The 57,671-nt window shown below is 38.0% G+C and carries 46 protein-coding genes, 1 tRNA gene and 1 pseudogene (1 of these 48 running past the window's edge); 17 read left to right on the forward strand and 31 right to left on the reverse strand.

Going from position 1 to position 57,671, the window contains the following annotated elements; all coding sequences use genetic code 11:
* The 11 genes from B9T28_RS05405 to B9T28_RS05455 all read right to left on the reverse strand — a co-directional run.
* Nucleotides 1-420, reverse strand: the 5' portion of a protein-coding gene (locus B9T28_RS05405; protein WP_171263458.1) for a CshA/CshB family fibrillar adhesin-related protein. 5,961 nt of this gene lie to the left of the window's left edge; 420 of the gene's 6,381 nt are visible here — the first part of the coding sequence; it begins with the start codon at nt 418-420; the stop codon falls past the left edge of the window.
* A 679-nt stretch (nt 421-1,099) separates the two neighbouring features.
* Nucleotides 1,100-2,332 (reverse strand): hypothetical protein, encoded by a 1,233-nt coding sequence (locus B9T28_RS05410; protein ID WP_086202922.1) that lies wholly within the window; start codon nt 2,330-2,332, stop codon nt 1,100-1,102.
* A 235-nt stretch (nt 2,333-2,567) separates the two neighbouring features.
* Nucleotides 2,568-4,160: a BCCT family transporter gene (locus tag B9T28_RS05415; protein ID WP_252053495.1), complete on the reverse strand. Its 1,593-nt coding sequence runs from the start codon at nt 4,158-4,160 to the stop codon at nt 2,568-2,570.
* A gap of 498 nt (nt 4,161-4,658) precedes the next feature.
* Complete coding sequence (locus B9T28_RS05420) at nt 4,659-6,179, reverse strand: HAL/PAL/TAL family ammonia-lyase (protein ID WP_086202923.1); 1,521 nt, start codon at nt 6,177-6,179, stop codon at nt 4,659-4,661.
* A 283-nt stretch (nt 6,180-6,462) separates the two neighbouring features.
* Nucleotides 6,463-7,734, reverse strand: coding sequence for a Glu/Leu/Phe/Val family dehydrogenase (locus B9T28_RS05425; RefSeq protein ID WP_086202924.1), 1,272 nt, complete (start codon nt 7,732-7,734; stop codon nt 6,463-6,465).
* Nucleotides 7,735-7,816: 82 nt separating this feature from the next.
* A complete protein-coding gene (hutG, locus tag B9T28_RS05430; protein ID WP_086202925.1) occupies nt 7,817-8,740 on the reverse strand; it encodes a formimidoylglutamase in 924 nt (307 codons plus the stop codon).
* A gap of 49 nt (nt 8,741-8,789) precedes the next feature.
* Nucleotides 8,790-9,995, reverse strand: a complete 1,206-nt coding sequence (gene hutI / locus B9T28_RS05435) for an imidazolonepropionase (RefSeq protein WP_086202926.1) — start codon at nt 9,993-9,995, stop codon at nt 8,790-8,792.
* 163 nt (nt 9,996-10,158) lie between these two features.
* A complete protein-coding gene (gene hutU / locus B9T28_RS05440) occupies nt 10,159-11,826 on the reverse strand; it encodes a urocanate hydratase (protein WP_171263465.1) in 1,668 nt (555 codons plus the stop codon).
* Nucleotides 11,827-12,067: 241 nt separating this feature from the next.
* A complete protein-coding gene (locus B9T28_RS05445; protein WP_086202928.1) occupies nt 12,068-12,652 on the reverse strand; it encodes a HutD/Ves family protein in 585 nt (194 codons plus the stop codon).
* Nucleotides 12,649-13,404, reverse strand: a complete 756-nt coding sequence (hutC, locus tag B9T28_RS05450) for a histidine utilization transcriptional repressor HutC (RefSeq protein ID WP_086202929.1) — start codon at nt 13,402-13,404, stop codon at nt 12,649-12,651. Before hutC ends, B9T28_RS05445 begins: the two co-directional genes overlap by 4 nt.
* 504 nt (nt 13,405-13,908) lie before the next feature.
* Entirely contained in the window at nt 13,909-15,171 is a 1,263-nt protein-coding gene (locus B9T28_RS05455) for a putative solute-binding protein (RefSeq protein ID WP_434057117.1), read from the reverse strand.
* A 435-nt stretch (nt 15,172-15,606) separates the two neighbouring features.
* On the opposite strand from B9T28_RS05455, the gene B9T28_RS05460 reads away from it, so the two are divergent.
* The 6 genes from B9T28_RS05460 to B9T28_RS05485 all read left to right on the forward strand — a co-directional run bounded on the left by B9T28_RS05460 (nt 15,607) and on the right by B9T28_RS05485 (nt 22,126).
* Nucleotides 15,607-16,206: a 5-formyltetrahydrofolate cyclo-ligase gene (locus tag B9T28_RS05460; RefSeq protein WP_086202930.1), complete on the forward strand. Its 600-nt coding sequence runs from the start codon at nt 15,607-15,609 to the stop codon at nt 16,204-16,206.
* Nucleotides 16,207-16,340: 134 nt separating this feature from the next.
* Nucleotides 16,341-18,767: an endopeptidase La gene (gene lon, locus B9T28_RS05465; RefSeq protein WP_086202931.1), complete on the forward strand. Its 2,427-nt coding sequence runs from the start codon at nt 16,341-16,343 to the stop codon at nt 18,765-18,767.
* Between the two features lie 126 nt (nt 18,768-18,893).
* Complete coding sequence (locus tag B9T28_RS05470; RefSeq protein WP_086202932.1) at nt 18,894-19,271, forward strand: VOC family protein; 378 nt, start codon at nt 18,894-18,896, stop codon at nt 19,269-19,271.
* A 566-nt stretch (nt 19,272-19,837) separates the two neighbouring features.
* On the forward strand, nt 19,838-20,320 hold the full coding sequence (rlmH, locus tag B9T28_RS05475; protein WP_086202933.1) for a 23S rRNA (pseudouridine(1915)-N(3))-methyltransferase RlmH: 483 nt from the start codon (nt 19,838-19,840) through the stop codon (nt 20,318-20,320).
* Nucleotides 20,321-20,434: 114 nt separating this feature from the next.
* Nucleotides 20,435-21,211, forward strand: a complete 777-nt coding sequence (locus B9T28_RS05480; protein ID WP_086202934.1) for a dioxygenase family protein — start codon at nt 20,435-20,437, stop codon at nt 21,209-21,211.
* A 138-nt stretch (nt 21,212-21,349) separates the two neighbouring features.
* Nucleotides 21,350-22,126: an META and DUF4377 domain-containing protein gene (locus B9T28_RS05485; protein ID WP_086202935.1), complete on the forward strand. Its 777-nt coding sequence runs from the start codon at nt 21,350-21,352 to the stop codon at nt 22,124-22,126.
* Nucleotides 22,127-22,184: 58 nt separating this feature from the next.
* On the opposite strand, the gene gdhA is transcribed toward B9T28_RS05485, so the two are convergent.
* On the reverse strand, nt 22,185-23,528 hold the full coding sequence (gene gdhA, locus B9T28_RS05490; RefSeq protein WP_086202936.1) for an NADP-specific glutamate dehydrogenase: 1,344 nt from the start codon (nt 23,526-23,528) through the stop codon (nt 22,185-22,187).
* A gap of 350 nt (nt 23,529-23,878) precedes the next feature.
* On the opposite strand from gdhA, the gene B9T28_RS05495 reads away from it, so the two are divergent.
* Both B9T28_RS05495 and nth read left to right on the forward strand, forming a co-directional pair.
* On the forward strand, nt 23,879-24,679 hold the full coding sequence (locus B9T28_RS05495; protein WP_086202937.1) for an RnfABCDGE type electron transport complex subunit B: 801 nt from the start codon (nt 23,879-23,881) through the stop codon (nt 24,677-24,679).
* Entirely contained in the window at nt 24,676-25,371 is a 696-nt protein-coding gene (gene nth, locus B9T28_RS05500; RefSeq protein ID WP_086202938.1) for an endonuclease III, read from the forward strand. The genes B9T28_RS05495 and nth overlap by 4 nt, the downstream gene beginning before the upstream one ends.
* 23 nt (nt 25,372-25,394) lie before the next feature.
* Here the strand turns inward: nth and B9T28_RS05505 are convergent, their stop codons facing one another.
* From B9T28_RS05505 to B9T28_RS05520, 4 genes are all read right to left on the reverse strand, one after another.
* Nucleotides 25,395-25,610, reverse strand: a complete 216-nt coding sequence (locus B9T28_RS05505; protein ID WP_086202939.1) for a hypothetical protein — start codon at nt 25,608-25,610, stop codon at nt 25,395-25,397.
* Nucleotides 25,611-25,716: 106 nt separating this feature from the next.
* Nucleotides 25,717-26,370: an adenylate kinase gene (gene adk / locus B9T28_RS05510; protein WP_086202940.1), complete on the reverse strand. Its 654-nt coding sequence runs from the start codon at nt 26,368-26,370 to the stop codon at nt 25,717-25,719.
* A gap of 93 nt (nt 26,371-26,463) precedes the next feature.
* Nucleotides 26,464-27,780: a DUF445 domain-containing protein gene (locus tag B9T28_RS05515; RefSeq protein ID WP_086202941.1), complete on the reverse strand. Its 1,317-nt coding sequence runs from the start codon at nt 27,778-27,780 to the stop codon at nt 26,464-26,466.
* Between the two features lie 62 nt (nt 27,781-27,842).
* Entirely contained in the window at nt 27,843-28,358 is a 516-nt protein-coding gene (locus B9T28_RS05520; protein ID WP_086202942.1) for a hypothetical protein, read from the reverse strand.
* Nucleotides 28,359-28,597: 239 nt separating this feature from the next.
* Between B9T28_RS05520 and mrdA the strand changes: the two genes are divergently transcribed.
* Both mrdA and rsmD read left to right on the forward strand, forming a co-directional pair.
* Nucleotides 28,598-30,637, forward strand: a complete 2,040-nt coding sequence (gene mrdA / locus B9T28_RS05525; RefSeq protein WP_086202943.1) for a penicillin-binding protein 2 — start codon at nt 28,598-28,600, stop codon at nt 30,635-30,637.
* The gene (rsmD, locus tag B9T28_RS05530) at nt 30,630-31,190 is read left to right on the forward strand and encodes a 16S rRNA (guanine(966)-N(2))-methyltransferase RsmD (protein WP_086202944.1); all 561 of its coding nucleotides are present in this window, start codon (nt 30,630-30,632) and stop codon (nt 31,188-31,190) included. The genes mrdA and rsmD overlap by 8 nt, the downstream gene beginning before the upstream one ends.
* Here the strand turns inward: rsmD and B9T28_RS05535 are convergent.
* The 10 genes from B9T28_RS05535 to sdhC form a co-directional block, all read right to left on the reverse strand.
* A complete protein-coding gene (locus B9T28_RS05535) occupies nt 31,187-31,540 on the reverse strand; it encodes a hypothetical protein (RefSeq protein ID WP_143222595.1) in 354 nt (117 codons plus the stop codon). The two genes, rsmD and B9T28_RS05535, sit on opposite strands and share 4 nt — an antisense overlap.
* Nucleotides 31,541-31,914: 374 nt before the next feature.
* Nucleotides 31,915-32,805, reverse strand: coding sequence for a succinate--CoA ligase subunit alpha (sucD, locus tag B9T28_RS05540; RefSeq protein WP_086202946.1), 891 nt, complete (start codon nt 32,803-32,805; stop codon nt 31,915-31,917).
* Nucleotides 32,806-32,817: 12 nt separating this feature from the next.
* Entirely contained in the window at nt 32,818-33,984 is a 1,167-nt protein-coding gene (gene sucC / locus B9T28_RS05545) for an ADP-forming succinate--CoA ligase subunit beta (protein ID WP_086202947.1), read from the reverse strand.
* A 174-nt stretch (nt 33,985-34,158) separates the two neighbouring features.
* On the reverse strand, nt 34,159-35,592 hold the full coding sequence (lpdA, locus tag B9T28_RS05550) for a dihydrolipoyl dehydrogenase (protein WP_086202948.1): 1,434 nt from the start codon (nt 35,590-35,592) through the stop codon (nt 34,159-34,161).
* 64 nt (nt 35,593-35,656) lie between these two features.
* The gene (odhB, locus tag B9T28_RS05555; RefSeq protein WP_086202949.1) at nt 35,657-36,862 is read right to left on the reverse strand and encodes a 2-oxoglutarate dehydrogenase complex dihydrolipoyllysine-residue succinyltransferase; all 1,206 of its coding nucleotides are present in this window, start codon (nt 36,860-36,862) and stop codon (nt 35,657-35,659) included.
* Nucleotides 36,862-39,699, reverse strand: coding sequence for a 2-oxoglutarate dehydrogenase E1 component (locus tag B9T28_RS05560; RefSeq protein WP_086203051.1), 2,838 nt, complete (start codon nt 39,697-39,699; stop codon nt 36,862-36,864). The genes odhB and B9T28_RS05560 overlap by 1 nt, the downstream gene beginning before the upstream one ends.
* Nucleotides 39,700-40,273: 574 nt before the next feature.
* A complete protein-coding gene (locus tag B9T28_RS05565) occupies nt 40,274-40,984 on the reverse strand; it encodes a succinate dehydrogenase iron-sulfur subunit (RefSeq protein ID WP_086202950.1) in 711 nt (236 codons plus the stop codon).
* Nucleotides 40,985-40,998: 14 nt separating this feature from the next.
* Nucleotides 40,999-42,834 carry a succinate dehydrogenase flavoprotein subunit gene (gene sdhA / locus B9T28_RS05570; RefSeq protein ID WP_086202951.1) on the reverse strand — a complete coding sequence of 612 codons (1,836 nt, stop codon included), beginning with the start codon at nt 42,832-42,834 and terminating at the stop codon, nt 40,999-41,001.
* Nucleotides 42,835-42,846: 12 nt separating this feature from the next.
* Nucleotides 42,847-43,212, reverse strand: coding sequence for a succinate dehydrogenase, hydrophobic membrane anchor protein (gene sdhD / locus B9T28_RS05575; RefSeq protein WP_086202952.1), 366 nt, complete (start codon nt 43,210-43,212; stop codon nt 42,847-42,849).
* Complete coding sequence (gene sdhC / locus B9T28_RS05580) at nt 43,212-43,610, reverse strand: succinate dehydrogenase, cytochrome b556 subunit (protein WP_143222579.1); 399 nt, start codon at nt 43,608-43,610, stop codon at nt 43,212-43,214. Before sdhC ends, sdhD begins: the two co-directional genes overlap by 1 nt.
* Before the next feature lie 1,045 nt (nt 43,611-44,655).
* Here sdhC and gltA point away from each other — a divergent pair.
* Nucleotides 44,656-45,933: a citrate synthase gene (gene gltA / locus B9T28_RS05585; protein ID WP_086202953.1), complete on the forward strand. Its 1,278-nt coding sequence runs from the start codon at nt 44,656-44,658 to the stop codon at nt 45,931-45,933.
* Between the two features lie 141 nt (nt 45,934-46,074).
* Complete coding sequence (locus B9T28_RS05590; protein ID WP_086202954.1) at nt 46,075-47,877, forward strand: aminopeptidase P family protein; 1,803 nt, start codon at nt 46,075-46,077, stop codon at nt 47,875-47,877.
* A gap of 55 nt (nt 47,878-47,932) precedes the next feature.
* Here the strand turns inward: B9T28_RS05590 and B9T28_RS05595 are convergent, their stop codons facing one another.
* Nucleotides 47,933-48,613, reverse strand: coding sequence for a YARHG domain-containing protein (locus B9T28_RS05595; RefSeq protein ID WP_086202955.1), 681 nt, complete (start codon nt 48,611-48,613; stop codon nt 47,933-47,935).
* 118 nt (nt 48,614-48,731) lie between these two features.
* On the opposite strand from B9T28_RS05595, the gene B9T28_RS05600 reads away from it, so the two are divergent.
* The gene (locus tag B9T28_RS05600) at nt 48,732-49,316 is read left to right on the forward strand and encodes a DUF2306 domain-containing protein (protein ID WP_086202956.1); all 585 of its coding nucleotides are present in this window, start codon (nt 48,732-48,734) and stop codon (nt 49,314-49,316) included.
* A 34-nt stretch (nt 49,317-49,350) separates the two neighbouring features.
* Here B9T28_RS05600 and B9T28_RS05605 read toward each other — a convergent pair.
* The 3 genes and pseudogenes from B9T28_RS05605 to B9T28_RS05615 form a co-directional block, all read right to left on the reverse strand.
* Nucleotides 49,351-51,123, reverse strand: a pseudogene (locus B9T28_RS05605) (flavin-containing monooxygenase).
* A gap of 17 nt (nt 51,124-51,140) precedes the next feature.
* Complete coding sequence (locus tag B9T28_RS05610) at nt 51,141-51,986, reverse strand: SDR family NAD(P)-dependent oxidoreductase (RefSeq protein WP_086202957.1); 846 nt, start codon at nt 51,984-51,986, stop codon at nt 51,141-51,143.
* 36 nt (nt 51,987-52,022) lie between these two features.
* Nucleotides 52,023-52,979, reverse strand: coding sequence for a metal-dependent hydrolase (locus tag B9T28_RS05615; protein WP_086202958.1), 957 nt, complete (start codon nt 52,977-52,979; stop codon nt 52,023-52,025).
* Between the two features lie 293 nt (nt 52,980-53,272).
* Between B9T28_RS05615 and B9T28_RS05620 the strand changes: the two genes are divergently transcribed.
* The 3 genes from B9T28_RS05620 (at nt 53,273) to B9T28_RS05630 (ending at nt 56,799) form a co-directional block, all read left to right on the forward strand.
* Nucleotides 53,273-53,770 (forward strand): hypothetical protein, encoded by a 498-nt coding sequence (locus tag B9T28_RS05620; RefSeq protein ID WP_086203053.1) that lies wholly within the window; start codon nt 53,273-53,275, stop codon nt 53,768-53,770.
* A gap of 356 nt (nt 53,771-54,126) precedes the next feature.
* The gene (locus B9T28_RS05625; RefSeq protein ID WP_086202959.1) at nt 54,127-55,752 is read left to right on the forward strand and encodes an NAD+ synthase; all 1,626 of its coding nucleotides are present in this window, start codon (nt 54,127-54,129) and stop codon (nt 55,750-55,752) included.
* A 6-nt stretch (nt 55,753-55,758) separates the two neighbouring features.
* On the forward strand, nt 55,759-56,799 hold the full coding sequence (locus tag B9T28_RS05630) for a hypothetical protein (RefSeq protein ID WP_086202960.1): 1,041 nt from the start codon (nt 55,759-55,761) through the stop codon (nt 56,797-56,799).
* A gap of 173 nt (nt 56,800-56,972) precedes the next feature.
* Here B9T28_RS05630 and B9T28_RS05635 read toward each other — a convergent pair.
* Nucleotides 56,973-57,049, reverse strand: a tRNA-Met gene (locus B9T28_RS05635).
* A gap of 167 nt (nt 57,050-57,216) precedes the next feature.
* On the opposite strand from B9T28_RS05635, the gene B9T28_RS05640 reads away from it, so the two are divergent.
* Nucleotides 57,217-57,621, forward strand: coding sequence for a hypothetical protein (locus B9T28_RS05640; protein WP_086203054.1), 405 nt, complete (start codon nt 57,217-57,219; stop codon nt 57,619-57,621).
* Nucleotides 57,622-57,671 lie beyond the last annotated feature (50 nt).

Consider the following 57,671-nt stretch of genomic DNA (forward strand, 5'->3'; position numbering starts at 1 on the left):
TCCGTTAACTTCTGTTGTACAACTGACATCAAATTTTACCTCTTGACCGTCATTACTATTAACAATACCTGAGATTAACTGATTACTCCCATCAGTACCGCCGATGTTATACATATCATCCAAACGGTCTTTACCATAATCTCCCGATTTATAAGACCTTATTGGATTATTAATATTATTAATCGTACATACTGCTGTTAATGTTTCGGTCTTAGAAATAGGAATAGAAGCTGAGCTCTGATCATCATTTTTGATTCCCTGACCATGAGTGCCATTAACACCTCCACCCCAAGTCAGCCATAATATTTCATTTTTATATGAACCAGAGCCATCCGTCGCATAAGCAGCAGCCAGTGTAGTTTGTGATAAACCATAAAGTGCTAAAATGCACAAAAATAAAATAAATCTCATAATTTTCATAATTTTCATAAGTCGTTTTTCGAGCCCATAATTGTGGACATTATATGGAAAAAATGTTTATTTCCTAAGCTTTATTTATAATTACGATATATTTTACATTTTTTTTTGTAACAGAGATCTAGTTGTTTAAAATAGCTTAAAATAGTAAAAAATTATTTTTTCAAATAAAAACTGTATCAATTTTGCTTACAAAGCAAGTGATATCGAACATCTTAAATCTATAAAAACTTAAAATAGACTTAAATTGCTAATAGTTTGCATAAGTTTAGATTGCTAATAATTTAAAAATTCTACATATTGGAATAAATCACTATTTTAAGTAAAAATTGTTTTTCTCTAAGACTTTTTAATTTAAAGAATCTTTGTTGCATAAGCCCATTATATTAAAGCATATTCGGTCATATCATTTACAAATGGCCAAAACCACATCTAAAACTTACCAAATGATCTATTGGCTATCCTAGAACCTTACTTTGACCAATCAAGAAATATCACCATTTGGTTTACAAGGCTATTTATCAAATTATCCAACTAAGATAAGAATGGGAGTAATTATTTGCTGATGTTGTTGGCTTTTAAGCCTCTTCTTAGGATCTAAATATGAGCTTGTTCATTAACAGATGATATTTAAGAACAAGCCCAGAATGATTAATTCATATGATAAACCTGTTAAAAAATATTAAAAATAATAACCTATATTAATATTCAACTGATTTTCCCATTGGTTACTTCCACCAGAAGCTAAGCTTTGTCCATAATCGCTCCCCCCCACATATGGATTATTTTTTCCAAACAGCCATTCTGATGCAATATAAAAATTCTTCTTATAGGTAAACGCTGCACCAACAACCCACTCACTGGAGTTCATAAATTCTTTTTGATCTTTATCATAATAACTATAGTGTGTGTACACATTAAAATCAGCAATATTTTCAGTATTTAATTCTGGCAGTTTATAATTTAAATCTGCGCTATAAATCATCCCTTTATTCGCAATATTAAATTCACCATCATAAGAACCCAATGTGGTTTGATGAGATGAATTTTTGATATTATTAAATAAAGTCACTAGCTTAAGATCTACACGGTCATTATTAATACCATAATGCAAACCCAAAATTTCACGGTGCCCATCTTCATCTTTATTATTCTCAGCATCTAACTTTGAATAATAGCCTGATATTCCATATTTTGAAGTCCAGTTTTCAAATTTTTTCGAATAGTTATATTGTAAAGCAAGCGCATCTTTCTCTTTATATTGTGTGCCATTTTCTAAACTATCATTTGCAGAAACAATTACATTGGAATAATATGCCCCATTGCTTGTCCCTTTTCCTTTCCAAGCATTTGCAAAATAATAACCGAGTAATACTTCCGAGTTTTCATTTTTATAATTATATTTTAGACCGACTCGATATAAATCCTCAATACCTGCAATATAGGCAATAGACTCTAGCATCGTACTGGTATAATAAGGTTGAAAACCAATTGGTACTTGATTCAAACCAAATTGCACTGCTTGTTTGTCATCAACGGCATATTCGACATAGGCTTTTTTAGGAAAACTGATATCACCAATATGATCTGTATAATCGTAAGGATATGCGCCGCCTAAAATACGATACTCAAAACTCCCAGATAACTTTTCATAACTGAAATCCGTATTCAAAATTAAAGTATCGAAACTAAATTTACGAATATCACGATCAGGATCGAAATCAAAACGAGTCCGTATAGCCCCTCCAAAATCAATATAATTTTTCTTTACTCCAGGTTCATTCATATTTTCATCTGCATGGCTATAGCCCGCAGACATGAACAATAAAGTACATAGTAATAAAGGTGCAGATTTAGGCTTACGCTGGGCTAAATCAGGTGACTTCACTTTAGCTGTATCATGTTGAATGTCCATATTCTTTCCTTAAATATCTCGGTATACATGTATATTTTGATAACACTTATCCCTTCGAGTTAATCGAATGAGTTTTAAATGCAATTTTGCTTAATAAATAAATTGTGTCTGAATAGCAAAGCTAAAAGTTTACTGACATATATGGTTTATTCCTTGAAATAGCCCCCCCCTAAAAAGGAGGGCTAGGAATTATGCAGGAAGCCTTAAATTTAGATTAGATAAAATCTGTTGATCATTACTCAATCGGTTTGTCGTAGAAAAAGGTTTTGATAATTGAAACCAGTTGCAACATAAAAATAATGAGTACGCAGAATCCACCACAAGCAGCTAAATATTTAATGCCGTTAATGCCCTGTTCGCCCCCACCAAAAGCACTCATAATAATCGCAATTGAACCAATTAAAATACCCCAAATAATACGTTGGTATCCCGGTGCTTCTTCTCCAATTGGCACATTTTTAGTACACATTCCAGCGATGGTAGTCGTCATACTATTTGCAGCAACGGCATAAGCAAACAAACTCAAAACAAGAATCAGCGGAACGATCACCACACCCAATTTAAATGGCAGATGTTGTAAAAATGCCCATAAACCAGATACAGCACCATTATCTTTAATCACTTGTACCAAATTCACCGCACCGCTTTCTTGTAAAAACAATGCGGTACCACCCCAAATGGCAAACCAGACTAATGCAAAACATGAAGGTAAAATCCAGTTGATAATGATAAATTCTTTTATGGTACGACCATAAGAAATCATCGCCAAGAAAAGACCCATTAATGGTGCATAAGCAATCCACATTGCCCAGTCAAATAATGTCCACCACTGCGTTAATGCTTCACCACCAATATCACCAGTGTCCAAGCCCCATAGGAAGAAGTTATCCAACCAAATTGCCATGCCAGCAGTGGATGATTTCAGAATATAAATTGTAGGGCCAGTAATAAATAATAAAATAAGTAAGAAGTATAAAACCTTAGATTTAATACTTGCTAAAACCTTAAAGCCCTTATCCAAGCCTAAATATGATGAGAAAGTAAATAAGAAGGTGGTGAGTACCCCTAATGCGACACATAAAGTTGTGGTGATCTGAACACCGTACGCAATTTTTAAACCTGTTGCAACAACGGTTAATCCGGTACCTAAGCCCGAAGCTAAACCCAGTACAATTGCCAGTGTTGCAAGCACATCAATCACATCAGCCACAATTTTATTTTGAGCATATTTACCCAATAATGGCTCGAGTGTTGCTGAAACAGATAAGCCTCTTTTTTTATTGAAGTACATATAGGCGGCAATTAAACCCGATAAGGTATACATTGCATATGGTATGAAACTCCAATTATAAAATGAGCGACCCAGTGCCCAAATCGCAGTCGCATGGGTATGTGGTTCGACACCAATTTTATTGAGTTCACCATAAATATTGCCAAAGTAAATCAACGGTTCATTTGCACCATAGGTAATTAAACCGGTTGCAACACCACTACTGAGTGTCATCGCAAACCATTTACCAAAACTCATACTTGGCTTCGCATCTTTACCGCCAATACGAATCTGACCGAACTTAGATACTAATAATATTCCCACTAAAATCAGTGAAACCATGGCAACAATTTGATATAACCAGCCAAAATTTTGTAAAGACCAATTAAAAAATAACTTTGTCAGTGAGATCAGATCTTCACTATGAAAGATACCTAAAATTACGGTGGAAGAAACCAGTAAAAACATGGGAATAAACACACCCCAACGTACTGTTTTCATCTCGCTTGAAACATCGTCCAAACATTCTGTTTCCATCTCTTTTGAAACATCTTCCATATACTCATCCTTTTGTATCTTTTGGGAGTCAAGTCCATTAAGCATGTGAACTTTGTGCAAATAAAATTCCGTTATCTGCATTCTTAGCATGGATTATTGTTTTTAAATCAATCAAATATGACAATGGTTCAACTTCTCACTGCACAAAGCAGATATTAAAAACCAGCCAATAATTTTTATGATTGCTATTTAAATCCATTCACTCATCCATGTAAAAATGATCATCTTGTAGCACATGAATTACAGTATATGATTAATCATGTATATACAAGCAAAGTGCATTCAAATTTCCCAAAAAAACTGCCATTTTTAAACGTTTTTATAGTTTTATTTTTTTCTTTTAAATGGAAAAATAAATAAATATACATTCTTGATTCAATCCATTTCGAGTCAAAATAAAAATCGAATCTTAAATCTATATTCGTAGATGGTTGAAGCAGAATTGACTATTTCGACTGAAATAATCAATTCGGAAATTATAAAAAATTAAAACGTTATTTAATTCAATTGACCTATTTTACTTTCTACAATCTCAATAAGTGTTCCATCATGAATGATATTTTTTATTGTATTAATAAAACTATAAATATAGGTATCCTGACTTGGAATATTAATACTTTCACTCAATGCATTAATAATTTCCTGACATGCTAAGCTTCTCTTCTTATCTTTGGATAAAAATTGATGGCTATAATATCCAGATAACAACTCAATCGCTAAAATAAACTCTAATTTATCAACAATAGATAATGCTTTCTTAGAAGCATTATATCCCATCGCGACATAATCCTCTTGATTACCACAAGTAGGCGTATTATCGGTTGTTGCTGGATGAGATAATATTCTCATATCATTGAGTAATCCCACCTGAGTATATTGTGGAATCATTAATCCAGAATTCAAACCTGGTTCTTTAATTAAAAAATAGGGAAAACCAGACAAACTACCATCAACTAATCGGTTATTTCTACGTTCTGACATTTTCGCTAAATTCGTTGCAGCAATCGCTGCCGTATCCATGGCTAAACCAACATAAGATGAATCTGGATTACAGGCTGAAATAATCTCTTGTTCATCTAAGTCATGCCATACGATTGGATTATCACAGCAAGAATTCATCTCAATTTCTATTGTGACGACTGCATCATTAAAGATTTTTTTAACCGCGCCATGCAATTGTGGAATACAACGTAACGACAACGCATCTTGCAATTTCGTTGGATGCTTTTGCAAAGAAAATTCTGAATCTTTTAATAAACGACGAATGTTAGATGCGGTTTGGCTTTGTTCTGGATGTGGTCGTACCTGCATCACTCGCTCATCAAACGCGACTAAGATTCCTTCAAGCGACTCTAAGGTCAGCGCAGCAATAATATCGGCAGATTTAGCCGCTTTTTGCATATCATAAATTGCTAAAGATGCAAGTGCTGTAGTTGAAGTTGTACCAGAAATTAACGCTAGACCTTCTTTCGCCAATAGTTGAATCGGTTGAATAGCGACAGCCTGTAAAACTTCACTTGCCGCCTTTAATTGACCTTGATAAAAAATTTGGCCGTGCCCCATTAAAGTCAATGCAAAATGTGCTTCTGGTGCTAAATAGCCAACCGAGCCTTCTCTTGGCATCCATGGGATAAGATTTAAATTTAGAAACTGACGGATTGTGTCCAATACTTCAATGCGGACACCACTGTAGCCTTGCCCTAAGTTTTGTAGGATCATTAGCATGCAAGCACGAACCTGTTCTTCAGCGAATGGTTCACCGACAGATACAGCGTGGGACAAAATTAAATTCTTTTGGAGTTCAGCCGTTTGTTCTTGTGAAATTTTTTCTGAACATAACACACCAAAACCGGTGTTGATGCCATACATTAATTGATCACTTGCGATCATCTCTTCTAAAACTTCTCGCGATTTTTTAACCCGAGAAATATAGTGTTCCGAGAATACAACTGGTTTTTTAAAACGGGCAATTTGAATAAATGTATTTATATCAATTTTATCGCCTAGCATAATGTCCATATTGTGCCCTTACTTTCCAAGTTGTACGTTTTAATTAAAGTCACTCATCAATAATCGCTATTGATCTAAAATATCGAATAAAAAATAAATGCTGAAACCGAAATAGAATAATCAGTCTGTATAAAAACTGATGAAATGATGAATTATATAGAAGTGCTGATTTCCATTTTAAAATTGGATAAAAAGATCGCTCTTTTTATCCAACTTTAATGAAATGTCTGTTTGTTTGCACTCACCCTATGCAACGTGAAAACGGATAGAGTGAGTCATTCAAATCAGATATTTAGCCTGGGAAAATCCCGCGATCTTGACGTGCTTTCAAAATACGGTCACATGCTAAAATATATGCAGCCGTTCTTAAGCTACACACTTTGTCTTCAGCAGTTTGCCATACATCATGAATTGCTTTAATCATGAGTGCATCTAAGCGTTGATTCACTTCTTCTTCTGACCAGAAGAAGTTTGCCATCCCTTGAACCCATTCAAAGTAACTCACTGTTACACCACCAGCATTACAAATCACATCGGGTACAATCGTCACGCCACGTTCAAGCAGAATATCTTCAGCTGCTGGGTAAGTCGGGCCATTTGCGCCTTCTAAAACCAACTTAGCAGTTAAATTCTGTGCTCTTTCTGGAGTAATTTGTCCTTCTAATGCAGCAGGAACCAAAATATCCATGTCTACAAGCCAAAACTCATCATTGCTAATCGCTTGAGCGCCAGCAAATCCAGCTACACCTTGATGTTGTTCTAAATGTAATTTTAGAGCCTCAACATCCATACCTTCTGGGTTATGAACCGTTCCAGTATGGTCTTGAATAGCAACAATTTTAGATTGAGCATCAGCAAATAAGTAAGCAGCTTCGCTACCCACATTACCAAAACCTTGAACTGCAACTTTGGCATCTTTTAAAGGCAGTTGAATTTTTTCTGCAACTTGTTGGCCTGTAATAAACACACCACGACCAGTAGCTTTCACACGTCCTAAAGAACCACCTAAATGAATCGGCTTGCCTGTTACAACGCCCATTACCGTATGGCCTTGACCAGAAGAGTAAGTATCCATAATCCAACCCATAACGCGTGGATTCGTACCAACGTCTGGAGCAGGAATATCTTTTTGTGGCCCAATAATGTGGCTAATTTCACTGGTATAACGACGTGTTAAACGTTCTAACTCGCGTGCTGACAATGTTCTTGGATCAACACGTACACCACCTTTCGCGCCACCAAACGGTAAATTCATCACTGCAGTTTTAATGGTCATCCACGCAGACAATCCCATGACTTCATTTAAGTCTACATCTGGATGATAACGAATGCCGCCTTTACCTGGACCACGTGAAAGATTATGTTGAACACGATAACCTTCAAAATGACGGATTGAACCATCATCCATCACGATAGGAACATCGACAATCAAAGCGCGTTTAGGGCGCTTTAAAGTATCAATATATTCTTCAAGATGATCTAAATAGGGTGCTACACGATCAACTTGTGCTAAATAAGTTTGCCATGCACCATTACTGTCATCGATATACGATAAATTAGACATTATTCAACCTTAATGAATTTACAATCTGTTCAACTTTATAAATCAAACATCTGTTTAAATATGATTTACTACCTATTTAACTTTATAAATCAAATATGTAGTTAAATATAATATACGCAGCCAATTTCGCTGTTTTGTGATCCAAATCAAATATTGGATTACACTCCGCAATATCCAGTACTTTAATTTTTTCGGAGCACTTAATCAATTGTAAAATTGGATCAAAAACCGCTAAATCGATGCCTTTTACAGCAGGCGCACTTACACCAGGTGCAATGCTTGAACTAAATACATCTAAATCAATCGTAATATATAAATAATCCACTTTTTTAATAAAACGATTTACTTTTTCAAGCACACTTTCAATTTGTACAATATGCACATCACGATCGTAAATATATTCACAATTTAAACGATCTGCTGTTTCAAATAAAACTTTGGTATTGGCATGTTTTGCTACACCAATGCATAAATAATGAAACGGTTTTGAATTTTGTTTAGATAATTGCGCTGCTTGTAAAAATGGCGTACCTGATGATGCCTGCTCAGCTTCTCTTAAATCAAAATGCGCATCAAAATTAATGATGCCAATATTTTTTTCAGGTTCATGTTTTTGCAAATATTGAAATAAACCACTGAAGCTACCAAAAGCCACTTCATGACCACCACCCAAAACAATTGGATGTTGACCTTGGGCCAATGATTGTGCAACTTGATCTGCTAAACGTACTTGCGCTTGCTCCAACAAACCATCTTCACAAATCACATCACCATAATCGGCAATACTGATAGGTTGATGTACAGGTAGATTCGCCAGTTGTTTGCGAATCGCATTCGGTGCATCGGCCGCGCCAACTCTCCCCTTATTTCTCTGTACACCTTCATCTGAACTAAAACCAATCAGGGCAAAGTTCGCCGAATCTGATTGATTCATCACTTGAAAAATACGTCGATGGTTGACTGCTGTACCATCATTGCGTCCATTCCAATCAAATGTACTGGTCATTTTAATTCTCTACTCAAATCTTTCGTGCACTTTACTTAAACTTTAATATCTAAACGCTAATCTCTTGACCTTGATAAACAATGCGTTTCGATAAGTCGCCACCGAGCCAATAGGTTAATTCAGATGGATGCTCGATCTCCCACGCAACAAAGTCAGCAACCTTTCCTTGCACTAAACTGCCATGTGAGTCTTGCAGACCCAAAGCATGTGCTGCGTGAATCGTCACCCCTGCCAACGTTTCTTCAGGTGTTAGACGGAATAAAGTACTACCCATATTTAACATCAGACGTAAAGACAACACTGGCGACGTGCCTGGATTCAAATCTGTTGATAAAGCAATACGCACCTGATGTTGTTTCAAAAGATCCATCAGCGGTAATTTGGTTTCTCTTAGGAAATAAAATGCACCCGGTAATAACACCGCGACTGTGCCCGATGCAGCCATTGCTTTAACATCATCTTCAGTGATGTATTCAAGATGATCTGCTGACAAGGCTTGATAACGCGCTGCTAAGCTTGAGCCCGCTAAAGAAGACAATTGCTCTGCATGTATCTTCACAGGCAGATTTAAACGTTGGGCAGTTTTAAATACTCGTTCAACTTGTGCTGGGGAAAATGCTAAATACTCACAAAATGCATCCACTGCATCAACTAAACCTTCTGAATGCAACTTTGGTAACATTTCAGTGCAAATATGCTCAATATAAGCATCACTTTGCTCGTGATATTCTGGTGGTAAAGCATGTGCCGCGAGGCAGGTACTTTTAACGGTAATTGGTAGCCGTTGACCAATTTCACGAATAACCCGTAGCATTTTTCTTTCATTTATATAATCGAGTCCATAACCCGATTTAATCTCAATGGTGGTGACACCATCTTTAAGTAAACTTTTGACTCGTCTTAATGCACTATCAAGTAATTGTTGTTCTGTTGCTTCACGGGTCGCACGTACTGTACTCGCGATCCCACCACCTTGGGCTGCTATTTCTGCATAGCTCACACCTTGTAATCTTTGTTCAAATTCAATACTGCGGTTGCCACCGAAAACGCTATGCGTATGACAATCAATAAAACCCGGTGTTACCCAAGCTTGCTGTAAATCAATGGTTTCATCATATTGATCTTTAGCTAAATCCGGTTGAGATCCAATCCAATGAATAATATTCCCTAAAGTCACAATAGCCGCATTTTCAATTATGGAATATCGACCATTTTGCATGGTTGCGACATGACAATTGTGCCAAAGTTTTTTCATAACATCCGCCTTAGGCTTAATTTAGCTATATACCGTGATTTACTTTTTCTTTGTTCATGTTTTAGGAAACAGACCAATCCTTTGTTGAAATTGCTTCATCACAATTTCATAAGGTTGTTACCGAACTCATCGATAACAACCCACTTGATTTTTGAGGACTAAATTAACCATTAACCATTGGTAAGTTCAAACCTTGTTCGTTCGCACAATCAATTGCAATTTGATAACCTGCATCAGCGTGACGCATCACACCTGTTGCTGGGTCATTGGTCAGTACACGTGCAATACGTGCAGCTGCTTCATCTGTACCATCACAGACAATTACAACGCCTGAATGTTGAGAGAAGCCCATACCTACACCACCACCATGATGTAATGATACCCAAGTCGCACCACCTGCAGTGTTCAACAAGGCATTCAATAATGGCCAATCTGAAACAGCATCTGAACCATCTTGCATAGACTCTGTTTCACGGTTAGGGCTAGACACTGAACCTGAATCTAAATGGTCACGACCAATCACGATTGGTGCAGATAATTCACCACTGCGTACCATTTCATTGAATGCCAAACCGAGTTTCGCACGTAAACCTAGACCTACCCAACAAATACGTGCTGGTAAACCTTGGAAGCTAATGCGTTCACGTGCCATATCTAACCAGTGATGTAAATGTGCATCATCAGCAATGAGTTCTTTAACTTTCGCATCTGTTTTATAGATGTCTTCTGGATCACCTGAAAGTGCAACCCAACGGAATGGACCAATACCACGACAGAACAATGGGCGAATATATGCAGGAACAAAACCTGGGAAATCGAATGCGTTTTCTACGCCTTCTTCTTGTGCCATTTGACGAATGTTATTGCCATAGTCAAATGTTGCAATGCCTTGTGCTTGGAAATCGAGCATCGCTTGAACGTGTTTCGCCATCGACTGTTTTGCCACTTTGGTCACGACTTGTGGTTCTGTTTTCGCACGCTCTTTGTATTCGTCCCACGTCCAACCAATTGGTAAATAACCATTTAATGGATCATGTGCGCTAGTTTGATCCGTCACCATATCAGGGCGAACACCACGACGAACCAATTCAGGTAAAATTTCTGCAGCATTACCGCATAATGCGATTGAAATTGCTTTACCTTCAGCCGTATATTTTGCAATACGTGCTAATGCATCATCTAAATCAACAGCTTGTTCATCGACATAACGAGTACGTAAACGGAAATCGATACTGGCTTGTTGACACTCAATATTCAGTGAACATGCGCCCGCTAAAGTTGCAGCAAGGGGTTGAGCGCCACCCATACCACCAAGACCCGCAGTCAGTACCCAACGCCCTGTTAAGTCACCATTAAAGTGCTGACGGCCAGCTTCAACAAAGGTTTCATATGTCCCTTGTACAATCCCTTGGCTACCAATATAGATCCAAGAACCTGCGGTCATTTGACCGTACATTGCCAAGCCTTTGGCATCTAACTCATTAAAATGTTCCCAATTTGCCCAATGCGGAACCAAGTTAGAGTTTGCAATTAAAACACGTGGTGCATTGCTATGCGTTTTAAACACACCAACGGGTTTACCCGATTGAACCAATAATGTTTCATCATCTTCAAGTTTTTTTAGTGTTTCAACAATCTTGTCATAACATTCCCAGTTACGCGCTGCACGACCAATACCACCGTATACCACCAATTCTTTTGGATTTTCAGCAACATCTGGATCCAAATTATTCATTAACATACGCAAAGGCGCTTCAGTGAGCCAACTTTTTGCGTTGAGTTTATTACCACGTGGAGCGCGGATTTCTACATCACGAAATGGTGAACGAATTTCCGTTTCACTTAATTTAACCGAATTTGTCATTGAGCAGACTCCTTTCTTGTTGACTGCTTCATAGTGGGATCTACTATGAAAATTAAAATGCATTAACTTGTATATACATATATATACTACATAAAAATCCACTTTAAAAACCCTTTTTTTAATTATTTTTTATATCTATGATTTTTATGAATAAAAAAAAGATGCGTAATGAAAACCACGCATCTAAAAAGGTATAAATATAAGAGGTTTATGCTGAAAATAATTCAATCAAGCAAAAATTAAACTGATCTTCTGACCTAAAACTCAAAGATTTGGCTTGAGTAGGTACTGATGTAATCTCTAAAGTTTCATACTCATGCAAGGATTTCTTTATTCCATTCATTTCAATATCTAATCGTTTCCCCATATTAAATACAAGAACTTGCTTCGCATCACTCATGACTGTTGGCATCTGAACAGCATTAATCCATTGCAAGCGAGCAGCAATTTTCTGAGGATTGTAAATCAGATTAAAATCTCTGATTTCACCATCCAATAATTCGGCATAAACGTCACTTTCCCCATGAAATGCAATAAACTGTTTTTGTTCTAAGCTGGCTTTTTCACTTTGATCAATCTGTAAAGTCAGCCCCTTGCCTTCAAGTACCCCAAGAATACGTTGCTTATTTTTAAAATATGAAAATTGTCCTGCTGTTTTAACATCCGCAATCGATACACGCCAATCAAAATCATCCAAACCTTCACCATGACTTCTAGCGACTTCTAGCGTGAACCCCTGACCATTTTTCCAAGGCATTTTTTTATAATGCTGTTGTGTAAGCACTTGGATCATAGCGTAAATTTTCCTTCCAAGTGGTAACGATGACCTGGATAAATCAAACGCGCGCTAGAAATTAAATTTTTATTTGACCACGTTCTACGACGAATCAGCAAGCAAGGTTCAGCTTTATTAATCTTTAACCATTTCGCTTCTTGCGCTGAAACTAAAACAGCTTTAACAATATGTTCACCTTCGGTCACTGGTGCATGTGCCATGAGATAAGCATTCGGCGTAATTTGAGTGAAATCTTGTTTTAAATAATCTGGAACTAAAAATGAATTAACGAGTCGATCTTCTATTTGAATCGGAACATCATTTTCAAAATGTACAATAATCGAATGAAATAACGGATGACTCTCTTGCACCTGCATCTGCAAACTTTGTAAAGAATCTGCTTGGATACTTTCCAAAACCAATACTTCTGCACGATGCTGATGGTTACGTGCTGCAATTTCATCTGCAATATTATGAATCTGAAATAATGCCGTCTGCCCTTGGCTTTCTGCCACAAATGAACCCACGCCTTGCACACGAACCAGCATGCCTTCCGCGGTTAGTTCTCTGAGTGCTCGGTTAACCGTCATTCGGCTGCAACCGAGTTGATTCACCAATTCACTTTCTGAAGGGATCTTCTGGTTTGTTATCCACACGCCCTTATTAATTTGCGAGGCGATCAATTGCTTAACCTGCATATAAATCGGGATTGGGCTGTTTTCATCAATGGAAAGCGCTAAATCAGATTTAGGCTTCTTTGTATTAGACATATATATGCTCATTTATAAGACACTTATTTTAATTAGTTTACGCTGTACATAATTAAAGGTATATACATATAAATACAAGCAAATTTAATGCTTAACAATCCAGATTGATATTTAACCTTTTATTAGAGTGCTATGAAATAAAATAAAACGTATAAATCTATGAAATTCTTCTCCATCAACAATACCTTTGGAAGATTTGAGTATGAGCTTTTAATTGGAATCTACACGTAAATTGATTTTTTACATGATTTTATTAACAGAAATCTGGATATCTCTATGTAAACCAAGGTTTAAAAAATTTCCCACCTAAAAGATAATTTATAGTCAACAAGTCAAAACCAATACAATTTCTTTATTTTATAAAGCTTTACGTTAAAAAAATTGGTTGCAACCTTACTACAACCAATTGAATTATAATCACTAAATTAAATTTACTTTCAACTCTAAAGTTCCAAAGCAAAAGTAGAATGAGCACATATAAAAATTAGGTGCTCATCATTATCGTTACTCATCCGTTAGCGCACATTCAAAACTACTTGGATTTTGCCCACAACGTACTTTTTTCAGAATTTTCATCATTGAGGCATCATAAAAACCTTCTTTGGTCATTTGAATGCGTGCTTCACGCATAATTTTGATATAACCAGGTTTATCCGATTCATGAATATCCATCCAATATTTATCAGGGATATCATTCTCTATTTTTTCTACAAACTGAAAAGCTGGACTGAGTTGTTTCGAAATAATTTCACGCGCAATCGATCCCATACCAGCAGGGAATTTATTACGCTGCATAATTAAAGTACCAGTGACTTGAATCAATGGAAATTTAATAATTCCGCCAACAACTTTGCCTGATTTATCCGTCATGCCTTTATACAGTTCAAGCGGTTTAAATAATAGTGCAGGACCTGCCATCACCTCGACTTCTCTATTATTAAACTTTCCACCAACCGTCAACAAATCAACTGATACAGGTTGAGCCCCCACATTTTGCACTAATTTTTTCTGTGTTCCATCAAAGTTCATGACGGCTACTTTTTTACCTGCGGCTTTTGCTAGTGTATCTATTCGACGGTCATTGACCATAATATAAGCAGCACCAAGTGGGACGATACCCACAACCTCATAATCTTTATTGATCATTTTGGCATCAAATTCAGGACGAGCCAAAATCTGCATCACGGCGGTTAATTGCTTATAGTTTTGTACAGCTCCAATTGCATCAATACTGCCCACAAATGGGTTAAATTGACGCGCTCGGATGTTACTAATCCCTGCCCCATCACATTTTTTACTGCGAAAATCTTCAGTAAGTACCCGTTCATCGGTATAGACTTTTAAAGTAATGATTGTTGATGCTGTTTTTTTCAATTTTGGATAATTTAAATCAATATTCATTTGTAATTTTGAAGGACGGGTTAATTTCATGTCTACACCAAATTCTTTTGCAACAGATGCAATTCGGGGCAATTCACTAATATAAGTCGTCGCTTGTTCAAATGCCTCACCATTCACACCATCAGGCGAGTACACACATAATGTCACTTGTTTTGGAATTTGCTGCCAGACTTTTGGATCATCCATTAAGCTTTTAATTTTTTTCTTAGAATGCTCTGACAAAGTTAAATCAAGTTTTGCTGGGCTAGACGCTGCATAGGTAAAAGTAGTACATAAACTGACTCCTGATAAAATCAACGTCAGTAGTGAAACTTTAAATCCTTTTAATCGTAAAATATCGTGTGCGCTAAGCTTGGAAAGCATCATATTTTTTATCCTGTTTTTTTTTGTTTAACATCCATGACACATGACTTTAACTTCATTTCTACCTTATATAAACTGCCTTTAACTTGAATTGGCTTACATCATTCAAATTTTGTCAGAAAAGATAAACTTTATTAAACATGATGTTTAATTTAAAAAGGAATAACGATTATTAATCGTAAATACATCAACTAAATATGATGTCATTTTTTCAATCACAGCCCTAACTTTTAAAGTGAATCACTTTAATTTCTATTGCTTAAAAATATACATAAATATCAATACAATTAGTTAGCTATAGTAATTTTATAAAACTATTAATATAAATTTCACCACGACGTTAAAAGTATATTTTTATTGAGAAAAACCACTTTATTTCCTCTACCCAACTATTTTCAATTACAATTGCATCATTGAAGCATTATTAAATTTTCAAGTATGTCGAATCAAATTGCAGCCTTAAGACAAAAATTCAGAAAAAAACGTCTCAAGATCTCTACGTTTGAACAAAGGCAGTCTGAAAATACAATCCTCAATCTATTAAGGCAATATCCAGAATTTGAACATAGTCATAAAATTGGATTATATTTAAATGCTTTTGGAGAAATTTTTACCGATAAAATCATTACTTATTGTTTTACACGACATAAGGCTGTTTATTTGCCTATGATTTGTAATATGAACCAACATCTAGTTTGGGTTCGTATTACACAGCAACTTTATAAAAATAAACGTTTTTCGATGCATCGTTTAGGCATGCTCGAACCTATGTCGAGCCGTGGGCTGCATGTCTCTCAACTTGATTTACTCATTATGCCTTTACTCGCATGTGACCGATTAGGGACACGTATCGGGATGGGTGGTGGATTTTATGATCGCACTTTAGCATCTGCTCCGTACAAACCTTATCGTTTAGGTTTAGCGCATCATTTTCAACTCAGTAACACGCTGTTAACTCGCAATCCGTGGGATCAACCAATAGACGGATTGATCACACCAAGTTCAAGCTATCGCTTTAAACGTCATTTAGGTCAATAGAATTTAGCATGACCATTAAATAATCAAATAGTTAGCATTTTTTAAACATTTTATTTGGCAAAGCCCTTGTATTTTTTTAAATACACATCACTATAAAAACATGGCAACACCATTGTTACTCATTAGGAGTGCCCATGTCTGAAATTATTATGAATGAAACCAGCTTAGAACTACAAGTTCCAAGCGTATTACCACTTTTAGCGCTCCGCGATGTTGTGGTTTATCCACACATGCAAATTGCGTTATTTGTCGGTCGTGAAAAATCGATCAATGCAGTTGACGTGGCGCGTAACAGTGACAATTTAGTATTTGTAGTTGCACAAAGAGATTCGCTTACAGAAGAAATTGATCACGACAACCTGTATCAATACGGTACTGTCGCGAAGATCGTGCAAGTTGTGAATCATGAAAATGATGAAAACTGTATAAAAGTATTAATTGAAGGCTTACATCGTTCTAAACTGGTCAAAATCATCGAAAATGATGAGTATTTATCGGCTGAACATGCACCTAGCCCAATGACTGTATCGGTTGATCAAGATACCCAATTTGCTCGTATCGAAGAATTGCGTGCTTTATTTGCGCAATATGCTGAAGCAAAATTACGTAATGCACGTGAACTCATTGCTGCCGCAAATAAAATTGAAGATTTACTACAATTATTATTCTTTGTCGCAACACGTGTGCCTTTGAATATTGATATCAAACAAAAATTTTTAGAACATGATGAATTTGAAGAACATTTACAAGAGTTAATGATCTATTTGTTGCAACAATCTGAAGAACAACAAATTGAACAAACTCTGCATGACAGCGTAAAACGCCAAATGGAAAAAAATCAACGCGAATACTTCCTCAATGAAAAGATGAAGGTGATTCAGCGTGAATTATCCGATATGAACGGCGGTGCTGAAGACGACGTTGCTGAAATTGAAAAGCGTCTTGCTGAAGCTGACTTACCTGAACATGTGCGTAAAAAAGCTGAAAGTGAATTCCGTAAACTCAAAGCGATGCAACCTGCTTCAAGTGAAGCCGCTGTCGTTCGTAATTATGTCGAGGCAATTTTAGATACGCCTTGGAATAAAGCGAGCAAAGTGAGCATTAACTTGCCAAAAGCTCAGGAAATTTTGGATACAGATCATTATGGTCTAGATGAAGTTAAAGAACGTATTGTTGAGTATCTTGCGGTTCAATCACGTGTGAAAAAACTCAAAGGCCCAATCCTTTGCTTAGTAGGTCCTCCAGGTGTCGGTAAAACATCACTCGGTGAATCTATTGCCAAGGCAACTGGTCGTGAGTTTGTCCGTATGGCTTTAGGTGGCGTACGTGACGAAGCAGAAATTCGTGGTCACCGTCGTACTTATATCGGTGCGATGCCAGGTAAAATCGTGCAATCTTTGACAAAAGTCGGCGTGAAGAATCCTTTATTCTTGCTCGACGAAATTGACAAAATGGCACAGGACTATCGCGGTGATCCTGCTTCTGCTTTACTTGAAGTGCTTGATCCATCGCAAAACAGTAAATTTAACGATCACTATTTAGATCTGGATCTTGATCTATCTGAAGTCATGTTTATTTGTACTGCAAACAGCATGAATATTCCAGAAGCATTACTTGACCGTATGGAAGTGATTCGTCTACCGGGTTATACCGAAGATGAAAAAGTCAATATTGCAGACCGCTATCTAGTTCCTAAGGCCATTAAAAATAATGGTTTACGTGGCAAAGAATTGACCATACATGAAGAAGCGATTCGTGACATCGTGCGTCGCTATACACGCGAAGCTGGTGTGCGTAGCTTAGAACGTGAAGTCTCTAAGATTGCCCGCAAAGTGGTCAAAGAAGCCGTGAGCAAAAAAGCCAAAAACTTACATATCGATGTAACGACTGAAAACTTACCCGATTACTTAGGCGTACATAAGTTCGACTACGGTATGGCGGAAGAAGAAGCTCAAATCGGTCGTGTGAATGGCTTAGCTTGGACTTCAGTCGGTGGTGAGTTACTGTCTATTGAAGTTGCTGCTGTGAAAGGTAAAGGAAAATTCATCACGACTGGTTCACTCGGTGATGTCATGAAAGAATCCATTACTGCAGCGATGACCGTGGTCCGTACTCGTGCAGATGAACTTGGCATTGAAGCATCAAGATTTGAAGAAACAGATGTGCATGTACATTTACCTGAAGGTGCAACACCAAAAGATGGCCCATCTGCTGGTTTAGCACTGACCACAGCCTTGGTTTCTGCATTTACGGGAATTCCAATCCGTGCAGATATTGCGATGACAGGTGAAACCAACCTCGGTGGCCGTGCTATGCGCATTGGTGGCTTAAAAGAAAAACTTTTAGCTGCACACCGCGGTGGCATTAAACTGGTGTTCATTCCACAAGAAAACGTTCGAGATCTTGTGGAAATTCCAGACAATGTTAAAGAAGGTTTGGAAATTAAAGCCGTAAAAAATATCGATGAGATTCTTGCTTTAGCTTTAATTGAAAAACCAACACCTTTAGTCAAAGCACCAATTGTAAAAGCCGTTGATGAAGGTAAAGCAGCCCGTCATTAACAGATAAAATAAAAAAGAGAGCTTCGGCTCTCTTTTTTTGTTTCAAAAAGTACATTTCAGGATCATCTCAGCACATCGGCATAAAATATAAAGTTCAAATGTTCCCTATATAAAAAGGAATATCCCATGACCAATCCAGTCTGTTGGTTCGAAATCTATGTCAATGATATCGAGCGTGCTAAGCAATTTTATCAAACCGTCCTCAATATACAATTAAACCTACTCAGTTCTCCAACCGCCCCTACTATGCAAATGTGGGCCTTTCCATCGGATATGAATCAATACGGCACCACAGGCACATTGGTACAAATGGAAGGTATCTTAGCAGGAGGTAATAGCACCGTTGTTTATTTTTCAAGTCAAAACTGCGCAATTGAAGCAGCACGCGTTGAAAATGCAGGTGGAAAAATTCACCAAGATAAAATGTCGATTGGTGAATATGGCTTTATTGTTTTGGCCCTTGATACTGAAGGTAATATATTTGGAATACATTCAATGCAATAACACAAAGACTGTTCATGATTTAAATACTCAGTGAGCAGTAATTTTTTAAATAGAAAAGTTATGTTCTACTTAAAACTCTACTTGAAAAATATCTAATTAACGCCATATATAAATTAGTTAGACAACATCTACTGCTACTGTGATTTCAGTTTTTTTAACGCTTTTCTATTTCTCCAGAGAGAGAAGCGTTAAAACGCAGCCCTATTAACCCCTTTAGGACTGCGTTTTTTTATCCGTTAATGATTCTAAAACTCAGACAAAACAGACACGTCAAACCAATAATTTTTAATTTATTGCTAGCTAAAATTAACAACAACGCTTATTTTTTCAAAAACTTTTTTGCAATATCAATTAGTCAGCCCTGCACTCATTAATATCAAAAAATAAGCTCCTGATTATTCAAATTAAACTATCCATCAATAATCAAAATGATTTCGCATTTTTTACACTTATTTCATCTTTAAGCTGATGAATTAGTACTCACCTTTTAAATCGATACTTATATAACGCAACTCAATCTTCGATTCAACGTTATAATTGACTGAATATTTTAAATTGAAATTGTTATGAAAATTCGAATTCTGACCATTGGTCAAAAAATGCCTGCATGGGTACTGACTGGCTTTGAAGACTACTTCAAACGGATTCAACCTTTTGTACAGACTCAAATTATTGAATTACCGATGGCGAAACGTGGCAAAAATGATTCTGAAGCCGATATTTTGAAATACTGTCAAATCGAAGGCGATAGTATTCTCAATGCAGTTAAAAGTAATGAGGTTCTCATCGCTTTAGAAGTCGGTGGACGTGAATTTAGTACTGAAAAACTCGCTGAGACAATGCAAGGTTGGATGCTAGAGGGTAATGATATTGTCCTTGCCATTGGTGGCCCTGATGGTCACTCTGAGGCCGTACGTAAAGCGGCGGCATGGCATTGGTCACTCTCAAAACTGACCCTGCCACATCCTTTAGTTCGTGTCATGCTGATTGAACAACTCTATCGTGCTATGAGCATTAATCATAATCATCCTTACCACCGTGCAGGTTAAATACATCTACAGCAACGTTGCATTTTTAAAACAATACGTTGAATACTAAGTACTGTATTCACCTCCTTTTTTTCTGCATGATAGTATTCTGCTCTTCAGATTAGACGTATAGATATGAACTTACAAACTCTCCCTGGTTTATTTATTTCTCATGGTTCACCCATGCTTGCGCTTGATCCTGAACAAGTGGGCCCTGCACTACATCGGCTAAGCTTAAATCTACCCAAGCCTATCGCAATTGTGGTGATGTCGGCGCATTGGGAAAGTAATGCCTTAGAAGTCAGCACTGCCGTTCGTCCTGAAACATGGCATGACTTCCGTGGTTTTCCCGCAGAACTTTATGAAATGCGTTATCCAGCGCCTGGAAATTCAGAACTTGCAGAACAAATCCTGCATCTTTTAGCAGAGGCACACATACCTGCACACGCCAATAGTACGCGTCCACGTGATCATGGCGTGTGGATGCCACTATTACATATGTATCCTGAAGCTGATATTCCAGTCATCGAAATTTCTTTACCGATGCATATGAATGCTGATGAAATTTATAAAATTGGACAAACCCTTGCCATATTACGTGAGCAGCAAATTCTATTGATTGGTTCAGGTAGTATTACGCATAATTTAGCTGAACTTTCATGGCAAGGTCAGGATTCATCTGTTCCAGAGTGGGCATCAACCTTTAGAAATCATGTGGTCAATCAACTCAATCATAATCATTATGATGCTGTTTTAGCCTGGCAAACTCTTCCTTATATTAAGCGTAATCATCCGACCATAGAACACTTTGCCCCACTGTTTTTTGCAATGGGAACAGGACCTCGCTTTAGCATCGTCCACAGTAGTTTTTCGATGGGAGCTTTAGGCATGGACATTTATCGTTTCGACTAATGATAAGTTTTTGTAATTAATCGTCTAAATATTCGCTAGATAGATACATTTTGAAACTTAAAACCAAAAATTTATCCATATCTTTTAAAGGTTTTTACTTTAAGCTAATCTTAAGTTTTGTAAGAAATTATTTAAAAGATGAAATTCAAATATTTAGTCATTGCCTTATTCCCTTTTGCTTTGGCCGCTTGCCAATCTAGTGACATCAATACTGTCAAAGAGACTGCCGTGAAAGTATTACAACAGCAAAGTCATGCAGATCAAACACTTTCTGCTTATCAATGGTCATTTCAACCACAAGGTACAGATCAGCCAATCGTGTTAAATTTTGATGATCAACAACGTTTAAGCATTGCGACGGGTTGTAATAATCAAGGTACATCATGGAAAATTGAGAAAGGTCAAATTGTCACTGCTGATTTGATGTCAACAATGATGGCGTGTTCACCAGAGTTGATGAAGCAAGAACAATTCTCAAGCTCACTTTTTGCTAAACGTACGATTCCATTTATTTTAGATACACAAGATGTAAATAAACCAAGCTTAACGCTTCTAGATACAACAGGTCAAAAAGTTGTATTTGAAGGCAAAATGACGCCTGAAACTCAATATCAGAGTCAAGCTGAAATAATCTTCTTAGAAATTTCACCTGAAACGAAACAATGCTCTGGTGTTGCACCACAGGCCTGCTTACAAGTCCGTGAGATTAAATATGCAGAGAATGGTGTTAAATCACGTGTAGATCAAGATTGGACACTATTTTATAACCATATTGAAGGGTTCACTCATATCCCTTCTGAGCGTCAAATCGTTCGTGTAAAACGCTATGAAATTAAAAATCCAGCTGCGGATCAATCGAAATATGCTTATGTACAAGATATGATTATTGAACGTGAAACAATCACTAAGAAATAATCGCTGTATAAAAAACCGATGCAAATGCATCGGTTTTTTCTTTAGAATATTCTAGAACTTAGAATACACCTTGAGCCAACATCGCATCCGCAACTTTTACAAAGCCCGCAATGTTTGCACCATCGACATAATTGACAGAACCATCTTCTTTCGTACCGAACTTCACACAGTTACGATGAATTTCTTTCATAATCGCGTGTAAACGCTCATCCACTTCTTCAAAAGTCCAACCTAAACGAAGTGAATTTTGCGACATCTCTAGACCAGAAGTTGCAACACCACCTGCATTTGATGCTTTACCTGGTGCATATAGAATCTTCGCTTCTACGAATTTTTCAACAGCTGCCAAAGTTGAAGGCATGTTTGCACCTTCAGCTACACAAATCACACCATTTTCAAGAAGAGTCACTGCATCTTCTTCAGTTAATTCATTTTGAGTTGCGCATGGCAGTGCGATATCACACTTAATCCCCCAAGGACGACGTCCTTCAAAATATTCAAAACCGTGCTTAGAAGCAAATTCAGAAATACGACCACGTTTCACATTTTTCAAATCCATCACTTCTACTAGAAGTGCATCGGTGAAACCATCTTTTAAATACACAGTACCATTAGAGTCAGAAAGTGAAACCACTTTCGCACCTAAAAATATTGCTTTTTCAGCTGCATATTGCGCAACGTTACCAGAACCTGAAATTGCAACCACTTTACCTTGGAAGCTTTCACCACGTGTTTTAAGCATCTCTTCAGCAAAGTAAACTGTACCAAAGCCAGTTGCCTCAGGACGTGCCAATGATCCACCAAAAGATAAACCTTTACCGGTAAATACGCATGAAGTGTCATTGCTGAGCTTCTTCATGATACCCGCCATATAACCCACTTCACGACCACCTACACCAATATCACCCGCTGGGATGTCAGTATTTGAACCTAAATGGCGATAGAGCTCTACGATTAATGCTTGGCAGAAACGCATAATTTCGCCGTCTGATTTACCCTTAGGATCAAAATCAGAACCGCCTTTACCGCCCCCCATAGGCAGTGTGGTTAAAGCATTTTTAAACGTTTGTTCAAAACCTAAAAATTTTAAAATGGACAAATTCACTGACGGATGAAAACGCATCCCCCCTTTGAATGGACCAATTGCAGAATTATATTGAACGCGGAAAGCGCGGTTAACTTGAGTTTGCCCTTTATCATCAATCCATGACACGCGAAATTGAATTGCACGTTCAGGTTCAACTAAACGTTCTAGTAAACCGTAATCTGCATATTGTGGGTGCTTTTCAATGAATGGCCATAAACTGGTCATTACTTCTTCAACGGCTTGTAAAAATTCTGGTTGATTTGGATCACGTGATTGCACGTAATTTAAGAAGTCATTCAGGTTAGTATATTTCAACGCTCAATCCTCAGCAAAAGGGTGTATCAAAATTGGTCAAATTATTAAAATGTATGTAATATTTTGGCGCAAAGTATTTAATATCTTTTGTACACAATCTACAACACTTTTTCACAAGTATTTTCCAATAACACTATATTTCAACAACTTATTTTTCAATCTTAGCAGTCATTTCTGTCAATTTGATCAATTTTTGTTAAAAAATACATTATATTTACTGCTTAAAAATAGCGCATTTTTAGAGCTGAAATAGCGCACAACAAAGTCTGTTAAATCATGCTAATATTCATCCATATTTTTGAACTATTCGGTTCAAAATTTTTCCGTTTTTTATAAGTTTTATTCTGATCATGAATCTGCAAATCTCACTCATTCAACAAATTGATGTCTTACTGCCTCAAACCCAATGTGGACTGTGTGGGCATAGAGATGGTTGCTTACCTTATGCAAAATCTATTGCTGAAGGCGAAGCAGCCAATAAATGCATTCCTGGTGGACAACCCGTTGCTGATGCGTTAGCCCATTTATTAAATAGAGAAAAATTAATCGCAGAGCAAAGTGTTTGGCCAATTCAAGCCGATGGTCGACCACAGCGAATGAAAGCTATCATTCGTGAAGATGAGTGTATCGGCTGTACCAAATGTATTAGTGCATGCCCAGTCGATGCAATTATTGGCTCAGGTAAACTAATGCATACTATACTCACAGACTTATGTACTGGATGTGAGCTATGTATTCCCCCTTGTCCAGTAGACTGTATTGATTTAATCGAAGATATTCGATCAATTCCTACAGAAAATATTCGTATTGCAGAAGAAAATGATTTACGTAACCGCTATTATGCGCACATTCAACGTGAAGAAAAACGCCAGATAAACCGTAAAGGCCCTGTCGTTCGTGCTGCAATTGATTCCGAACTTTTTTCTCAAATGACTCAAGAAAATAAAGCATTACCTTCCATTGAAATGCTACAAAAATCAGAAACTATATCTTCCCCTATTGATGCGAAAACAACCATTGAACTGGCAAAATTACGTACGCAAATTAAGAAATTAGAAAAGCAATTAAGCGTTCGTACTGATGACAAAAAACAACAGCAACTACATGACTTACAATTACAATTGTCAGTTTTACAGGACGAATCATTATGACTGTAAAAAATATGACCAAAAAGCAGATTCAAATATTCTTTGAACGCTTACGTGAACAACGCCCACACCCCGAAACTGAGCTAAATTATTCTAGCCCATTTGAATTATTAGTTGCAGTTACGTTGTCTGCACAGGCTACCGATATTAGTGTTAATAAGGCAACGGATAAGCTTTTTCCTATTGCCAACACCCCTGAAGCAATATATGCCTTAGGTGTAGAGGGACTTAAAACATACATTAAAACAATCGGTTTATATAACTCTAAAGCTGAGAATGTGATTAAGGCGTGTAAAATATTGATTAAAAAGCATCATAGCCAAGTTCCTGATAATCGCGCAGATTTAGAAGCCTTACCGGGTGTAGGGCGTAAAACCGCTAACGTCGTGTTAAATACAGCCTTTGGTCAACCTACTATGGCTGTAGATACTCATATCTTCCGTGTTGGAAATCGTACGGGGCTTGCGGTGGGGAAAAATGTCATAGAAGTCGAACAACGACTCATTAAAGTCATTCCCAAGGAGTTTATTCTCGACTCACATCATTGGCTAATTTTACACGGACGTTATTGTTGTATTGCCCGCAAACCTAAATGTCATGAATGTATCGTTTCAGATGTGTGTAATTGGCCCGATCGTTTTGACTTTGGTGCTGCACGCCCAATCAAGGTACATCATATAGATGAAATGGGCTAAATTAAATATTTAGCCCATTCAATTTACTGGTCTTTATCAGCCAATTTCTTTTTCATTTGTTCAAGTCTTTTCCACTCTTCTGCGAGTTGAGGATGCACTTGAGAATTTCCTTTTAGCTGACGGCGTTCTTGATTGGCTTGTTTCAGCGTTTGACGAAGTAACTTTTGACTTTGATAAAATAAAAAAAGTAATAAAGCGATACTGAAAATCACCATCACAATAAGAGCAACTTTAAGCAAAGTCTCTACTCCATATCATCAAAATAAAAGAGCCCTAATATGACTTAGGACTCTTTTATTGTCAAAGCATTCAAGTAAACGCTTTAATACTTTTGTCTATACGGTCTTATTGATCTAAGATCGCAAACAATTCTTTTTGAACATCATCAATCGCACGCAAGCCATCAAGTTTGTCATAGGTTGGCGCATTTTCACCTGAAGCAGCACGACCTTGGTAAAAACCAACCAATTGTTCCGTTTCTGCATGATATGAACCTAAACGCTTGCGAATCGTTTCTTCCTGGTCATCTGGACGTTGTACAAGTTCTTCACCTGTTTCATCATCTTTACCTTCCACTTTAGGTGGATTATAGATGGTGTGGTAAACACGGCCAGAAGCTGCATGCTGACGACGGCCAGACAAACGCTTAATGATTTCTTCATCAGGCACTTCAATTTCAATCACGTGATCGATATTGATGCCTTCGCTTTCTAAAGCTTCAGCTTGAGGAATAGTACGTGGGAAACCATCAAAGATACAACCATTGACACAATCAGGTTGTGCAATACGTTCTTTCACTAAACCAATAATCAGTTCATCAGATACTAGACCGCCAGCATCCATTACACTTTTAGCTTTAAGACCTAATTCAGTACCTTCACGAATCGCAGCACGGAGCATATCACCGGTTGAAATTTGTGGGATATCATAGCGCTTACAGATCAACTGAGCTTGTGTACCTTTACCTGCTCCAGGTGGTCCGAGTAATATAATGCGCATAAAAAAACATCCTCTTTTAAAACAATGTGTATGATACCTTTCGCTATGTCGACTTTCACTAAATGAGAAAGTCGACATCGTTACGGCATCTAATTATAAGAAAGCCACAAACAAATGTATTAAGCCTGCAAAAAATCCTGTTACACCACCGAGTACAATCAAAATCCATTCATCTTCCTGAAATGCTGGACGTAATAAATTTTGAAATTCCTTAGGTGTTAATTCACGAATTCGCTCTCTAAACATTTGAAAAATTTTCTGTGCACGGCTCGCATTAAAAGCGGGATCGCATACAGGCACCATCGTAATTTCAATTGAGCGATCAATCAAGTCTGTCTTTAATTTAGCATACTCAGTTGGCCCTATTGACAATTGCAATGCTGTACGAATTAATGGAGTTTCCATAATACCATTGACATGACGTTTAATAATACGGCGTGTCTTATCTTTCTTTGGCCCATACATCATTTCGGTCATAATCGATTTTAGCGTGATCAAGTCTTCTGTGACTACACTGGCGAAGACATCCGACACTTCTTCTTGGCGTTTCATAAACGCACCTTGTACATTATATGTACCAATGCGTGGAATTACTGGCTTAATCCAAGGAAACTTATGATCCGTGGTTCGCGCAAAAAATTGTGGATAACGAATATAATGCGGCTCAATCGGATTAAATACCATCCAAATTGCAATCCAGTTGGTTAAAAACCCCCAAACAGCAGCAAAAAATGGTACGGTCCAATGCTGTGGTACATATACATACACAAACATTTGAAAAATACCAAAGAAACTTCCAATCACAGCACTAATATGCCAAATAAAATTAATTTCTTTTTGTCCCACTTTTAGGAACATACGCACCATTAAACGACGATCACCTTCCATTTGGCGAACAATCATTTCTTTCATGTTCACGAGTGACTCAACGTTCATAGTTAATTCAGTCACTAAGCCTTTTAAAATTTCAGGCATTTCACGTTGTGCTTGAGAATAAATTCGGCGCTTAATCGAATACGGTAAGTTTTCCCACAATACAGCATTACGTTCAAGCATCACTTCATCAATCAAGTGTTCAAGCTCAAAGCCCACTTGTTCACCAATGATGCGCGCCATATCTTCAGGATCCATCGCTTGAAGAAATTCGTTTAGCGACCCCAATTTAGATAAGGTATTGTCTGTAATAATGCCTGATATACGTCCCGCTTTACGTGGCACAATACCCTGCCATCCCACAGGTAATGGTCCGATATGAAAACCCCAGAACGTAATCGGATAAAACACCATCTTAAGTGCCATCCAAACATGTGCCCAAGTTACAAACGCGGTTACAGGGATAATACTTAAAATTGCGAGATGATCTGGTCTACTTGTAAAAGCTTGCCACAAATCACTAACGTATTCAAACATGCATGACTCTCGTATTTATTTCTATTTGCGGTCGATGACGGATTATCAATTGTAATGGGTAACTAAAATCCAAAGCTTAATGAATAAGACGCTTGAAATTCTGGTCGACCCTCAAATACGACAGTATTCCCTGAAGTTACTTCTTTACCCGCACCCATACCAATACTAAAGGTACTAATACGTTCTTTATTTAATAGGACATAGGCTAAATCAGCACCTAACCCCAGCTGGGTCTTGTCGCCATGATCTGTAGATCTACTTTTAATATGGCCACCATATGCACCTACATAAAAACCATTTTTATCGGTACCATTTAGAAAAGTAGGATATCTAAAACCTAATTGACCACCAAACTCATGAGCACCATTCATAAAAGCACCGATTTTTGCATAAGCAATACCGTACGGATTAACCCACTCACCATTGACATGCACTAATTTCATTGTCATGCCTGCACCTACATTAAACATAGACGCATCTTCAGATTTTAATTTAGCTTCAGGTAGGTAGTCAGAAGTTCCAGCATATGCACAATTCCCTGCTGCCAAAAGCAGAATTAAGGGAAAGATTTTTCTCATTATTTTCTCCGTGGTCCCTTTTATTTTTGGGTCAAGTCTATTTTCCTTAATTTTTTGACTTTAACAGAATTATCGCGCTACTCATATACAAAACACTAGAAATTTACTGTCTGCAAAGTCAAAGTCCTCTATATTTTAGGCTGAGAAGTATTTTCTTTTATTTACATTCATTGCTCTCATTCTGAGGTAAAATGTTGCGCCTTAGATAGCCCTCACATTCAGTTCGAAAGCCAATACGTATGAAGCAGCAGTTTCCTCTTAAAAATGTTCAACAAGAAAAGCGCATCTTTCGGAGTCGTGTCTTTTTTGCCATTGGCATCGTTTCATTCTTTTTGATTTTACTGGTGGTGCGCTATGCCTACTTACAAATTGTGCATCATCAAGAATTCAGTGAAGCTGCAGACAAAAACCGAATCCGTTTACAACCGATCGCACCTGCTCGGGGTTATATTTATGATCGTAACGGTATTTTATTGGCAGATAACTACCCCATTTTTACCGCAACATTAAGCAAAGCAGATGTTGAAGATACCGATGACACAGTAAAACGTTTAACTCCGATTCTGAGTTTATCAGAAGAAGATATTGAACGTTTTCATAGTCGAATTAAAACTGCGAAGAAGACTGAACGGGTAACACTTAAGCTCAATTTAACAGAAACAGATATTGCGCGCTTCAGTGAAGTGAAGTTTCAATTTCCTGGTGTAGATATTGAAACGCAAATGACGCGTTACTATCCACATGGTGAATTGTTTGCGCATGTGATTGGTTATGTCGGGCGAATTAACGATAAAGAATTAAAAGCCATTGATAAAGAGTCTTATGCAGGCACCAATCTAATAGGAAAAATTGGGGTCGAAAAATCTTATGAAGATCTTTTACACGGCATACCCGGTTATGAATCTATTGAGGCGGATGCACATGGCAACGTCCTCCGTCATTTAGGCCGTAAAGAATCGACTCGCGGTAATGATTTATATCTCTCTTTAGACTATGGATTACAAACCATCGCGGCTGAACAACTTGCAGGTCGTCGTGGAGCAATTGTTGCCATAGATCCACGAACGGGTGAAATTTTAGCTTTAGTCTCTAGCCCAAGTTTCAATCCAAACTTATTTGTCACTGGAATTGGGCATGATGATTATAGTGCGTTAAGAGATAACTTAGACCAACCTCTATATAACCGTGCTGTACAAGGCTCTTACCCTCCTGGCTCAACCATTAAGCCCATGGAAGCATTAGGCGGTATTCACTATAAAACCGTAGATTGGTCTACTGCTATTGCTGATCCTGGATATTTTCATCTCCCCGGCGATTCACATAAATTCCGTGACTGGAAAAAAACAGGTCATGGCAGTGTAAATATGCATAAATCCATTGTGATTTCATGCGACACCTATTTTTATATTTTATCGTACCAAATGGGTATTGATAAAATGAATGACTGGATGCGCCAGTTTGGTTTTGGTGCAAAAACAGGCGTCGATTTACCGAGCGAAAGTGAAGGCTTATATCCAAGTCCTGAATGGAAAATGCGTACCCGAAAAAGTAAATGGCTTAAAGGTGAAACCATTTCTGTGAGTATCGGACAAGGGGCTTTTACGGCGACACCATTACAGCTCGCTATGGCAACTGCAATTACCGCCAATCATGGCGCACATGTCATCCCACATGTCTTACGTTCGACAAAAGGAGCAAAAATCCATCCTGTTCTTAATGCACCAACGGGTAAAATTAATTTCAGTGGCACTGAAGAGGATTGGATTAAAATGCGCGATGCCATGGTGGATGTGATTCAATCGGGTACTGGACGTGGTATACGTACCCCCATGTATCAAATTGCAGGGAAAACAGGTACAGCCCAAGTCAAAAGTATTGCACAAGGTAAACGTTATAACGAAGCGTTATTAAATGAACGTCAGCTTGACCATGGTTTATTCGTTGGATTTGCACCAGCTGAGAATCCTGAAATTGCAATTTCCATCATTTGGGAAAACGGTAAACATGGTGGTTCTGCGGCTCAACTGGCTCGACCTATTTTTGACTATTGGTTATTACAAAAGAAAAAAAATCCGGTGTTACCGACCAATCATGAAGTGAGCGGTGGCCTAATGACCGCGGGTATTAAACCAGGTGAGTTAGCCAGCAGTGAGGTGAGTTTAAATACACATCCAAATACAGTGAAACCTAAACCACAAGGTCATGTAACAACACCAAATCAACCGACTACTCAGACTCAACCATCAGCACAGACGACTCAGGCAGAAATTAGTGAATAAGGGAAAAAATCAACTTCGCATTATTGGTGGTGAATGGAAACGTCGTATTCTTCCTTTTGCCAGTATCGAGGGGCTAAGACCCACCCCTGATCGTGTTCGTGAAACACTGTTTAACTGGTTAATGTGGGATGTACAAAATACGCAAGTGCTGGACTTATGCGCTGGTTCAGGTGCATTAAGTTTTGAAGCCTTATCTCGTGGTGCTGCAAATGTCGTAATGATTGAGCCAAATCACAGCCAAGCGAAAATTTTAAAAGAAAATATTCAATTATTAAAATCCTCAAATTGCCAAGTCATGCTAACAACGGCACAACTGGCTATTCCGACGTTAAAAACCAACTTTGATTTAGTCTTTTTAGATCCACCCTACAGTTTAAATTTATGGCAAGAACTTGCAAACCTTGTTGATCATCTCATTAAAGATCAGGGTCATATTTATGTTGAGGCTGATTGTGATTTACATCAGTTACAACTCCCGAGTAGTTGGCAGCTCATTAAAGAAACTAAAGCAGGTGCTGTACGAGCTGGATTATTTCAAAAGCAAAACAATTAAAAAAAGGCTCTTATAGAGCCTTTTTTAACAAACTTAATATTATCTTGTATGTGTTCCACCAGAATGACCTTCATTTCCGCCAAAGCCACCCTCTCCGCCACCTGAATGGCCTCCATTTCCACCTGAATGGTTTCCATCTCCGCCTGAATGACCTTCATTTCCACCAAAATGACCATTTCCACCACCTGAACGGCCTTCGTTTCCGCCTGAGTGGTTTCTACCGCCATCTGATGGATGGTGACCTCTTCCATCGTCTGAGCCAGTTTTATTGTCATGATGATTCCAATCTCGGGAATGACCGCGATCATAACCACCATAATCATAAATACTATAGCCGTCATAATATCCATCATAATAGCCATTTGAATAATAATGATCATAAGGTGATGACGCACAGCCAGTTAAAGAAATGACAACTAAACTTAATAAGATTATTTTGCTCATTGCTGATACTCAACTAGTATCTTGTATAGTTTTAAATTAACGCTAAGAGATGTAGAATTCAGGCATATCTCGTTTTTTATTGTACCAACCTGTTTATTATTTGTTCAAATTACTTTGAAGTTAAACTGGCGTTCCACTCTTTTAATTTATACCCTTGCTTCCATCATTCCACACACTGAATAACTATTCATAAGACTAGCCATTCTCAGCCAGCAGATATAATCAATATATAAATTCAGTCAATAAAAAAGCCCTTTCGGGCTTTTTTATATCTCAGCAATTAAGCTAAGCCTTTTTCTTGAAGCACTTTCAACATGGTTGAGCCAAGCTCTGCTGGACTGCGTGTATATGCCATCCCCGCTCTTTCAAATGCTGCAAACTTCTCTTCAGCAGTCCCTTGACCACCAGAAATAATCGCTCCAGCATGCCCCATTCGCTTACCTTTAGGTGCTGTTACACCCGCAATATAGCCAACAACAGGTTTAGTTACATGTGACTTAATGTATTCAGCCGCTTCTTCTTCAGCAGTACCACCAATTTCACCAATCATAATAATGGCTTCAGTCTGTGGATCTTCTTGGAATAATTTTAAGCAATCAATCTGATTCATCCCCGGAATTGGATCCCCACCAATACCGATACACGTAGACTGACCTAAACCGAGCTTAGTTGTTTGCGCAACAGCTTCATAAGTCAATGTACCAGAACGCGAGATAATCCCAATTTTACCCGGTTGATGAATATGACCTGGCATAATGCCGATTTTACATTCACCCGGTGTAATAATACCTGGACAGTTGGGTCCAATTAATCTTGCATTATTGCCATATGTTTCCAAATAGCGTTTTGCTTTTAACATATCTAAAGTGGGAACACCTTCTGTAATCACCACGATTAGACCGATACCTGAATCTACAGCCTCAACAATCGAATCTAAAACAAAAGGCGCAGGTACATATATAACAGAAGCATCCGCACCTGTTTCACTTACCGCTTGTTGCATGGTATTAAATACAGGCAAACCAATATGCGTTTGACCACCTTTGCCGGGTGTTACACCACCGACCACTTTTGTTCCATATGCAATCGCTTGCTCAGAATGGAATGTCCCATTTTTACCGGTAAAACCTTGTACCAATACCTTGGTGTCTTTATTTACTAATACGCTCATGATTGATACTCCTTACGCTTTTACTGCAGCAACAACTTTTTCTGCGGCATCAGCTAAGCCATTCGCAGAAATCAATTTAAGACCCGATTCATCTAGTAATTTCGCACCTAACTCAGCATTGTTACCTTCTAAGCGAACAACCACAGGTACTGTCACATTTACTTCTTGAACCGCTGCAATAATTGCTTCTGCAATCATGTCACAACGTACAATTCCACCAAAAATATTGATCAGAACAGCTTGTACTGATGTATCTGACAAAATAATTTTAAATGCTTCAATCACGCGCTCTTTAGTCGCACCACCACCAACATCAAGGAAGTTTGCTGGTTGCCCTCCATACAGTTTAATGATGTCCATGGTTGCCATAGCAAGACCTGCACCATTTACCATACAGCCAATATTACCTTCGAGTGCCACATAATTAAGGTCAAATTCAGAGGCTTTCAGCTCGCGCTCATTTTCCTGTGATTTATCACGCATTGCTGCAATTTCAGGTAAACGATATAAAGCATTGGAATCAATCCCTACTTTGGCATCAACACAAAGAATATCGCCATTTTCACGAACAGACAGTGGATTAATTTCGAATAATGCAAAATCATTTTCAACGAATGCCTTATATGCACCAGTCATAATCGTTACAAATTGATTAATTTGCTTATCTTTCAAACCTAGAGCAAAAGCGACTTCACGCGCTTGAAAAGGCATTAATCCAACTAAAGGATCAACTTCAACTTTTATAATTTTTTCAGGGGTTTCTTCTGCCACTTTTTCAATTTCGACACCACCTTCGGTTGATGCCATGAAAGTCACACGACGAGATGAACGGTCTACCACTGCTCCAAGATATAATTCACGCTCTACTGGATAGACATCTTCACAAATTAAAATACTATGAACAGGCTGCCCATTGGCATCCGTTTGATAAGTGACTAAACGTGTACCAATAATGTTATTCGCATAATCAGCCACTTCTTGTTTAGATTTTGCAACTTTAACACCACCTGCTTTACCACGACCACCGGCATGAACTTGGGCTTTCATGACTGCAAATTTACCACCCAATTGTTCAAATGCTGCCACTGCTTCTTCTGCATTGTGTGCAAGAATACCTTCTTGAACTGGCATACCATATTGTTTTAACAGTGCTTTAGCTTGATATTCGTGTAGATTCATTTATTTACCTTTTACTACTTCTTTGCTTTGTTATAACAAACCAACACCCAGACATCCGTCAAAGCAGTATTGGCATTTTTTAAAATCTTTCTTATCTTTATTTTTAGATGATTATTCCAATAAAAACAACCACCAAATGTAAAAAGAGCGACCTAAGCCGCTCTTTTTTTCATCTTACTTACGTTTACGCTGAATCGCATGAATCGCACGTCCATCCACCGCCAGAGCAGCTTCATGCACCACTTCTGAGAACGTTGGATGACCAAAAGTCATCAACTGTAAATCTTCAACAGAAGATACAAACTCAAGTGCAATCATACCTTGATGAACGATATCAGACGCAGCAGGTCCAATCACGTGCATACCCAGTAAACGATCTGTTTTCGCATCAGCAACAAACTTCACGAAACCAGCATTTTCACCAGCAGCCATTGCACGGCCGTTTGCAGCGAAGCCGAATTGACCCGTTTTAACTTCGTGGCCTTTATCGACAGCTTGCTGTTCAGTTAAACCGACCCACGCCGCTTCCGGGTGTGTGTAGATCACAGAAATGATCGTGTCATAGTTGACTTGAGCAGCATGACCGTGAATACGTTCAACAGCCATTACGCCTTCTTCCATTGCTTTATGTGCAAGCATTGGACCACGTACCAAGTCACCAATTGCATATATGCCTTCAACTGAAGTTGCACACCAATCGTTCACTTCAACCAAACCACGTTCAGTCAGTTTGATACCACAATCATCAGCCAATAGACCTTCAGCGTATGCACGACGACCTACACAAACAATCAACTTATCGAAAGTTTGAGTTTTATCTTCGCCACCTTGGGTGTACTGAACAGTAACTTCTGAACCATTGACTACTGTACCAGCAACTTTCGCGCCAACACGAATATCAAGACCTTGTTTAGTCAATAGTTTTTGGTAGTCTTTTGCCAAGGCTTTATCAGCCATTGGTAAGAATGCATCCATTGCTTCAAATACAACAACTTCAGCACCCAAACGACGCCAAACAGAACCAAGCTCTAGACCAATCACACCTGCACCAATCACACCTAAACGCTTAGGTACTTCTTGGAATTCTAGTGCGCCAGTTGAGTCAACAATGATATTTTGATCAACTGGTGCTGATGGGATATTAATTGGCACAGAACCCGTTGCAAGAATCACGTACTTAGGCTCTAAAACTTGAGTTTCACCTTCGTGAGATACAAATTCTACTTTTTTACCTGCAAGTAATTTACCTGTACCTTTTAACCACTCGATACCGTTACCTTTTAGAAGACCATCAATACCCATGGTAAGTTGGTCAACAATTTTGTCTTTACGTGCAAGTAATTTTGCAAGATCAAACTTCACGTCACCGGTGGTAATACCGTGATCATCTAAGTGATGCACTGTATCTTCATAACGATGTGAAGAATCAAGCAACGCTTTTGATGGGATACAACCCACGTTTAAGCATGTACCACCTAAAGATGGTTTACCTTTGTGAATACGTTTTTCGATACAAGCAACTTTGAAACCCAATTGAGCCGCACGAATTGCCGCTTCATAACCACCTGGTCCACCGCCGATTACAACTAAATCAAACTGTTGAGACATTTTTATCTCCAAGCTCCAAGATAGAGGATCGCTCTATCTTGGATTTTATTTTTAATGGTAAGTATTAAAGATCAAGAATTAGGCGAGCTGGCTCTTCTAACAATTCTTTAATGGTCACAAGGAAACCTACAGCTTCTTTACCATCAATTAAACGGTGATCATAAGAAAGTGCTAAATACATCATTGGCAAGATTTCTACTTGACCATTTACAGCCATAGGGCGATCTTGGATTTTATGCATACCCAAAATCGCTGTTTGTGGCGTATTTAAAATCGGAGTAGATAATAATGAACCGAAAGTACCACCATTCGTGATCGTGAACGTACCACCAGTCATATCTTCAATACCAAGCTTACCATCACGCGCTTTACCAGCGTATGCACGGATACCGTTTTCAACTTCAGCATAGTTCATGCGGTCTGTATCACGAAGAACAGGAACCACTAAACCACGTTCTGAAGATACAGCAACACCGATGTCATAGTAACCATGGTAAACAATGTCTTCGCCATCAATTGATGCATTTACTGCTGGATAACGTTTAAGCGCTTCAGTCGCAGCTTTAACGAAGAATGACATGAAGCCAAGACGTGCACCGTGACGTTTTTCAAACGCATCTTTAAATTGAGCACGCATTTCCATGATTGGTTTCATGTTCACTTCATTAAATGTAGTGAGCATTGCAGTCTGTTGTGTAGCAGCAAGCAAACGTTCAGCAACACGTTTACGAAGACGCGTCATTGGAACACGTTTTTCAATACGTTCACCAACTGCAACGCTTAATGGCGAAACAGCAGGTTTTGTTTGATGATTACTAACATCTTCTTTAGTAATACGACCACCACGACCAGTTCCTGCAACATCACCAGCAGCAATACCCGTTTCAGTTAAAGCTTTACGCACTGCCGGTGCTTGATCTTGAACCTGAGCACGTTCAACCACAGGTGAAGCACCCGCTTCAGTTTGTGCAGCAGCTTGCTCAACTTTCTGTTCAGACTGAACTGCCTGAGTTTGAGCAGCGCCAGATACAGCACCTTCTTCAAACTGAGCAATGACTTCAGAAGAAAGTACCGTATCACCTTCATTTTTGATAATTGCAGAAATCGTACCATCAGCAGGAGCAACAACTTCTAAAACAACTTTATCAGTTTCAATATCACAGATGACTTCATCACGTGATACAGCTTCACCTGGTCGTTTGTGCCAAGTTGCGATTGTTCCGTCAGCAACTGACTCTGGAAATACCGGTGCTTTAATTTCGGTTGCCATTATTTAGAATCTCCTGATTGTTCAGCTACGATCGCTAATGCGTCATTCACGAGCTGAGCTTGTTGTTTTGCATGTAAGTATGGTGAACCACAAGCCGGTGCAGCAGAAGCTTCACGACCTGCATAGCTAATACGAATCTGTTGAGCAGATTTCATCACGCCTTCATATAAACGTGGTGCGATAAACAACCAAGCACCTTGGTTTTTCGGCTCTTCTTGGCACCAAACTAATTCTTGAATGTTTGGATAAGTCGCAAGCACTTCTGCAAGACGTTGTTCTGGGTATGGATACAATTGTTCAACACGTACAATCGCAATATTCAAGTTTTGTTCACGACGTTTTTCAAGTAAATCGTAATAAACTTTACCACCACAAAGAACCAGACGCGTTACGTCTGCTTTGCTGATTTGATCCACTTCATCAATCACAGTTTGGAATGTACCCGTTGCAAGCTCTTCCAAAGTAGACGTTGCAAGTTTGTGACGAAGCAATGACTTCGGTGAAGTCACGATCATTGGCTTACGAATTGGGCGAATTGCTTGACGACGCATAGCATGGAAAATCTGTGCTGGCGTAGTCGGTGTAATCACTTGCATGTTGTCTTCAGCACATAGCTGTAAGAAACGTTCTAAACGTGCAGATGAATGCTCTGGTCCTTGACCTTCAAAACCATGTGGAAGAAGCATGGTTAAACCACACACACGTTCCCATTTGGTTTCACCTGAAGCGATGAACTGGTCAATCACAACCTGTGCACAGTTAGCGAAGTCACCGAACTGAGCTTCCCAAATTACTAAGCTTTTCGGTAAAGTGGTTGCATAACCATATTCAAATGCAAGAACCGCCATTTCTGACAATAATGAGTCATAAATTGCAGTACGTGGTTGGTTTTCTTTAATATGGCAAAGCGGAATATAAACAGAACCATCAACTTGGTTATGTAATTTCGCATGACGGTGCGAGAAAGTACCACGACCAACGTCTTCACCCGTTAAACGAACCAAATAACCATCATCAAGAATCGTTGCATAAGCCAAAACTTCTGCAGCACCCCAGTTCAATGGCATTTCACCCGTTTGCATCTTCAAGCGATCATCAATCACTTTAGATACCTGACGTTGCATCACGAAGCCTTCTGGAAGCTCACGCATTTTCGTGCCAAGCTCTTTCAAACGCTCGATTGGGAAAGTCGTATCCCAAACATCAGTGTAATCATGACCCAAATAAGGCGTCCAATCGACAAACATTTTTTCGTTTGGCTCAAGTACCAATGCATTCGCAACGTGTTTACCCGCTTCTAAATCTGCACGGTAGTCCTCTACCATTTGATCCGCTGCTGCACGATCTAATACATTCTGTTGAACCAATTGATCTGCATAAAGCGTACGTGTAGTCGCTTTTTTGTTAATCACTTGATACATCATTGGCTGTGTTGCAGCTGGCTCATCCGCTTCGTTATGACCACGACGACGGTAGCAGAACATGTCAATCACAACATCTTTACGGAATGTATGACGGAAATCATGTGCCAATTGAGCAACAAACATGACAGATTCAGGATCATCACCATTCACATGGAAAATTGGTGCCTGAATCATTTTAGCGATGTCGGTACAGTATTCTGTAGAACGCGCATCACGTGGATCAGATGTAGTAAAACCAACTTGGTTATTCACCACAATATGAACCGTACCACCTACGGTATAACCACGCGTTTGTGACATTTGGAAGGTTTCTTGGTTAACACCTTGACCTGCAAATGCTGCATCACCATGAACGATGACTGGTAATACGTCATCACCACCAATGTCTTTACGACGTACTTGGCGCGCACGTACAGAACCTTCAACTACAGGTCCAACGATTTCCAAATGCGATGGGTTAAACGCCAATGCCAAGTGAACTTCGCCACCTGGAGTCATTACGTTTGAAGAAAAACCTTGGTGATACTTAACGTCACCAGAACCTTTCTTATGAATTGATTTACCTTCAAACTCACCAAATAAATCAGCAGGGTTTTTACCCATGATGTTTACAAGTAAGTTTAAACGTCCACGGTGTGGCATACCAATCACGACTTCTTTACAACCTACAGCACCTGCACGTTGAATTAGTTCGTTGACCATTGGAATGAAAGACTCACCGCCTTCAACACCAAAACGTTTCGCGCCAACATATTTATTGCCTAGGAATTTTTCTAGACCTTCAGCTGCGGTTAAACGCTCTAAAACATGTTTTTTCTGTTCTGCAGTAAAGCCAAACTGACCTTTAGCGCCTTCTAGACGCTGTTGAATCCAACGTTTTTCTTTGGTATCAACAATGTGCATGTATTCAACACCAATAGAAGCACAATATGTTGCTTCCATGGCATTCACCATTTCACCCAAAGTCGCCTCAGCCTTACCTAATGCAAGATTACCTGCATTAAATACTGTGTCTAAATCTGACTTGGTTAAACCGTGCGCAGCAAGATCTAAATCTGGAACGTCTTCACGTTTAGCCAAACCTAAAGGATCTAATTTTGCTTTTTGATGACCACGATTACGATAAGCCGCAATCAGTTGCAATACGCCAATTTGGCGACGTTCATGCTCAGTACTTACTTCACTTTGAACAACGGCCTGAACGCGATTTGAATTACGACCTAATAATAAGAATTGCTCACGAATATTTCCGTGCGGTTGGTCACCTTTTGGAAATTTATCAAAATATTCGCGCCAATCATCACCGACAGATGTTGGAGAAGATAGGTACTGCTCGTAAAGCTCTTCAATATACGCTGCACTATCAGCGGAAAGTTCAGTATCGAGACGCATTGCGTCAGCAACTTCTTGCATTTGTGGACCCATTTCCTATTGCAAAACATTACAGGATGCTTTTTAAGCAAACCCATGATTGATAATGCCAAATTGGTAATTGACATTCACCCATGTTAGTTCTCACGACCACAGGGTGTTTACACATTAGATTTTCACTAATATGCGCCACGAATCATAACGCCTTCATTGGCATCATCACTCATTATATACTCGACCAAAATCGAGCAATTTTTTGCAAATCGACTTAGAAAAACTAATTCGGTGATTTAACTTTTCTAAAGCGATTAAACCTTTATCTAGCTTACTAATTTATATACCGATCTCAATCTTTCATATGTTGAAAAAATGTACATTAAAACAGTCGCTTTTTTCACATATAGAAGTTTGTTAGATGCTAACACGAACTTAACTATCAATTGATTTTTTTGACACATACCATCCATAAATTAGCTAAATACATATCAAAAATGATCTACTATCATACAAAATTTTATATAAAATATATCAACCTCTACTCTCCCCTAAATAATCAACCATATTTTAATAAATAAAAAGAGCGCACATCTTCCAATGTGCGCTCTTTTTTCAAGTATTAACCTGCTTGGTCGAGCAACATGCTACGGATATGACCGATCGCTTTAGTTGGGTTCAAACCTTTAGGACAAACTGATACACAGTTCATAATACCTTTACAACGGAACAACGAGAACGGGTCATCAAGACGCGACAAACGGTCTTGAGTTGCTGTATCACGCGAATCAATAATGAAACGGTATGCATTTAACAATGCTGAAGGACCTAAGAATTTGTCAGGGTTCCACCAGAATGATGGGCATGCTGTTGAACAACATGCACACAGAATACATTCATACAGACCATTTAAATGTTCACGTTCTTCAGGAGACTGTAAACGCTCACGTGGCGGTGTCGGTTGATTATTAATTAGGAATGGCTGAATTTTGTCATACTGATCGTAGAACTGATTCATATCCACAACTAAATCTTTAACCACTGGCAAACCTGGTAATGGACGAACAGTAATCACGTCTGGCAAATCATTGAGATTCCACAAACATGCTAGACCATTTTTACCATTAATATTCACACCATCAGAACCACAGATCCCTTCACGGCATGAACGGCGGAAAGTTAAAGTTTCATCTTGAACTTTCAATGCAAGAAGTGCATCAAGCAACATACGGTGCTTATCAGTCAACTCTAGCGTGTAGGTCTGCATGTATGGTGCTTTATCCTTATCAGGATCATAGCGGTAGATATGAAATGTACGAGTACCTCTACTCATCTTGATTCTCCTGATTAGAATGTACGTGGTGCTGGTGGAATTGGATCAACCGTTAGCGGGTTGAAACGCACTGGCTTGTATTCTAGACGGTTGTCTGACGAATACCATAAAGTATGCTTCATCCACTCATCATCACGACGTCCGTAAGAATAAGTTGGGTGATCCGCTGGTAATTCATAATCAACAACAGTATGCGCACCGCGACATTCTTTACGAGCAGCAGCAGAAATTAGCGTCGCTTTCGCAACTTCATAAATATTTTCTACTTCTAGAGCTTCAACACGCGCTGTGTTAAATACTTTAGATTTGTCTTTTAAGTGAATGTTACGAACACGTGGTGCAATTGCAAGAATTTCTTTCACACCTTTATCAAGCAATGCTTGGGTACGGAATACACCAGCATGGTCTTGTACGATATCACGAATTGCATCTGCAACTTCTTGCGCATTTTCACCTGAAGTCGAATCATCTAAATGATTAATACGCTTCATTGTGTTTACAAGCACATCGTTAGGCAATGACACATACTCATCACCGTGATGTTTAGTCACGTAATCAATAATATGTTCGCCCGCTGCTTTACCAAACACAACCAAGTCAAGTAATGAGTTAGTACCTAAACGGTTTGCACCATGTACAGATACGCAAGAACACTCACCAATTGCATAGAAGCCTTTCACCGGTTGAGTATAGTTGTCAGTTCCTGCAACAGGTGTGACTACTTGACCATGAATATTCGTCGGAATACCACCCATTTGATAATGGATTGTTGGTACAACTGGAATTGGTTCTTTGGTAATATCTACGTTTGCGAATTTCTTACCAATTTCAAATACAGATGGCAAGCGCTTCATAATCGTATCCGCACCTAAGTGAGTCATATCCAGAAGAATATAATCACCTTTAGGACCACAACCACGGCCTTCTTTGATTTCTTGGTCCATAGAACGTGATACGAAGTCACGCGGCGCCAAGTCTTTCAAAGTTGGAGCATAACGCTCCATGAACGGTTCGCCGTCTTTATTACGGAGGATTGCACCTTCACCACGACAACCTTCAGTCAACAATACGCCTGCGCCAGCAACACCCGTTGGGTGGAATTGCCAGAATTCCATATCTTGTAATGGAATACCTGCGCGCGCTGCCATACCAAGACCGTCACCAGTATTAATATAAGCATTGGTTGATGCACGGTAAACACGACCAGCACCACCTGTAGCAAACAAAGTAGCTTTACCTTGGAATACCGCAATATTACCTGTTTCCTGGTCAATTGCTGTCACACCAAGTACATCGCCACTTTCATCACGAATAAGATCAAGTGCGATCCATTCTACGAAAAATTGTGTACCCATTTTCACATTGCTTTGATACAGCGTATGTAAGAGTGCATGACCTGTACGGTCAGCAGCAGCACATGCACGTGGAACTGGTTTTTCACCATAGTTCGCAGAGTGACCACCGAATGGGCGTTGGTAAATTGTACCATCGGCATTACGGTCAAATGGCATACCCATGTGTTCTAATTCATAAACCACTTTTGGTGCTTCACGACACATAAATTCGATTGCATCTTGGTCACCTAACCAATCTGAACCTTTTACAGTGTCATAAAAGTGATAATGCCAGTTATCTTCTTGCATATTACCAAGGGATGCACCGATACCACCTTGCGCCGCAACAGTATGCGAACGTGTTGGGAATACTTTGGTTAGCACTGCAACTTTCAACCCTGCTTGAGCAAGTTGATATGAAGCACGCATACCAGAACCACCACCACCGACGATAACAGCATCGAAAGTTTGGCTTGGAATATTTGAATAATCTTCTTTAGGGGTTATAGCGCCCATGACATCTTCCTATCAATTCGCCCAAAAAATCTGGATAACCCAGATCGCATATGCAAGCACAGCAATAATGACTGCTGAAGTCAGCACAAGGCGTAAACCTGAAGCTGAAGGACCCATTTGACGAGTAGTCACATAATCAGTGAATACTTGCCACATACCGATCCAAGCATGCGCAACAAGAGATAAGACTGCCAACAAAGAAAAAATCTTCATTGGTAGAGTCATCATAAAGCCTCTCCATTGTTCGTAGTCAAATCCGCCATGGCAAAGAATCCAACCAAAAACCACAACAGTATAAACTGCGAGTACAACAGCACTTACGCGTTGGAGATACCAATCACGAGAACCTGAACCCGTTAAACCTGTAGCACTTTTCATTAGAGAACAATCCATACAAATGCTGCAACGATACAAACTGCAGACAAGATCAATGAAATAGTAGCTGCAATACGACCACTTTGCAGTTCCTCTGCAATACCTTGGTCAGCAAGTAAGTGCTTAATACCCGCAATAAAGTGGAAAATTAAACCGGCTACAAATACCCATACGATAAAACGTACAACGAAGCCACCGAAGATTGCTTGCACTTGCGCAAAACCTTCTGGTGAAGACAAAGATTTGTCTAAGAGCCACAATAGTACAGGTACGAGTAAAAATACGATGACACCAGAAAGACGGTGTAGAATTGATGCAATAGCCACAGGGGATTTTAAGTTTACGTCTAAAACTTGACCCATGGACAAATTGACAGGTCTGTTGCTTTTCACAGCGGGCATCCTGTAAGTAAAAACTCCATCCGGAGTTTGTTGGAATTAATTCGAAGGAAAGCTAGCATTATTAGGCAATTACATGAATCCGCAATGCCTAAACTTATAAACGACACTGAATTATAAAACGTGAACTGTCAAAATACAAACGATGCTATTTCGCTTTTCCCTTTAAAAACATAAGAGTAATAATCATTCGCATTTAAAAACAATTTTATCAGGCTAAATTATTTTAAATTTAATAGATTAAACTATTGTTTTAAATTATTATTTATTAAAAAATCACTCTCCTTTCCAAGGACTTCTATAGATCCTGTAAATTTAGACTAAAGCACAACAAAGCACACCATTTTTCCTATATGTCATTGATATAACAAATCAACTATAGATTTTAAATTCATAATATTCATTTTACTTATAAACCAAATATCTTTTTTTATTAAATTCTGAAGAGTTAGCTAAAAAATATGACCTCATCGTTCATAAAATTAAGAATCACGAAACGAAAAAATCAGATAATTTTTCAACCTTTGATTACTGAAATAAGATACAAGTAGACTAATTTACAATCAAAATTGTTTGTTTATCCCACAAAAAATATATTAATTAAGCTATTTTTTAATCAAATAATCTCAAAAACAACCCAACCCTATTTCAAAAGAAAAACCATCATTTTTTACAGAATATCGCCTTCCAAGTCATTTATAAGCCTTTATATTTATAGACTTTAGTTTCTTTCACACATCAAAATCAATCTTCATTTTTTTAAATAAAATCTTTAAAAATAGCGTTTAAATACGCAGGTGATCATTAATTTTCTGCACCTATTCTTGAATTTGCCTTATTATACTGAACCGATGCTGTGACATTGACTCATTGCTATGTGATTTTTTGACTAACCCACTGTGGCATGTCACTTTTTATCCATAAGTATAATTGACAAAATTTCAGTACTCACTAAGCTAATAGCAAATTTTGATCCGTCTAATTCGTACATTAGAAAATGACGATTTCGAGTTAGATAAAACATTCACCGGGACAGGAGATCTATTGAATGTCTGAAGCAACTGGCAAAAAAGCCGTATTACAGCTTGATGGCAAAGAAATTGACTTACCAATTTACAGCGGCACATTGGGCCCAGATGTAATTGACGTTAAAGATGTATTGGCCTCAGGGCACTTTACTTTTGATCCTGGTTTTATGGCTACAGCAGCTTGCGAGTCTAAAATTACATTCATTGATGGTAATAAAGGTGTTCTTTTACACCGTGGTTACCCAATTGATCAACTTGCAACGAAAGCTGATTACTTAGAAACTTGCTACTTATTGTTAAATGGCGAGCTTCCAACGGCTGAACAAAAAACTGAATTTGATGCAAAAGTTCGTAACCATACTATGGTTCATGATCAAGTAAGCCGTTTCTTCAATGGTTTCCGTCGCGATGCTCATCCGATGGCAATTATGGTTGGTGTAGTTGGTGCGCTTTCTGCGTTCTATCACAACAACTTAGACATTGAAAATGTTGATCACCGTGAAATTACAGCGATCCGTTTGATTGCTAAAGTTCCTACGCTTGCTGCGTGGAGCTACAAATATACAGTGGGTCAACCGTTCGTTTACCCACGTAACGACTTAAGCTACGCTGAAAACTTCTTGTACATGATGTTTGCTACTCCAGCAGATCGTGATTACAAAGTTGACCCTATTCTTGCAAAAGCAATGGATCGTATTTTCACGCTTCATGCTGACCATGAACAAAATGCGTCTACGTCTACAGTACGTCTAGCAGGTTCTACTGGTGCTAACCCTTATGCATGTATTGCTGCGGGTATTTCTGCACTTTGGGGCCCAGCTCATGGCGGCGCAAACGAAGCTGTTCTTAAGATGCTTGATGAAATCGGCACTGTAGAAAACGTTGCTAGCTTCATGGAAAAAGTGAAAACTAAAGAAGTTAAACTTATGGGCTTCGGTCACCGAGTTTATAAAAACTTCGATCCACGTGCAAAAGTAATGAAAGAAACCTGTGATGAAGTTCTTGCTGCTCTTGGCATCAACGATCCACAACTTGCACTTGCTATGGAACTTGAACGTATTGCGTTGTCTGACGAATACTTCATCAAACGTAACTTATACCCTAACGTAGACTTCTACTCAGGTATCATCCTTAAAGCGATTGGTATTCCGACTGAAATGTTTACTGTAATTTTCGCTCTTGCACGTACTGTTGGTTGGATCAGCCACTGGTTAGAAATGCACAGCGGTCCTTATAAAATTGGTCGTCCACGTCAACTTTACACTGGTGAAGTTCAACGTGACATCCAAGGTCGTTAATTCGAAAGAATTGATTGATTTAAAAAAACCACCCTCTTGGGTGGTTTTTTTATGGTTATTTCTATTAATATAAGTTGAATCACCATCATTATATTTAAGTACATCACCTATTATTCCAAGCCATCATAAAGCGAAAATGTTATGCATTTATATACGGTTTCAGAAAAGCTAGAACAACTTCGACAACAGTTAAAAAACCAGAAAATTGATGCTTTCATCGCTATGAGTGCAGATCCACATCTGTCTGAATATTTACCTGATTATTGGAAAATCCGTGAATGGTTAACCGGCTTTACCGGTTCAGTCGGAACCATTGTCGTGACTCAAAATTTTGCAGGCTTATGGGTAGATGGGCGTTATTGGGTACAAGCAGAACAACAATTGGCTGAAACTGGCTTTATTTTACAAAAACTAACTCAGGATGAATCTTCCACCCATTTAGCTTGGTTAGCACAACATTTACCATCTGGAGCCAACATTGCAGTCAACGGCCAAACCATTTCCGTTCAGCAATTCCAAGCGCTCAATAACATTGCACAAAAATATAACTTTAGACTCGACACTCATCATGATTTAATCACGACAATTTGGACCAATCGCCCTGCCTTGCCTCAGCGCCCCGTATCCCTTATGACTGAAGGATTAAATGCATTTAGCTATAAAGAAAAAATCGACTTAATACGCCAACATTTAAACAAAAAATCAGTTGCGGCACATTTTATTTCAGCTGTAGATGATATTGCGTGGATTTTAAATAGCCGAGGCAGCGATGTTGAATACAATCCTATTTTTTTAGCTCACTTATATATTAATACGACACGAGTCGTTCTTTTTATTGATTCTGCCAAAATAAATGATGTAGTTAGAGCACAGTTCCATGTGGATGGTATTGAAATTTTCCCTTACGAAGCTAGTATTGATTTTCTAAACCAGATGACAGATCAATCCATTTTAATTGACCCCGCTAAAGTGACGATCTTACACGAGTATTCTCTGAGAAAAGAGATCAAAATTACTCACGATATCAATCCAAGTACACTCCTTAAATCATGCAAACAGTCTAGTGAAATTGCACATATTCGCCATGCCATGCTTAAAGATGGCGTTGCACTGTGTCATTTTTTCCACTGGCTGGATACAGCACTTTCCCAAAATACACCGATCAGCGAACTAAGCATTGATGAGAAAATCTCAGCGTTTAGAGCACAGCAGCCCGGTTTTATTGGCCTCAGTTTTTCAACGATCGCTGGTTTTAATGCCAATGGTGCATTACCGCATTATCGGGCGACGCCAGAACAGTATTCTATGATTCAAGGTGATGGTTTATTACTGATTGATTCAGGTGGTCAATATGTCGATGGCACCACGGATATCACTCGTGTTGTCCCTATTGGTACACCAACTGATATGCAAAAACGTGATTATAGTTTAGTTTTGAAATGCCATATTGCACTTGCTCAAACCAAGTATCCTGAAGGTTTAGCAGCGCCATTACTTGATGCCATATGTCGAAATCACTTATGGCAGTATGGTTTAGACTATCGCCACGGCACGGGTCACGGCGTAGGCTATGCCTTGAATGTACATGAAGGCCCCCAAGTACTTTCATACTACGCACCGATTAGTCCATACTCAAAACTGAGAGAAGGAATGATTACATCGAATGAGCCAGGCTTATATCATGAAGGTCAATATGGTATTCGTATTGAAAATTTAGTGGTTAATCAACTGGTGCAATCAAATAACAATAACTATGGTGATTTTCTCGAGTTTGAAACACTAACCCTCTGCCCAATTCAACTCAACTGTATTGTTAAAGAGTTATTCACAGCTACTGAAATTGATTGGTTAAATACTTATCATCAAACAGTTCGTGAGAAACTTGCCCCACAACTTACAGGTGAGGTTTTAACTTGGTTAATTGACAACACTCAAGCCATTTAAAAGTAAAAAAATAAAAGCTCAAAAATCTTTTGAGCTTTTATCAATATTTACTCGATTAACGTCCCCACTGCATTTTTTCCATATAAGGACGAACTTTCTTAATCCTTTGAATATTCGTTTTCTCAATGGCCGTTAATTGTGCTTCAACATTGGTATTGCACGGCATATACCAATTTTCAGTTGCAAAATAACTCGCTACTTGTTTATTGGCAAATGAATAACCATGGCGTGCATAAATCGTATTACGCATTAAATCTAAATCTTCTGGAGAGATTTGTAAATCAACATCTTTTAATAAGCGTTGAGAAGCTTCTGGAAAAGCACCTTCTGTAAGCTGATAACGGCACTGTTGTGGTTTTAGCTCAAAAAATTTAGGTTTTACATTTCCTAAACTTGACTCCCAACTGGCTTCAATTTTATTCGGCTGATTCACATCCATCACCAATGTAAATGTTCCACTGCTGGCTTTAGGTCCACTTTCTACGGCTATCGCTTTGTATGCTTTTGAATTGGGTGTCCCACGGACTTGACCCGAAAAGTTCTGCTTATTTGCACCTAAAATGCTATAACCTGTTAATTGCTTATAATCGAGAGTTTGAATAAAAACTGTTATTTTCCGTTCATCATATTCACCCGTCCATGATTTTTGAAATTGCTTTAAATCATTAGCTAAACTATGTTGTGTAAATGCTAAGGCTAAACATGTAAACAGAGACACTTTGTATGTATTTTTCATTATATAATCCTTTAAAATAACTCTAAAAAATTGCATGAACACTCTAAATAGTCGTTACCTCAAGCGTTATGCTTTATATGTATTCATTTTTATACCATTTACTTATCTCTGTTATCTTATGCTAAAAATATGTTTTCAATATTTCCCATGGCAAGATGATGCATATTTTTTAGCCTTAAAACAAGATGTGGTTCACACTCAACCTTGGCAATTTGCCTTTAAAACCCATGTGTTGGTGAGTAGCATGGTTCTCATTGCAGGTTTTACTCAATTTTTTTCAGCTTTTAGAAAACACTATCCACAACTTCATCGCTATTGCGGATGGCTCTATCTCGTGAGTGTGCTCTTACTTGCTCTCCCGAGTGGCTTTATTCTGGCTTTATCCGCTGCTGGAGGCTTTGCGACACAACTATGTTTTGTACTTCTCAGTTTTGCTTGGGGTTTCAGCACCCTCACTGCACTATATAAGGCCTTACAAAAACAATGGCCTGCACATCGTAACTGGATGATTCGGAGCTTTGCATTAAGTCTTTCAGCACTGAGTCTACGCTCTTGGAAAATACTGCTCTATCAACTACAACCCTATTTTGAATGGTTAACCCCAATTCATATTTATCAACTCGAAGCATGGCTAGGTTGGATTGTAAATTTATTAATTGCAGAACTGATTATCCTCTTCCTATACCAAAGAAAACCCCGATAAATGACTTACCGAGGTTTTCTGTATTTGCATTAATTTAAGCAACTATATCGTAATTTTTTAAATTCAGTTCACTCAATTGCTGCTTCAATTTTTTCAATGACCATGGCCAAGCTGCAAAGTTTCGACCATTCTGATCGAGATAATAACTCTTACACCCGCCACTATTAAACACTGTAGTTTGCAAATGCTTTTGTACCTTTTGATTATACTGACGAACCACATCTTTTTTGACTTCAAAACGGGTAAATTTCAAATCTCTCATATTCAACAAACCATTGACGATATAATCAATCTGCGCTTCAGCAATCCCAATAAATGAATCATAAACCAAAATATTTGGACCAAGCACCAAAAATGCATTTGGCACGTTTTCAATACTGGTACCTAAATAAGCTTCTGGTGAAGTATCTTTCCATAAATCTGCAAGCAACTGCCCGCTCGCATTAGATACACGCTGACCAATTGGAGGATGAGAAACCTCAAATCCTGTACCCCAAATAATGACATCAACTTCATGACGTTCACCATTGGCAGATACCACTGTATTCCCATCTATTTCAATTAAGCCATGCGGAATAAGTTGAGTATTGCTCGCTTGTAAGGCTGGATAATAATTATTTGCAAACAATAAACGCTTACAACCAATCGAAAAGTTTGGGGTCACATCTTTACGCAATTGATCCTGATCAATTTGCAGTTTTAATAATTGACGACTTAAAAAATTTATAGGTTCTAATATTTTAGGATGACGTAAACCAAAGTTAATCACATTAAGCGTGTTTGCTATCGCGCCACGCCATTTTTGTTGAATGACTGGAAATTTTTCAATTAAAGCTTTACCTGCATTCCCCAAAGGCATATCTGGTTTTGGCAACACCCATGGTGCAGTTCGCTGAAATACAAATAACTCTTTTGCGAGTGGTTGAATTTGTGGAACGAACTGAATCGCCGATGCCCCTGTACCAATGACAGCAATGCGTTTACCTTTCAGATCATAGTCATGATTCCATTTGGCTGAATGGAACATTTCACCTTTAAAAGTTTCAATTCCTTTCAGTTTTGGCATTGAAGGTTCAGTAATTGGCCCAGTTGTAAAAATGACTGTTTTCGCTAAATACTGTCCTTTCTGCGTTTTTAAAACCCACTGATGCTTGACTTCATTCCATTTCGCACCAATCAACTCATTATCAAATTCAATTTTTTCATTAATATTAAATTGATCTGCAACTTCTTCTAGATAGCTTAAAATTTCAGGCTGTTTGGCAAATAAATGACTCCATTTGCTACTTGGTGCAAATGAAAATGAATACAGCGCTGATGGCACATCACAACCACATCAGGGATAGGTATTTTCACGCCAAGTTCCACCGACACGCGCAGCCTTTTCAAGAACCACATAATTATCATAGCCCGCTTTCTTCATTTTAACGGCAGCTGCAATGCCTGAAATTCCAGCCCCAACAACAATCGTGTCATACACTCGTACTGGATTTTCATTTTGAGCAGCAACTGTATTTTTAACACTTGTTTCTGCTTGCTCCTCACCTTTTACAGCAACAGCGGGTTTTACCTTAGGCTCAACCGTAGTTTTTAATTTTGGTTCTGCTTGAACCTCAGTTTTATTTTCAATCTTTGATTCAACAATGGCTTTAATTTCTAATGCCGTATCTTGTGATGTAACTTCATCACCCACTTCAGTTATGAGAGATTTATTCAATTCTACTTTTTTGGCAACCGTACCGACTTTGGTCTTTCTTTTTGAAGTCTTTGCTTTAGGTTGTTGCTCTAATATTGTCTCTGTTGTCATCTTAATATACTCAAATCTTATTTTACGTATTTGCTAAATAATGGATAACCAATACCCAGCAACTTAGCATATAGGCTTGGTGATGCGCGTTTCATTAACCAGAAAAGCTTGGCATCAGGCTGTGGAATGGTATACAGCTTGCCTGCATCCAAGTTATTTAAGGTTTTAACTGCGACTTTATCACTGGTCGTAAAAGCATGATTCATCATTAAATTATCTGCCAAACCAGAATAACGACTAGGTAAGCGACCATTTTTCATAATGTTGGTTGGAACTAAGGTTGGGCAAAGCACATTGACCTTGATATTAAAGCTGTGTAATTCGGCTGAAAGTGTTTCTGATAAGGCCAAAACACTTGATTTAGTCACGTTATATGCAGTCATTTCTGGGGCAGCGGTAAAACCTGCAGCGGAGGCAACATTAATAATTGCCCCATAACCCTGTTGTTTAAACTTCGGGACAAAGTAGTGACAACCATGAATAACGCCCCATAAATTGACATGCATACACCATTGCCAATCTTCTAAAGAGACTTCATCAAATTTCCCGCCCAAGCCTACACCAGCATTATTAATGAGCAAAGTTACAGGATGGTTCATCAACTTTTCCGCGTTATCTGCTAAAGCTTTAACTTGTTCTGCATTCCCAACATCACATTGCACGGCAAAAGCTTTACCTGAAGCCTGGCTTTCAATCAGTTGTACGGTTTCCTGCGCAGCATCTAAATTTATATCTGCACAAATAATAATTCCACCACGCTTAGCCAGTTCCATTGCAAAACTACGACCAATCCCACTTCCAGCGCCAGTTACCACAGCATAAGCATGCTGAGTTGAAGGTACTTTTTTCGAAAAAATTCCCATTTATTTGATCCGCTCTAATTTTGAATTGATGTTGTTTTACACACGTAATGCTGGGGTAAATTCTTTTACAAAATACGGTGCTAGAACCCCATCTACTGGATTTAACAATGTCTCTTTGTAATAAGCTAAAAATGCAGAAGTATCATGATCATTGGGATGGAAATCTGGACGCAAATAATCAAAAATATGCTTTAAGCTACTGCCATAGACACCATCTTTTAAGCCAAAAATCAGTTGAAAACTATGTGGAATATCTTTCCAATAACTCAATCGAATGAAATTTTTCGGGTCACGATAAAATGGAACAATCAAAGAAGCAGCAGAGATTAGTCCTAAAATCGTAATCAATGCGGGGAAAAAACCGGCAATACGTAAAGCATAATTATTAGATAAGGTTTGGAATACATCATAAGCAATATCTTTATGCTCAGATTCTTCCAACATATGCCACATCCAAATCGCACGCTGCTTTTCATCTTGTGAACGGAAGAAAATTTCCTCATGGTTCATCATATATTCAGCCAGTACCGCAGTAAAATGCTCAATACCCGCCATCAAAGAAAGTTTCATCGGTTGTGGTAAACGATTCAAACCATAGTTAAAAACCCAACCCGCCCACGTGCGAAATAATTTGACAGGCAAATCAACATCCACCAATGCATCATTTAATTCCTCGTGCATTTTAGAATGAATCGCCTCTTGACCAATCAATGAGGTTACTCGCTGTTTAAGTAGGGGATCTTTAATAAAATCTCGATGATAACGTGCGGTATCAATTACCAAATCTTCACCAAAAGTTAAGAAAATTGATAACGAGGCAAAATATGCACTGGCTAACTCAGCATTTAAGTAAAATTTAGGATCAATTTTTTTAGGATCAAAATCAAACTTCATATGTCGAATGGGAATAATGGCTGATTGCTTTTCAGCACTAAATGGCGATGCAGCAAAAATTTTTGCAACAGTCTTTTTGATTGGTTTAGCTAATATCATGGCGGTATACTCTTTATTCAATTTATAGATCATCCAAAGTTTTTCAGCGCTATGGATTTTATTTTTGAGTAAAAACTCTAATTTCTATGTTTAAAAATTACGCCATCACCTTGCATTTTCCATTAGCAATTCAGGTCAAACCATTAGCAATTTATGACGACTTCACAATGCTGTCTGACAATTTATTTCATAAAATGCAAAAAAACACTTATGCCTTTAAAAGTAAAAAATTAAGATCTTATGATATTATTTTAAGAATATGATTTATCTAAATTATGGGGGACTTAAATGACATGCTGAATGTCAATTGGATACTCTTCAAGTTATTAAAACTAGAATCTTTTAAATGCCGCTCCTTGACGGAGGGTGAAATTAAAATATGTAAAACCGTATTTGGTGATTTAATTAATTATCAACCTGTCAAAATAATGAATCACCCTTACTTACCTTGGCAGCCTGCGGGAATTTTAATGGCTCCAAAAGGCTATCTTCATTTAAAAAATGCAGATTACTGTGATGACTTTAGCCAACAAAATTTAGCCTATCAGGCTATTTTTATCCATGAAATGGCACATATTTATCAGTTCCAAAGAAACATTAATGTGTTCTTCTATGGGGCAATTTTACAGATTGCGTTCTATTCGACTTTGGGAAGATACAATCCCTATAAATACACACTCAAAGCGCATAAAACTTATTTTGATTACAACATTGAGCAACAAGGTGATATTGCTAAAGATATTTTTCTGCATAAAATAGAAAATATAATTTTACCAACAACACCTTCGTAAAATTTATCTTTGTCATTCAAGCTATCATAACTTGATATTTTACAGCAGATATAGAGACCAATTCCAAAAAAGTCACTGCTTTTTATCAGGAAAATACTCTAAATGAATCATCATATTATGTTGGAATTGAATATTATGATTTAAACGCTGGCTTCTGTTGGTTTTTAAGATAAAATAGCCATTGTCTGTAATTTTTGCTTTGCAAGAAAACAAAGATTTTAATCATGTATGAATGATTTTATATTTCGCCGTTGGGCAATATTTTAAATGTCTAATTACACACAGTTGAATAACTATAGATATAAAAATCAACAAGTTGTGTTCACACCACCCTATAGGAATAGGATTTAATTTAAATGAAAAGTTTTAAAATTGCTTTGGCGCAATTCTCTCCACACATTGGCGACATCACATCTAATGTTCAAAAAATGATTGAACAAGCCAATGAAGCTAAAAAACAAAATGCAGAAATCATTGTTTTTCCTGAACTATCTACTATAGGTTATCCAGCAGAAGATCTATTACTTCGTCCAAGCATCGCAAAACGCACACTTCAAGCCTTTGAACAACTTGCATCAGTAAAAGACATCGTGATGGTGTTCGGTTTTGTCAACAATACTGAAGATGCTCAACGTTACAACTCTGCCGCAGTCATGAAAGATGGGCAGGTGTTGGGGGTTTATAATAAACAAACCTTACCTAATTATGGTGTATTTGATGAACAGCGCTATTTCAGTGCGGGTCACCAACATCTAGTATTTGAATATTTAGGGCATAAATTTGGTGTACTGATTTGTGAAGATGTCTGGTCATTAGACACAGTTCAACAATTGGCTAAATTAAATGTAGAATCGATTCTGGTACTAAATTCATCACCATACGAAGTGGGCAAGCCACAACACAGAATTGAAACACTGAAAGAATTATCAAAACAGTTAAATATTAATCTTATATATACCAACCAAGTCGGTGGTCAAGATGATTTGATTTTTGACGGTAGCAGTTTCGTAATTAACAATAGTGGTGCTATCGCATTCCAAGCACCAAGCTTTCAAGAAGGCTTGTATGTTGTCGATTATGAAATCGAAAATAAAGCCTATAAAATTATTGAAGCAGCACCTCCCCTTACAACTATGGCTGAGATTTATCAAAGTTTAGTCATGGCGACACGCGATTATGTGCAACGCTCAGGATTCCCTGGAGTTATCCTAGGTTTATCAGGTGGTATCGATTCAGCATTAACACTGGCAATTGCTGTGGATGCTATTGGTGCAGATAAAGTGCAAGCCGTGATGATGCCTTATACCTACACCTCACAAATCAGTGTAGAAGATGCAACTGAGCAAGCTAAACGTATGGGCGTAACTTTTGGTATTGCCGAGATTCACCCAATTGTGAACAGCTTTATGCAAACGTTATTCCCATTTTTTGGCAATTTACCAGCAGATGCGACTGAAGAAAATCTTCAAGCACGTGCACGCGGTACATTACTAATGAGCTTATCTAATAAATTTGGTAATCTCGTATTATCTACAGGTAACAAATCTGAGCTTGCCGTAGGTTATTGCACCCTTTATGGCGATATGGTCGGTGGCTTTGCAGTATTGAAAGATGTATATAAAAGCATTGTTTTTGAATTGGCAAAGTATCGTAACAGTATCAGTGAAACACCTGTCATCCCTGAACGTGTGATTACTCGTGCACCTTCTGCTGAACTTCGTCCAGATCAAAAAGACCAAGACTCATTACCAGCATATGACGTACTGGATGCAATTCTCTATGCTTATCTTGAAGAAGATATGAGCCAAGATGACATCATTGCCAAAGGCTTCGAGAAAGAAATCGTTGAGAAAGTCATTCGTTTAGTCGACTGTAATGAGTATAAACGCCGTCAAGGTGCAATTGGCCCACGCATTACTTCTCGTGCATTTAATCGCGAACGTCGCTACCCGATCATCAATGGCTGGAAGCCTGGTGTTTAACAAGCTGTGAATAAAACACCTGTGATCCAATCGAGCTTTGCTCAAGAATTTGCTCAAGCACTTTTGCTTGAGCAGGTTCGTTTTACCCAACAACAATTATTAAGCCCTGAAAATAATACTTATATTAAACAATTTGTGCATCAGGTTTATCACCATTCAAATAAGATTGTATTAAAGGATATTATTCAACTCGAGCAACTTCAACAAGTCGTACAGAAATATGCCTTTGAGCTAAATTTGGGTGCAGAAATCCTAGAATTTATTGGCGTCGTTGCACAAAAAATTCACCGCTATGCTATTCATAGCCAAACACAACTTAATGATTTATTGTCCGATGAATCTTTTGAATTATGGTTATTTAAAATTTTAGAGTTAGAACAAGTTCGTCATTATATTCAACAGAATTTACAAGATAATCCACAAATCCAGCAACTCAGTTTACAAATTGCCAATCAAATCCTTGAAAACAATACGCCTTGGCTTGATCATTTACGTAAAATGAACCTCAAACCTCATGGCCTAAGCGCAAAAGTACTGGGTTTTATTCAAGATCAACAACAATTCATTGAACTTAAACTAGAACAACAACTTGCTCAGGTATTCATTAAACAGATTGGCAACATCATTCTTTTACCAAATGAAGAGCTTGCAGAAATCAGCTTACATTTGTGGTCAGATATCAAACATAGAACACTTAAAGAAACCTTTTCACAGTTTCAATCTATCGACTTTGAAGAGTTTTTTATTCTGGTCTATGAAACATGGAAAGAGCTTCGTCAAACTGAATACATGCAACAGCTCATTTTAAGCGTCGTTGATGGCTTTTATGAATATTTTGGCGAATACACACTTCAGGAACTACTGCATTCTGTCGGTTTAAATGAAGATGATTTATTGATTGAAGCACTCCGTTTTATGCCATATAGCCTAGCCGCTTTAAATGAACATGGCTTACTCAATGACATGATTAAGAGTCTGATTGCACCATTTTATATGAATGAACAAACACATCAATTTATAGAGAATTATTTGGCTGAAAAAGCTTAATTAAAATATTATTTTAAATAACAAAATTTAGGAAAATTTTTCTTTATTTAGAATCATACGCTTATAGTAAAAAAATCATAAGATGAGAATAAACATGCATATTGAGATTTAAATTTAATTTTCTATTTTTCCACATAAAAAAAGACCATGCTAGTGAGCATGGTCTATAAAAATGGTGGCTATGACGGGATTTGAACCTGTGACCCCCGCATTATGAGTGCGGTGCTCTAACCAACTGAGCTACATAGCCATAAACTGTGCGCGCATTATCTAAATTTCTAACACATGCGTCAAGTACTACTCAGCACTAATGATCACACTTTAAACAATTGATAATTATATGTTTAAAATTAATACATATTTATTTAAATTTATTCGGCACAATAGATAAAAACATAATGAGCACTCAACATGACAATGAAATTTAAATTATTTACGCTCTTTGCATTTACAACAAGCTTAAGCGCTTGCCAGATTATTAGCCCTATTTTTGTAGATTATTATGATGTACGAATGGATGTTGCAAAATGGATTAATCGACATCAACTATTAAGCATGCAACAAAAACGAAGCTTAGTGCAACTCACGAGAGCTCAACAAAAACTCTATAATATTGAAAGCATACCCGAAGAACAAAAAATCCAAATCGCACGAGAAAACAGTATTGCAATGTACTGTGCAGAGCTACATCTGAGTCAACGTAAGATTAAACAGCTACAGAACATTATTTTTGACGAGGCAGAACAACAACTTATTTTTACGTTTTATGATCAAAAATTTCCAAAAATTAAATTAGATATCAATAATATCCAGTGTGATTAAGCCCCACCCGTATACCAGATCAATCATCCAATAACGATGGCTTATTATTA

The sequence above is a fragment of the Acinetobacter silvestris genome (assembly GCF_002135235.1).
Classification (GTDB): Bacteria; Pseudomonadota; Gammaproteobacteria; order Pseudomonadales; family Moraxellaceae; genus Acinetobacter; species Acinetobacter silvestris.

Excerpts from the sequence above, each read along its gene's own strand:
- B9T28_RS05410 (WP_086202922.1), bottom strand. The coding sequence starts at position 2,332 with ATGGACATTCAACATGATACAGCTAAAGTGAAGTCACCTGATTTAGCC.
- B9T28_RS05415 (WP_252053495.1), bottom strand. The coding sequence starts at position 4,160 with ATGGAAGATGTTTCAAAAGAGATGGAAACAGAATGTTTGGACGATGTT.
- B9T28_RS05420 (WP_086202923.1), bottom strand. The coding sequence starts at position 6,179 with ATGGACATTATGCTAGGCGATAAAATTGATATAAATACATTTATTCAA.
- B9T28_RS05425 (WP_086202924.1), bottom strand. The coding sequence starts at position 7,734 with ATGTCTAATTTATCGTATATCGATGACAGTAATGGTGCATGGCAAACT.
- hutG (WP_086202925.1), bottom strand. The coding sequence starts at position 8,740 with ATGACCAGTACATTTGATTGGAATGGACGCAATGATGGTACAGCAGTC.
- hutI (WP_086202926.1), bottom strand. The coding sequence starts at position 9,995 with ATGAAAAAACTTTGGCACAATTGTCATGTCGCAACCATGCAAAATGGT.
- B9T28_RS05445 (WP_086202928.1), bottom strand. The coding sequence starts at position 12,652 with ATGATCCAAGTGCTTACACAACAGCATTATAAAAAAATGCCTTGGAAA.
- hutC (WP_086202929.1), bottom strand. The coding sequence starts at position 13,404 with ATGTCTAATACAAAGAAGCCTAAATCTGATTTAGCGCTTTCCATTGAT.
- B9T28_RS05455 (WP_434057117.1), bottom strand. The coding sequence starts at position 15,171 with ATGATGCTTTCCAAGCTTAGCGCACACGATATTTTACGATTAAAAGGA.
- B9T28_RS05460 (WP_086202930.1), top strand. The coding sequence starts at position 15,607 with ATGTCGAATCAAATTGCAGCCTTAAGACAAAAATTCAGAAAAAAACGT.
- lon (WP_086202931.1), top strand. The coding sequence starts at position 16,341 with ATGTCTGAAATTATTATGAATGAAACCAGCTTAGAACTACAAGTTCCA.
- B9T28_RS05470 (WP_086202932.1), top strand. The coding sequence starts at position 18,894 with ATGACCAATCCAGTCTGTTGGTTCGAAATCTATGTCAATGATATCGAG.
- rlmH (WP_086202933.1), top strand. The coding sequence starts at position 19,838 with ATGAAAATTCGAATTCTGACCATTGGTCAAAAAATGCCTGCATGGGTA.
- B9T28_RS05480 (WP_086202934.1), top strand. The coding sequence starts at position 20,435 with ATGAACTTACAAACTCTCCCTGGTTTATTTATTTCTCATGGTTCACCC.
- B9T28_RS05485 (WP_086202935.1), top strand. The coding sequence starts at position 21,350 with ATGAAATTCAAATATTTAGTCATTGCCTTATTCCCTTTTGCTTTGGCC.
- B9T28_RS05495 (WP_086202937.1), top strand. The coding sequence starts at position 23,879 with ATGAATCTGCAAATCTCACTCATTCAACAAATTGATGTCTTACTGCCT.
- nth (WP_086202938.1), top strand. The coding sequence starts at position 24,676 with ATGACTGTAAAAAATATGACCAAAAAGCAGATTCAAATATTCTTTGAA.
- adk (WP_086202940.1), bottom strand. The coding sequence starts at position 26,370 with ATGCGCATTATATTACTCGGACCACCTGGAGCAGGTAAAGGTACACAA.
- B9T28_RS05515 (WP_086202941.1), bottom strand. The coding sequence starts at position 27,780 with ATGTTTGAATACGTTAGTGATTTGTGGCAAGCTTTTACAAGTAGACCA.
- B9T28_RS05520 (WP_086202942.1), bottom strand. The coding sequence starts at position 28,358 with ATGAGAAAAATCTTTCCCTTAATTCTGCTTTTGGCAGCAGGGAATTGT.
- mrdA (WP_086202943.1), top strand. The coding sequence starts at position 28,598 with ATGAAGCAGCAGTTTCCTCTTAAAAATGTTCAACAAGAAAAGCGCATC.
- B9T28_RS05535 (WP_143222595.1), bottom strand. The coding sequence starts at position 31,540 with ATGGATATTATGACGGCTATAGTATTTATGATTATGGTGGTTATGATC.
- sucD (WP_086202946.1), bottom strand. The coding sequence starts at position 32,805 with ATGAGCGTATTAGTAAATAAAGACACCAAGGTATTGGTACAAGGTTTT.
- sucC (WP_086202947.1), bottom strand. The coding sequence starts at position 33,984 with ATGAATCTACACGAATATCAAGCTAAAGCACTGTTAAAACAATATGGT.
- lpdA (WP_086202948.1), bottom strand. The coding sequence starts at position 35,592 with ATGTCTCAACAGTTTGATTTAGTTGTAATCGGCGGTGGACCAGGTGGT.
- odhB (WP_086202949.1), bottom strand. The coding sequence starts at position 36,862 with ATGGCAACCGAAATTAAAGCACCGGTATTTCCAGAGTCAGTTGCTGAC.
- B9T28_RS05560 (WP_086203051.1), bottom strand. The coding sequence starts at position 39,699 with ATGCAAGAAGTTGCTGACGCAATGCGTCTCGATACTGAACTTTCCGCT.
- B9T28_RS05565 (WP_086202950.1), bottom strand. The coding sequence starts at position 40,984 with ATGAGTAGAGGTACTCGTACATTTCATATCTACCGCTATGATCCTGAT.
- sdhA (WP_086202951.1), bottom strand. The coding sequence starts at position 42,834 with ATGGGCGCTATAACCCCTAAAGAAGATTATTCAAATATTCCAAGCCAA.
- sdhD (WP_086202952.1), bottom strand. The coding sequence starts at position 43,212 with ATGAAAAGTGCTACAGGTTTAACGGGTTCAGGTTCTCGTGATTGGTAT.
- sdhC (WP_143222579.1), bottom strand. The coding sequence starts at position 43,610 with ATGCCCGCTGTGAAAAGCAACAGACCTGTCAATTTGTCCATGGGTCAA.
- gltA (WP_086202953.1), top strand. The coding sequence starts at position 44,656 with ATGTCTGAAGCAACTGGCAAAAAAGCCGTATTACAGCTTGATGGCAAA.
- B9T28_RS05590 (WP_086202954.1), top strand. The coding sequence starts at position 46,075 with ATGCATTTATATACGGTTTCAGAAAAGCTAGAACAACTTCGACAACAG.
- B9T28_RS05595 (WP_086202955.1), bottom strand. The coding sequence starts at position 48,613 with ATGAAAAATACATACAAAGTGTCTCTGTTTACATGTTTAGCCTTAGCA.
- B9T28_RS05600 (WP_086202956.1), top strand. The coding sequence starts at position 48,732 with ATGCTAAAAATATGTTTTCAATATTTCCCATGGCAAGATGATGCATAT.
- B9T28_RS05610 (WP_086202957.1), bottom strand. The coding sequence starts at position 51,986 with ATGGGAATTTTTTCGAAAAAAGTACCTTCAACTCAGCATGCTTATGCT.
- B9T28_RS05615 (WP_086202958.1), bottom strand. The coding sequence starts at position 52,979 with ATGATATTAGCTAAACCAATCAAAAAGACTGTTGCAAAAATTTTTGCT.
- B9T28_RS05620 (WP_086203053.1), top strand. The coding sequence starts at position 53,273 with ATGCTGAATGTCAATTGGATACTCTTCAAGTTATTAAAACTAGAATCT.
- B9T28_RS05625 (WP_086202959.1), top strand. The coding sequence starts at position 54,127 with ATGAAAAGTTTTAAAATTGCTTTGGCGCAATTCTCTCCACACATTGGC.
- B9T28_RS05640 (WP_086203054.1), top strand. The coding sequence starts at position 57,217 with ATGAAATTTAAATTATTTACGCTCTTTGCATTTACAACAAGCTTAAGC.